Source organism: Mycolicibacterium helvum, from assembly GCF_010731895.1.
In the GTDB taxonomy this organism is placed as follows: Bacteria; Actinomycetota; Actinomycetes; order Mycobacteriales; family Mycobacteriaceae; genus Mycobacterium; species Mycobacterium helvum.
In genome coordinates, this window is the sequence record NZ_AP022596.1 from 1202852 (window position 1) to 1260522 (window position 57671).

The window sequence follows — 57671 nt, forward strand, 5'->3', positions numbered from 1 at the left end:
CCGGCCATCAGCGCCGCATACGGCAGCCCCCAGGCATTGGCGTGAAACATCGGCACGATCGGAAACGCCTTGTCCGAGAAGCTCAGTCCCATGCCATTGCCACTGCAGACTGCCATCGAGTGCAGGTAGCTCGACCGGTGGCTGTACACGACCCCCTTTGGGTGGCCGGTAGTACCACTGGTGTAACACATTGCAGCGGCCGAATTTTCATCGATGTCCGGCCACTCGAACTCCGCCGACTCCGCGGCGGTGATCTCGTCGTAGCGCACCACCCGCTTGCCGCAGGCCGCCAGCGGGGCAAGATCTCCGGAGCCGACGGCGATCACGGTGTGCACCGTCTCCATCCGCGCTAACACCGGAGCCAGGATCGGCACCAGCGACAGATCGGCGATCACCACTTGGTCCTCGGCCTCGTAGGCGACGAACTCGATCTGTTCAGGGGAAAGCCGGATGTTCAGCGTGTGCAGCACGGCCCCCATCGACGGCACCGCGACGTAGGCCTCCAGGTGTTCCTGGTTGTTCCACATGAAAGTGGCGACGCGCTGGTCACCCTGCACGCCCAGGCGCCGCAGCGCGTTGGCCAGCCGACCGGCCTGCTGGCCAACCTCCCGGTAGGTGGCGTGCCGGTAGCCACCGCCGGTTGCGGTGGTCACCGTCCGGTCGCCGTGGACGGTGACGGCGTGGCGCAGGATCGCGGCGACGGTCAGGGGAAAGGACTGCATGGTGCACTGCATGGGCCCGAATCTATCGCGGCGGGCATACTCACCGGGTGTTGGTAGGAAAATCGATCGCTCTGTTCGTCGCCGCGGCAGTTCTGGAAATCGGCGGCGCCTGGCTGGTGTGGCAGGGGGTCCGCGAACACCGCGGCTGGCTATGGGCCGGCTTTGGCGTAATCGCCTTGGGTGCTTATGGTTTCGTCGCGACGCTGCAGCCCGACGCGCATTTCGGCCGGATCTTGGCAGCTTACGGTGGCGTGTTCGTGGCGGGATCGTTGCTGTGGGGCATGGCGGCCGACGGATTCCGTCCGGACCGCTGGGATGTGACCGGTTCGCTGATCTGCCTGCTGGGTGTGGCGTTGATCATGTACGCCCCACGGGGTGGCTGAACCGTCGCGGGAACGTTTTCGGCGGCCATGACGATGTAGTTGGAGGATGATCAGGTCGAAAAAGAGGAGGCGGGGTTATGCGGACCCCAATAGCACTTGCCGCAGCGGCGGCAGTGAGTGGCATCATCGCAGGACCGGCCGCGACGGCGTGGGCCGATTCCGCGCAGAGCACGATCAGCGAGTTGCAGCAGCAGGGTTACACCGTCAACATCGATCGCATCGGGACAGGCCCGATGTCGAAGTGCGTGGTCACCAACGTGCGTAATCCCCAGACTGTCACCCAGTGGGTGCCCTACACGGGTCCTGGACGCGGCAACAATGATCGCAACTTCCTGGTGCCGGTCGTGACCAGCCAGACGATCTCGGTGTCGCTGGACTGCAGCGCGCACTAGTCGCCGGACTGCAGCGCGCACTAATCGAGGTCGACGCGGATGGTGAGCAGGTTGTCACCCATCGCGCGCACCGCGGCGCTGTTCATGCGCGGTAGTTGGGCCAGCCTGGCCCGCGCATCGTCCTCGGGTAACAGGGTGGCCGTTCCGCTGTGCCAGCGCCCCCGGACGCGAACCCGCACCCGCGGGTTGGCCTCGATATTGCGTACGTACTGCGATCGGTCACCAAACTCCGACACCAGCCAGAACTCGTGTCCGGCCAACCGGCCGCCGATCGGGGTACGCCGCGGTTGCCCGGACTTCCGCCCGGTGGTTTCCAACAGAGTCTGAATCGGTACCGCCCGCATCACCGGGTTGGCGATGTGACGCTGGACCAGGCCGACGATGCGCTGCCGAGCAGTCAAAGTCATGACTCCATCGTTGCAGGCGGCTCAGGATGCTGCGGCAGCCAACTGTTGCCGGCGCTGGGGGGCCGTCTCCAGGCGCATTGCGGTGATCGCACCGGCGTAGTCAGCCGCATACAGCCGGCTGCGCACCGGGTCGGCGGCCAGGCAGGACAGCTGCGGGCCGAGGACGACACTGTCGACGATCTCGGTGGTGGCGGTGCACAGCACGGCGATCTCGTTGCGGTCGACGATGTAGGCGCAATTGCCACCACGGCCCAGTACCAGCTGCGTGGGCACACCGCCCATCGCGATGGTGTCGGTGACGCGGGCGCCGGCGACGTCGATGACGTGGATCGCGCCACCGAACTCGGCGTCCCAGCCGGTGCCAAAAACAGTGCGGCCGTTGGGCATAACCGCGATGTCGCCGATTGATCCGGAGATCGCGACGAGGTCGTAGACCGCACGGTCGGATGTGTCGATGATCGCCAGTAGACCGCCGGCAGGTGTGGTGAGTGCCGCGAACAGGCGGGTGCCGTCAGCGCTGACGCACAGCGATTCAACGGAGGTGCCCGGCCCGGCCGGAATCTCGATGGTGGCGAACTTGCCCGTCTCGATGTCGACGACGGCGATGTCCACGATGTCGTCGGCGGTCCGCGCGACATAGAGGACGTCGGCGCTGGGGCTGACCGCCAATCCACCGGCAGTCATCTCAAAGGTCTTGGCGGCCAATGGCATCCCGGTACGGGTATCGACGGCCACGACAGCGTCCACCTCGTTCGAGGCAGCACTCACGTAGGCGCGGTCGCCCACGACTACGGCCGCGTATGGCTCACTGAGGCCGTCGATGGTGGCGGTCACCGTCAGCGTGGCGGCGTCGATGACGCACACCACGTCCGCGCCGTAGTGCGCGGTGACCAGGTAGCGGCCATCGGGGCTGACGGCCATGTCACTGACCGGCCCGTGCCCCGGAGCCAGCGTCCTGGCGACGGTGACGACCGGCGCGGCGATCGGCTCGGTCAGCGGCTCGAGTTCGGCGCCACCCAGCAGCTGCGGGAGCAGATCACCGATCGGGTTGCGCCGGATCGCCGGTAGCGAGGACAGCCACAGCGAGTGCGCAGCGGCAGCCCGCTCGGCCACCGCAACGGCGCCGCCCTCGAACACTTCCGTCACACCCGTTGCGTTTGCCATGATCTCGTACCTCCGCCGGCCTGAGTGCGGCCGGGCATTGTCTTTGGTTCGTTGTGCGTTACCTGGCGGTAACTGCCTGGCACGAGTGTAGCTAGTGAATTCACGGAGAATTCGCGGCTTTTCAGAACCTAATTCCCCGGCACCCCACCGATCTCAGCAAGCACATAGGCAAGGATCGTTATCAATTCGTTGCAATGCCGTGGACGGTTCCGAAAAATGTCCAATGACGTGCATGTTTTGATCGAATCAAGATCATGAATCACATGCTTGAATGCGGCTCGGGCTTAGATTTTCTTACCCCGCCAGAGCTAAAAGAGGCCGAAATCACAATGCCTCAGCCGCGTCTAAATTCTTAAGGGAAATTCTTAGGTTATAGACCGTATCGGCAGCCCTGGGCGACCAGGTAGTCGTACTCTCGATCTTGATTGAGATCAAGTTCGCTGATCGGCGCAGTTAACGAGTGAGCCTCAACAATTCGCTAGTGGTCCAGATCACACCGTCGGTTCGACGGTCTCCCCGCTGCTCGCCGGATCGCTGCCGAGCACGTCGGACGGCACCGCATGAGCGACAGTCGTACCGTTGGCGGCCCGTTCGATCGGGTGCGACGGACGGTGCGCAATCATGCCGGCCGCCCAGTCGCCGCGACCCGATCACCGCCGATTTTGCAGAATGGCTTCGATATTGCGTTCCGCGAGTGCGGTGATCGACATGAATGGGTTGCAACCTAGATAACCGGGGAACAGCGACGCGTCGTTGACGTAGAGCTTGTCGTAGTGCCTCACCCGTCCGAACAGGTCGGTCGCCAGGCCTCGAACGCAGCCGCCCATCGGATGAACGGTGTTGGGGGCGAACACCTTCCCGCCGAACAGGTCGTCGCGGTAGCGCACCCCGTTGGCCCGGGTGATTTTGTCGAAGACCGCTCCCGCCCGCTGGATCAGATGATCGGTGTAGTGCTGCGGCCAATCAATGTCCACCGAGTCCGCATTGCGGTCGTAGGTGATCTCCGCCCGGTCGGCGGTCTTGACCATTACGTAGTAACCCAGCGCATGAGTCTCGACAGGGAGCGGGATCGCGAAGACGCTTGCGTATACCGGATTGTCCGGGTCATCGCGACCGTCGATGTTGATCAACCCCATCAGGGACTGGTCTGTTCCGGCGGGGTCCTCGTCCTTGAGCATGTGCCCGACCATGACATCGCCATTGTTGCCGTATCCGCGGCCGACGTCTTCGCTCAAGTCAGGCAGAACGCCCGTCTCCCTGGCCCGCAGCAGCAGTTTGGTCGTACCAAGCACCCCGGCCGCGAGATAGAGCTGATCGCAACCGATCTCGTTGCGGTGCAGCTCTTTTCCCCACCGGTCGATCTCACGGGTGGAGACCACCCACTCTCCGGACGGTTCCCGCCGGATGTCGGTGACCTCGGTGAGGGCCTTCAACGTCACCTTGCCGGTGGCCAGCGCATTCGCAAGGTACGTCTGGTCGACGCTGCCAACCCGCCCGTAGTTGTTGCCGTACTGCTGCTCGAAGTTGAGAGCCGAACGCGGAACCTCACCGGCCTCCTCCCTGCGCAGATAGTCGAACGAATAGGCGCTGCCGTTGTAGTCCACGCCGTATCCGGCCGCAGCGGCGTACTGACGACCCACCCGGGCGAACTGCAGACACGGGGTCTGTTCGAACCAGTCCATGTCGCGATAGCTGATCTGAAGCATCCTGTTGGCGCGCTGGATATACGTGCCGAGGAACTCCGCCGGGTCGATATCGGGGAAGGAATCGCGCACCTGCTTCGGCGTCGGCACCGCGGCGATGGCGGCGTTGATCATCGACCCGCCACCAACGCAGGCTCCGCGAAAAACACTGTGGGCGCCAAAGTCGGTCTTCTCGCAAATACCCGCCTGAACCGGTTCCGGGGAAGCGACGTGCGCGGCAACATCTTCGATCGAGATGCCTTGGAACGACGGCACCAGGCTGGGCGCGACGGCACTGAACCAGCCGGCCCGAGTGTCGGGAGGCAGCATCCGGGTGAAGCGCTTGCCGTCATAGTCCGGGGTATCCCAGAGTTTCCCCCGCTCCAGGATCAGCGTGTCCACCCCGGCCTGGCCGAGCCGCAACGCTGACACGCCTCCGCCATAACCGCTACCGATAACGATGGCCGAGTAGTGCGGCCGGTCGGGAGTCCGGTGATCAAGAACCAGCCGTCCCAGCGCGGCACCGCCAGCACCCATTGCCATAGCACCGAGGAAATGCCTGCGGGAGATCGCCGTCATGGCGCCGGGACGCCGCGTGTGGATCTCGCCGGCCCCGACGCTGGCGGAATTGGGAGTTCCACGCGACTCCTCACCCCGACTGCCCATTCCCCACTGTCCCAGCCCGTACCGGCGGGGGCCGCCTGCGTACTACAACCGTTGCTCATAGTACGAAAGCAAAGAACATCCGTCTATCTCCAGCGATTGCCAGTGACGTTGCAACGATGGCGCCAGCAAATCAATCCCATCGGCCATCGTCCCAGGATAGTCGGCCAGCTGCCGGACGGCGCATCGATCCCGCCAGTTAATGCGGCCATTCCCCACGGTTCTGGCTGATGGCCAGGTGACCACGCCGGGAGGCCCCGCTACTAATCATTCGGGTTCACCGAGGGACAGGCCCCGAACGGCGCTACCCCACAACATCGAGATGTGAGGGCGACACGCAATCATGGCAATGATGTCTGAGTTTGCAGAATGGCTCATTCACAGGTAAACAAAGACGCATGCCTGCAGCCGCGCCCCACCACGGCCGGCTCACCAAGCGCACTGGCGCCCAAGCGCCGGACTGGCGGGATCCGAAGCGACACCTCTGGCTCCTCGGAACGATCGTCCCAGGTCTTGTCGGCCTGTCCTGGCTGGGCGTCCATCTGACCGGGGATTCGGCGTTCTGGTGGTGTGGCGCGGTCATCACCTTCATGCTCGTCCCGCTACTCGATCACCTGGTGGGAGCGGATACGGACGGCCTTGCTGACAGTGCCTTGGCCTGGCTCGAGGACGACCCTTTTTATCGGTGGGCGACCTACCTCTACTTACCGTGCCAATACCTGTCGCTGGTGTTCGCCTGCTGGCTTTGGGCCGGCGGCGGGTGGCTGACGATGAGCCTGTCGGACAAGTTCGGCCTGATGTTCACCGTCGGGTTCATCGGCGGATGCGCCATCAATGTCGCCCACCAACTCGGCCACACCCGGACACGTTCTGAGATGCGACTCGCGAAGATCGCCCTTGCACAGAGCTGCTACGGGCACTTCTTCGTCGAACACAACCGCGGTCACCACGTCCGCGTCGCCACCCCGGAAGACCCGGCCAGCTCGCGTCTCGGGGAGAGCCTCTATGCCTTCATTCCCCGGTCCGTCGTGGGCGGCACCATCTCGGCGTGGCGCATCGAGGCCAGACGGTTGGCTCGCCACGGCCGATCCCCGTGGACACTGCGCAACCACGTGCTCAATGCGTGGGTGATGAGTGCGGCGCTGTTCGCGGTTCTCGTGCTCTGGTTCGGAGTGACTGTGCTCCCATGGTTGTTGGGCCAGGCCATCGTGGGCGTGTGCCTGCTGGAGACGGTCAATTACATGGAGCATTACGGGCTGCGACGGCAGAAGTTACCCAACGGCCGCTACGAACGAGTCCGGCCAGACCACAGCTGGAACAGCGACACGATGGTCGCAAATGTCTTCCTTTTCCACCTGCAGCGGCATTCCGACCATCACGCCAACCCCCTGCGGCCTTACCAAGTGCTGCGCCATCGCGAGGAGGCACCTCAGTTGCCTGCGGGCTACGGCAGCATGATGCTCATCGCCATGATCCCACCCTTGTGGCGGCGAATCATGGACCATCGAGTGCTCGAGCATTACGGGGGCGACATTCGCTTGGCGGGGCTGGGCTCGCGCGCCGCGAAGGCCTATGGCATACGGGGTTCGGCGACCGGCCTTAAGGCAGACTGACAGGAAGCCATCACGCGCGGTGGTTGGGTCATGACCTGATCGAGGAGCACGAGCCGATGAACCCCGATGACGACCCCGAGAAGCGCATCCAGGAACTCGAACGCCCGCTGACCGACCAGGCCCAGACCAGCGAACTGGGTACCGCAGGCCCTCCCGGTGGTTGGCCACCGCCCCCGCCGGGATACTACGGTCCGCCGATGCCGCCGCCGTCGGTGCCGTCGCCCGGTTCCGGCATCCGCATCGGCTGGATTGCGCTGGCGCTACTAATCGTTGGACTGATCGTCGGCGGCGGGGCGATCGTGGCCACCTCGCTGTTCGCCGTCAACCGCTCGGGTACTCCGACTGTCCCCAGTGGCGGTGGCACGTTCACCACCGCCACTCGCCCCAGCCACAGCACCCCCACTTCCCCTGCGCCGTCCAGCTCGGCGGCCACTGTGACGATGCCCGCGCCGGGCGGCAACCTCAGTGTGGCCGGTGTCAATGCGAACAAGCGGATCGCCTGCGACGACAGCGTCGTCACCATCAGCGGCATGGACAACACGGTGGTGCTCACCGGGCACTGCACGCTTGTTCAGGTGTCCGGCATGAACAACATCGTGACGATCGACGTCGCCGACACCATCAATGCCTCCGGGATGGACAACAAGGTCACCTACCACAGTGGCTCACCGAAGATCACCAAATCCGGCTTCGGGAACACCGTCGAGCAGGATTGACGATCAACTCCGGTGTACGAAATACATTGTGGCTCAGCCAGAATCCGCTCGGCCCTGGCGCGGCCGAGGCCCCGACGGCCATAGGCTGCGGGTCTCCGGCATGTCAAGTCCTAGTTCGCGCACACGTCGGGAGCATCCCCGAGAATCGGCGCGTCGGCGGGAAGGGTATCGGTGAGCACCGCCTGAGCCTGTGATCCGGACTCGCTGACCACCCGGCTGCAGGACGAGGCTCTAGACGATCAGCGTCGTCGGTGGCTTCCCAACCTGACCCACAGGGCCTCGCGCCGCCAGCGATTCGCGGTTCCCCGAGCACGCGGCAAGCCATGGCGTTAGCGTGAACCACGCACCCACAATCGGGAAACGGGAGGGGACCGCATGCCAACCAGATGGGTACGGCGAATTTCTCGACGAGGTACCGGCCGGGCGGCCGCCACAGTGGCGGTGGCCGCCTTGTTGTCGCTATTGGCCGCCGGTCTGTTCGCCCCCGCCCGGGCGTCCGCCGATGGCGAGACCTATCTGGTCGCCACCGACACCACCTTCGCGCCCTTCGAATTCCAGGACAAGCAAGGCAATTTCGTCGGAATCGACATGGACCTCATCCGCGCGATCGCCGACGACCAGAAGTTCAAGGTTGACATCAAACCGCTGGGCTTCGACGCCGCGCTCCAGGCCGTCCAGGCCAACCAGGTCGACGGTGTGATCGCCGGCATGTCCATCACCGACAAGCGCAAGCAGGTCTTCGACTTCTCCGAACCATACTTCGAGTCCGGTGTTCAGATGGCCGTGCTGAAGACGAATGACGACATCAAGTCCTATGACGATCTGCGCGGCAAGAAGGTGGCCGTCAAGAACGGTACCCAGGGTGCCACCTTCGCCAACTCGATCAAGGACAAGTACGGCTTCCAGGTTGTCTCGTTCGCGGACTCCTCGTCGATGTTCGATGAGGTGAAGACCGGTAACTCGGTGGCCGTGTTCGAGGACTACCCGGTGCTGTTGTACGGCATCGCGCAGGGCAATGGCTTCAAGACGGTCACCCCCAAAGAGGAGCCGACCGGGTATGGGTTCGCGGTGAACAAGGGCCGCAATGCCGAACTCATCTCGAAGTTCAACGCCGGCTTGAACAACCTCAAGAAGTCCGGGCGCTACGACGAGATCATCAACAAGTACCTCGGCGAAGGCGCCGCCAACGACGACAACTCGTTCTTCGGCCTGATCAAGAGCACCTACCCGCTCCTGCTGCAAGGCCTGAAGATGACCGTCATCCTGACGGTTGTCTCGATCGCCATCGCGCTGGTGCTGGGCATCATCTTCGGCCTGTTCCGGGTGTCTCGAGCGATCTGGCTGCGCGCGATCGGCACCACCTTCGTCGACATCTTCCGCGGTACTCCCCTGCTGGTGCAGGCGTTCTTCATCTACTTCGGCATCCCATCGGCTCTGGGCTTCCAGATGAGTGCGCTCACGGCGGGCATCATCACGCTGTCGCTCAACGCCGGCGCCTACATGACCGAGATCGTGCGCGGCGGTATCCAGTCAGTCGACAAGGGACAAATGGAGGCGGCCCGCAGCCTGGGCATCGGCTATCTATCGACAATGCGGAAAGTGATTCTGCCGCAGGCTATCCGGACGATGATTCCGTCCTATATCAACCAATTCGTGATCACGCTTAAGGACACCTCGATCCTGTCGGTGATCGGCATCGCGGAGTTGACCCAGACCGGGCGGATCATCATCGCGGGCAACTTCCAGTCGTTCAACATGTGGCTGATCATCGGCATCATCTACTTCGTCGTCATCATGGCGCTGACGAAACTCTCGGATCGCCTCGAGAAAAGGATCGCGAAATGACCGAACTCGTCCCCGAGTCCGCAGCCACCGAGCCTGCGGGCACCGTCAAGATCCAGATCGAGAACCTCAAGAAGGCTTTCGGCGAGCTGGTGGTGCTCGACGGCATCACCACCGACATCAAGCAGGGCGAGGTGGTGTGCGTCATTGGGCCGTCGGGCTCGGGCAAGTCGACGTTCCTGCGCTGCCTGAACAAGTTGGAGGACATCACTGCAGGCAAAGTGATGGTCGACCATTTCGACCTCACCGACCGCAAGGTCGACCTGGACAAGGTGCGCCAGCACATCGGCATGGTGTTCCAACACTTCAACCTGTTCCCGCACATGACGGTGCTGCAGAACGTCATGTTGGCGCCGCTGACGACCAAGAAGATGGACAAGACCGCCGCCGAGAAGAAGGCGATGGAGCTTCTTGGCCAGGTGGGGCTGGCCGAGAAGGCCAACGTCAAACCGGCCACCCTGTCCGGCGGGCAGAAGCAGCGCGTGGCGATCGCTCGCGCATTGGCGATGGACCCGTCGATCATGCTGTTCGACGAGGCCACCAGCGCGCTGGACCCGGAGATGGTCGGCGATGTGCTTGAGGTGCTGCGCCAGCTCGCCCAGGGCGGGATGACGATGGTGGTGGTCACCCACGAGATGGGCTTCGCCAGGGAGGTGGCCTCTCGGGTGATCTTCATGGCCGACGGCAATATCGTCGAGGACGACTCCCCCGACGAGGTGTTCGGCAACCCCAAAAGCCCACGGCTGCAGGAGTTTCTGTCGAAGGTGCTCTGAACACGACCGGCAACCTAGAGAAGGGAATCGGCATGAAAGTTCTGTACGTCGCAGAGGCACTAGCCACCGGCGAGGGCCGTGATGGCCACGGGCGAACCTCCGATGGCAAGCTCGACCTGGACCTGAGCATTCAGAAGGAGCTGGGCGGCTCGGGTGTCGGCACCAATCCCGAGCAGCTCTTCGCCGTCGGCTACGCCGCGTGCTATCACTCCGCGCTGCGGCTGGTCGCTCGCGAGGAGAAGGCCGATGTCACCGATTCGGCTGTGGGAGCCAAGGTTTCGCTGGGCAGCAACGACGCCGGCGGTTTCGTCCTCGCCGTCGAACTCGAGGTCGTCCTGCCCAATGTCGACCACGAATCCGCCGTCGCGCTGGCCGACAAGGCCCATCAGGTGTGCCCGTACTCCAACGCGACCCGGGGCAATATCGACGTGAAGCTGACCGTCACCGACGATTGAGGATCATGCGGGCCGCGAAGAGGTCGGCCTGTCCTTCTTTTCCTCGTACATCAGTTCGTCAGCGCGGGCGAGCAATTCGTCGATGGTGTCGACGTCGGCTGAATTCACCTGCACCATGCCGATACTGGCCGATAGCACATACGTCCGGTCGCTGTCTTGGTTGAACCGCTCGAAGGCATCGAGGAGACGATTCCGCAGCGTCGCCTGATCGCAATCGGGTTCGATGATCAAGACGCAGAACTCGTCGCCGCCGATGCGCGCGATGACGTCGAATTCGCGCAAGGTGCCGCTCAGCAGGTCGGCAACATCAGCCAGGAGGGCGTCCCCCATCTCGTGCCCCTGAGCGTCGTTGACCAGTTTCAGACCGTCGACGTCGAGGAACACCAGCAGACAGGAACTGCCCTGTCGTCGCGCGGCGTGCAACGCGGCATCCGATCTCAGATAGAAGCCCCGCCGATTGTTCAACCCGGTCAGCTCGTCGGTGATCGATAGCTTGTGGATCTCGTCGTTGGCCCGTTCGAGTTCGGCGGTCCTGTCCCGCACCCGCTGTTCCAGCTCGGAGTAGAGCTGCACATTCTCCATGGCGATGGAGGTCGAGTCGGCCAGCGCCTGCAACAGAAACACGTCCTGTTCGGTCGCGTGGCGCTGATAGGACCAGTAGTTGCCGATCGCCCCGATCGGGTCGACCTTGCGGATCGGGACCATGACCATACTTTTGACGAACGTGGGCCGGTAAGCCTCCCGCGGCACGCGCTCGTCGGCGTAGATGTCCGGAATCACCACGGCCTCGCGATGGTGCATCGCCCAGCCGCTGACACACTTCTCCAGGGGAAAGCGGCTGCCCTTCCACAGCGGTGCGATCGCGTACTCATCGGCGTAGTAACAGAACCCGTTGTCCTTGAGCACGAAGGACGCGCCGTCACAGCCGGTCAGCTCGCGCGCGGCAGTCCGCACGATCACCTGGATCTCGGGCAGGCTGCGCGCCAGCGACAGCTCCTGAACCGCACGCAGCAACCGCTCCATGCGTTGCATGTAGTCGCCGTCGATCGAGACTTCGACCGTCATGAGCACCTCCGGCAGCCCCCCGCTGCCAAGGTCACAACTCATGTCGCTTCTTGACGGCAAGTCCGGGCAAAGTATAGGCCCACTACACCAGGGCGAGTGGCCATCGTCTGAACCTTTGCTCCACATGCTGATTGCGCAAATGCCGCCTACGAGAAGTGGGTGTGCGGCCGGGGCAGCGTTGTGCCGTCGACGGTGATCTCGAGCTTCTCGTTGTAGAAGGCAACCAAGTTCGCAATCGACGCAACCGCCGGTAACGGAGTGTCGTAGGTCCAGGCTAGATCGTTATGCAGCGCGTTGGCGACCCGCACCGACCAATACTGCGACGTCACGCCCTTGTAGGGACACAAGGTCTGGGTGTCCGCCGACTCGAGGTGCTCGAACGCGATGTCGGTGCGGTCGATGTAGTACCGCGTCGGCAGGCCGGTTTCGAACAGCAGCACGGGGCTCTCGGTGTCCGCCAGCAACACACCATCCAGTTCGACTCTGACGTGGCGATGTGAGCGCAGTGCGTCCACCCGAACGTAGGGGTTGCGGGGGTGGCCGTAGATCGGCTCATCCTCCTCGAACCAGCTCAGCGCCGACCAGTCGAATCGCACAAATCCCGCGACCGGGCCATCACCATCGTCGAACACGCGCGCCGCCGAAGGGTGCGTGTCCGACTCGCCGGCCAGGGTGAACATCCGCGACGCGCCGAACTGCACGTGCTGCGGGTGGTCCTCGTCTAGCAAGAACTCGTCCCGGACGTCGGACCGCGGGATGTAGTACTGCGGGTGGTACGGGATCTCCCACACATAGCGGGCCGCCGTGGTGTCGAAAACGAGCTGGCTCCCGAGGTAGCCACGGACCCGCCGGGGCGACGGTTCAATACGGCCCCGGGTTGCGGCAACCTGCGGATAGTCGGTGACGGGCTGCTCGGATGCTGTACTCACGCTGGACTCCCTTGCCGTGGATGACGTCACCTTCCATGATGACCAGCGCTGGGGGGGGTGAAGGGCACGGCGTCACGAAACCAATAGGACTGGTAACTGCCTGAGCGGATGGCATGAGTTGACTGACAGTGTTGACCTGAAAATGCCTGAATAACGGTGATTTTGGCGAAACCTCGCGGGTTGCGCGGGCGATCTTCGCGCCGGCTGGCCGTCAATCTTTGTCGGCTCAAAGAAGACGGCACCACGCTGCGACGCATGGTTATAGCCGGTTACCCGCCCCCTTCGCCCGCAGACCGGGTGACCGTCGCGCTCGCGTGCGCGCTACGCAAGGTGGTGTGGTGGCTGCGGACCCCGAAAGAATCCGTTCCTGTCGTCGAGAAAGTGCTTCGCGGCGGGCTTCTCATACCCGTCTTCGCGGCCTTGTCACTGCTGCTGCGCGCCCGCGCCCGGCTGGGCCACTCGGTCCAACTACCGGGCGGCACTGGGTTCGGCGCCACGCTGATGTGCCGTCTCCCCGACCTCATCGCCACCTATATTTGGGTCTTCCAGGAATGGGAACCAGACCTGACCCGCTTCATCACAAGCAGACTCCGCGACGGGGACGTGTTCGTCGATGTTGGCGCGAATATCGGCTACTACTCGCTGCTTGCCGCCAAATCGGTCGGTGACGGTGGCGGCGTCGTGGCTGTCGAAGCGTCACCGGCGATGTTCGACGATCTACGCCGCAACACTCTGGCCAATGACCACGGCGATCGCATCCGCGAGGTGAACAAGGCGGCCGCCGCCAAATCGGGGACACTGACGGTCTTTGCCGGTCCACGACACAACGCCGGGATGTCGACCACGCTGCCGACCCGCGGGCTGCATGTCGAGTCGACGGTCCAGGCATTGCCGCTCGACGAGATCCTGACGTTCCAGGAGATCACGTCGACGCGACTTATCAAGATCGATGTCGAGGGCGCCGAGCCCGACGTCCTGGCAGGGATGGGCAACCTGATCGGCTCGATGCGCCCCGATACGGAGATCGTCGTCGAACTTTCGCCGCGCTGGTGGCCCGACCGGCGGCTCCTGCCTCTGGACGTGCTCCGACCGTTTATCGACGCTGGCTTCAACGTCTACAGGATGAAGAACAGCTACTCTGCCTGGCGGTACTTGTGGCCCAACGAGGTAAGTGACGCAGTTCGACTGCGCAGTCCCCTGACCAGACGAGTATCGCGACTCGACCTCGTGCTGTCCCGCTACGACGGCGACAGCCTGGCGATCGACGCGCGGACCGGCTACTGGCTCGCTGACGGACTCAGCAGAATTCGTACTGGACGTCCCAGAAGCCGGGCACTGGATTCCACCAGGTCGAGAAGTGGCCGCCCAGTGCGGGATTGGCGTCATTGATCATTCCCTGCCCGCCGGTCCCCGGGATGAAGCCGGGCGGATCCCAGGTGATGGACAGCGGGTCTCCCGGGGTCTCAGGGGTACAACCGATCTGTTTGAGGAAGTAACCGTCGGTGACCGACCATTCAGCGCTGGCCTGGTCGGGAGTGGGCGGTGGCGGTGCGGCATGCGCGACGCCCGCCGCAGCGGCGATCAGTGCGGCAGCTATACCTGTCGCCAGTGGCACGCGGCGTCGATATGGCATCGCACCACGGTAGACCACACCGGGCCGTTCGACATGGCAATCGTAGTCAGCGGCGAACGTCGGGTGGCACCATGCCCGGCGTGCCCGCGGCGATCACCGCGCGGTTACGTTCCGCCACAACCGGAATCGGCATCTTGACCTTCCACCGGTCGTAGCTCAGGAAACCGTTGACCTCATTCTCGACGTCGGTGGTCTGCGTGTAGATGGCCGCAGACAGGCCGGTCCTGCGGACAATGTCCTCCAGTCTGCGGCTGACTTCGACGTAGCGATCGGTGAGGCGCGCAGGGCTGTCGGCCATCTCGTAGGCCTCCGGGCGACCCGGCCACCGATTGCCGTCGAGCACCAGCCCCAACCCGCCGTACTCACCGTCGACCCGAACCCGGTTGTCGGCGGGGATAGAGCCTTTCGAATGTGCCTTCATCAGGTCATCGTGGATCTTGGGCTCGCCAGGACCGACATAGGTGTGATCGTCGTAGATATCCCCGGCCAGGGTATCGCCGCGCGACTTGCAGCAGTTCACCCCGCTGTTGGCGTCCACCATCCGGGTCGGGTCCGCGGCCTTCACCACGCCGGCGATCCGGGCGGTGTCGAACTCACCCCAGCCCTCGTTGAACGGCACCCAGCCGACGATCGACGTCACGCTGCGCAGCTGATCGATCATCGCCAGCAGCTCTTTTTCGAAGTTGGCCTTCGCAGCCGGAGTCGGCTCGGGGGCGGGACCCACCGGAATGGCGAGGGACACATCGAGCGAGGGCATGTCCTGCCACACCATCAATCCCAACTTGTCCGCCCAGTAGTACCACCGGGCAGGCTCGACCTTGCCGTGTTTGCGCACGAAGTTCATCCCGAGATCCTTGATCCGCATGAGATCAGACTTCAGCGCGTCATCGGTTGGCGCGGTGTAGATTCCGTCCGGCCAGTAGCCCTGGTCCAGCGGGCCGTGCAGGAAGGTGATCCTGCCGTTCAACGCGATGCGCGGCCTGCCCTGAGGATCGAACATGGTGCCGATCGTGCGCAGGCCGGCATAGCTGGAGACCGCGTCGACCACCTTGCCCGTCGGGCTCACCAGGGCGACCTGCAGGTCGTACAGGTATGGGTCGTCGGGAGTCCACACGTGTGGCTTGCGGATCGGCAGGCGGATCGTGTCACCGGCCCCGGCGGACGCGACCGAGACCACCCGGCCGCCAGGCTCGGAGACGAACACCACGGTGCGCTGCCCCCTGGTGCCGGCAACCCGCGGCGTGACAGACATACTCGTCAAATCGGTGCTGATGTCGACCTTGTTGATGTAGGTGGCATGCACCGGCTCCATCCACACCGTCTGCCAGATCCCTGACGCGCCGGTGTAGAACAGGCCCTCGGGGTCGTTGCGCTGTTTGCCGATTGGGAAGGGGGCGGCCTCGTTGCGGTCCTGGACCCGCACGGTGATCTCCTGGGCGCCCGGTCCCCGCAGCGCGTCGGTGATGTCGACGGTGAACTCGGTATAGCCGCCCTCGTGATGGGCGACCTGTTGGTTGTTGACCCAGACGGTGGCGATCTGATCCACGGCGCCGAAGTGCAGCAGCACATGTTGTCCCTGCCAGTTGCTCGGCAGCTTGACGACCTTGCGGTACCACATCTCGTCGTCGTGCCGCGCGATGCCGGACAAGGCCGATTCCACGGGGTACGGGACGAGGATCTGCTCACGGTAGGCCGCCGGGGGCGGCGGGGCCGCCAGGACCGTTCCTGCGGATCGACCCATATAGCCCCAGACCCCGTTGAGGTTCAGCCAGGCGGTCCGCGTCATCTGTGGCCGCGGGTAGTCGGGCAACGCATTGTCGGGTCCCACCAAACTGGTCCACGGCGTGGGCAATAGCGCCGGCTTCGGATGCCACATGACCACCGCGTCGGCCGGCGGGCTTCCGATCATGGCAAAGGCCAACAGGCTCAATACAACTGCTGAGAAACGGCCGAGCCAGATGCGACGGCGGGGACGGTGCCGCCAAGGCGACAGCGCGATGTCGTCGCTCACGCTATTCACCCCCGGGCTAGAGACCAACCGTGGCGCACGCGCCCCTGCACGACCGTGTTTCTGCACAGCAAACGAACCGATCCAGTCGCGACACGAAGTGGTCCGGCGGTGCTCTGCGGGTTGGCGCGAGACTGACCGGGAAGATGCGATGCCGTACGCACTGTAACGAGTAAGATCCCAGTTCGCCACTACCTTCCAACGTGTTTCGCACAGCAATGTTTCGATCGTCGACCTGGTTCGATCACTTCCTGCGGCTGGGGTTTACACCGCCATCACGGCCTCGGCTTTCACCCTGTCCCACACACGAGATTCATAGCTTCCAGCAAACCCTGGGCGGCGTGTCGCAAACATGTCTGTCGGGTATGGCACCATCGCCACGTGGTGTCACGGACTAGCGACCGAGGGACGACGATCCCGGTCATCGCGCTCACCGGGTATCTGGGGGCGGGGAAGACCACATTGCTCAACCACGTGCTGCGCACCCCACAGGCCCGGATCGGCGTGGTAATCAACGACTTCGGAGAAATCAATGTCGACGCCGGGTTGATCAGCGGCCAGATCGACGAACCGGCGTCGATCGCTGGTGGCTGTATCTGCTGCTTGCCCGACGACGGCCAGCTGGACTCCGCACTGGCCCGGCTCGCCGACCCCAGGCTGCGGCTGGATGCCATCATCGTGGAAGCCAGCGGCCTCGCCGATCCGGCGGCGCTGGCCCGCATCATCGGATTCAGCGAGATCGCCGGCGTCCGCGACGGCGGCGTTGTGGACGTGGTGGACGCCGTGCGACATTTCGACACCGTCGACTCCGGCGGCGGCGTGGCCCCCGCCCGGTATGGTGCGGCGACGTTGGTGGTGGTGAACAAACTCGATCAGATCCCGGACGCTCACCGCGACGCCACGCTGCGACGTATCGAAGCCAGGGTGCGGGAACGCAATTCACGGGCCCATGTCATCGGTGCTACGAATGGGCAGATCGACCCGAACTTGCTGTACGACGTCGCCGCCGCGAACGATGCGACGGGCCAGCTGTCGTTTCGCGATGCGCTCTTCGACGAGCCGGTGAGCGCGCACGACCATGTGCATGCCGATTCGGTGACCGTGACCGCCGAGGGGGCCGTCGACCCCGAACAGCTCATGGAGCTGCTGGAGTTTCCGCCCGCGGGCGTGTACCGGATGAAGGGCGTTGTGGCAGTGCGTCATCGGACCGGCGTCCGCGGCTACCTGGTCAATGTCGTGGGGCCTGCGGTCCATATCGCGCGCGGTGCCGCATCGTCGGGTGCGGAAAGCCATCTCGTCGCGATCGGAACCCATTTCGACACCGAGCTCACGCGATCGCGGATGGCCGAGGCGCTGCGGATGGCGGACGGGCCGATATCGGCCACCGCGCAGCGGCGCTGGCAGCGCTACCTAGCAAGGAGCTGACAGCACGGTGCCCCACCCTCTAGCGAGGATGGGGCACCGTGGCGAATCAGCGTGTGGCTAGACCTTCTTCGATACGAAGATCGTCTCGAAACCGGTGGACTGCCAGGCGTTCATGAAGGCACCGATCGTGACGGGCTCGCCGTACGGATACTTCTTGACCCAGTTGCCGTCCGCGTCCTGGACCAGTTCGCCCTGGATCGGGTTCCCGCTGTCGTTGAGATAGACGATGCCATTCGCGGTATCCACCGCGACCACAACCACGCCGTGGTTGGGCTCCGTCCAATCGGGGATGCCATCGGTACTGCCCGCACAGTCACCCGTGGTGCACTGAACCGCTGCCCAGACCGTCTGGGAGTTGATCACGACGATCGCCGCATTCCCGCGGGCGATATTCGCCTCGAGGTCGCGAAGCGCCTGTTGCCCCTCGGTGATCTTGTAGGACTGGACTTCCGCGTGAACTTCGTTGCCGTAGCGGTAGTTCAACAGTGCGGCGGTATCTGGGGCGTTGGCACCATCCGGGCTGTTCTCATCGATGTAGATCACCTTGCCCGGGTTGATGACGCTGTTGGTGGTCTTCGCGTAGTTGACGATCTCAGCTTCAGAGGGTTCTAGCTCCACGCTGCCGCGGAGTTGCCCCACCGCCATCGCGCCGGCCATCAGGATGCAGTTGCCATAGCTCTGCTTCACCCAGTACTTGGCATTGTCGGTATTCCCATAGAAGCCGTCCCCTGTGACCGTGACCGAAATCAAGGTAGAAGAGGTGTCGGGCTGGGCCAGCCCGACGGCAACAGCCCAGGAGTGCAACAGGTTCTGCACGTCGCCCAGCACTCCCGGCAGCCGCGCCCCGGCTCCGTTCTCCGCCGTGATGACAAACGAATCAGTCATCCCCGGTTTCACCAGAGCCTGATTGACTTGGTAGGTGTAGCTGCCGTTCGCCTCGCGGGTGACCGTCCCGTACCTCGGTTGGGTGGTCACGGTGTAGGTGACACCGTAGCCGTTATTGCTGTAGGCGTTGACGTCGACACTGATCGGCTTGTTGGGCCCGTCACCCGCGCTGAGGCTGGTAAGTACCGCGGGCGAGGTGTTGAAGAAGATGTAGTTCAGCCGGCCGATGAAGTTATTCCATGTGGACTGCGGTGAGGGAAGTTGCGCCGCGGTGGCTTTCGACGCCACAGATGTCGCGCCCGGTGTGGGCGGGGCGGGGATTCCGTTATCGCCGGCCGACCCTATATCGCCGTTCCTGGCTCTGCTGCCCGCAGGGTTGTCACGAACCGAGCCTTGACCGCCCTGACCCCCACTTCCGCCATAACCGCCGGTCTCCCGGCCCGCGCCGCCGTCGGCACCACCGTCGCCGCCGTCACCGCCCGTACCGCCGTCGGCTCCGTTAACGCCGCTGTAGCCCTTCCCGCCGGCGCCCCCGGTGCCACCTGCACCACCGGTGCCACCAATTCCGCTGACGCTGACGCTCGAGCCGGCCCCGCCATCGCCACCACGACCGCCGTTGCCGGCGACGCCGGCAACACCGCCGACCCCGTAGTACCGGTAGTCGGTGCCCACGACCGTCCGGCCACCGAAGCCACCGGAACCGCCTGCGCCGCCGGCGCCGCCCGCACCACCGTTTCCAGCGAACGCGGTGTTCGTCGCTGCCCCGCCGGCGCCGCCCGCCCCGCCATTGCCACCGCGGCCGCCGTTACCGCCGGATGTGTAGAACTCGTCGTCGGCTGTGCCCTGGCCGAGGCCGCCGGCACCGCCAGCACCGCCGGCACCGCCGGCACCACTCGCGCCCCAGCGGCCGTTCGATGGAGTGAAGAAGAAGTACCGTCCCGAACCGGGGTCGCCACCTTCCTGACCCCCGGCACCGCCGGCGCCCCCGTTGCCGCCGTCACCGCCGGGCTTGACTGGATCGTCGCTGTCTTTGATGTTGATTTGGTTGGCGCCGGATCCGCCGTCGCCACCTTTACCGCCCGCGCCGCTGTCACCACCGTCGCCGCCGCGGCCGATGAACCAGCTGCCGTTGCCTCCGTTACCGCCGCTCCCCCCGGCCCCACCGGGCTTGCCGTCGGTGCCGTTAGGCGTATCGCTCGGCGTGCCGTCGGGGTTCCTGATCGAGCCGTTGATGCCGTACAAGCCGTTTTGGCCCACACCCCCCCGCCCGCCACTGCCGCCGGCGCCGAGGATCGACAGTCTGCCGACGTCACCACCGTCACCACCGTCACCACCGCCGTAGCCGCCGTCGCCGCCGCTGCCGCCGCTGCCCATCCAGAGCCCGCCATCGCCGCCGCCGCCACCCTTGCCGCCGGTAACGGGCGTGGTGCTGGTACGCGCGGCATCGCCGCCGCCACCACCTGACCCGCCGATAGCGAACAGCGACAACCGCCCTCCGTCACCGCCGTCACCGCCGTCACCGCCGTTGGTACCCACACCGCCGTAACCGCCCGCACCCGCGCGACCCGACAACGACACCAATCCGGTGTTGCCACCGGCGCCGCCGACACCGCCGTCAGCACCGACGCCGTAACCGCCGCCACCGGCGCCGCCTGCGCCGCCGTTCCCGTTCAGCAGTCCGCCAGTACCACCGCGGCCACCAGTACCGCCCTTGGCCCCCTGGGGAACAGGTCCACCGTTTGTTTGCGCGGCGCCACCCGCGCCGCCAGCCCCGCCGTTGCCGTATAGCCCGGCCGAGCCACCGTTGCCACCACGGATATGCCCTTCCAGAGACTGTGCGCCCGTACCGCCGGCACCACCGTTGCCCGTCACCAGGCCACCCGCGCCACCGTCGCCGCCGCGGCCACCGTTGAGCCCGAGCACGCCTGCACCGCCGGCACCACCGTTGCCGAACCAGCCTGCCGCGCCACCGTTTCCGCCGTTGAATCCGTTGCCGCCGTTACCGAGAATGCCGCCGTTGCCGCCGTTGCACGAAACCGCCGCCCCGCACGTACTTGCAGTCCAGGAGTAGCCGTTGCCAATGATGATGCCGCCGTTGGGATGTGCGGCGGTGCCGTTACCGAAGAAGAAACTCACCAGCGTCTGGAGACCCCCGCCGACTCCGACCGCGGCCGACCTCGGCGTCTTGCTAGCCGACGCCACCGCAGCAGCGGGAACGGGCGGCGCCGAGCTCTCCGAGGACGCCGCCGGTGTGGCGCTGGTGGTGACGGTGCTGTCCTGCACCGCGGTCTTCTTGGTGCCCCGAGAAGGGCGCACCGGGCTCGATGAGCTCGGCTTCTTTCTGGCCGGGCCAGCATGGGCTTTCGACTTCGGCGACTCACCGGATGACGAACTGCTCGACGCGGACGATCCCTTCGAGGCTGCCGAACCGGTCGAGTCGGCGGCCGCCACAGCCGGTACCGAGGCAATTGCGGCGCCAACGCCGAGCGCAACCGCCGAAGCACCAATCCAGGTCAGCACCCGCAGGTGTCCAGGCGCCGACTGCTTCGGCGCGGCAATGCCGCCGAACTCAGCCGGCAACATCCGTAGCTCATGGACATCGGACGCGAATCGATCGGTCGAACTCATATGGGCAACTCCCCGTTGTAGCCATAGTTTGATTGACGGCAGGCTCACAGAAACCTGACAGCAAGACGGAGCATAAGGGCAACTAACTAACGCGTCTATATTTGCTTGAAAACTAGTTCACCGCGTCGGCAAGCCGTTGCCACTTGGGCATTGCGCGTTAACTGTCAGACTCGCGGCTCAAAACCAAAATCGCGGCAGTCGGGTTTGGCACTCCGCGGAGGTCAGTCCATAGGCATCAGTCACGACCTGCGCGACGTTGGATACCACGCCGATTAGTCGTTCAGCAACAGCATCTTTCGTTGGTGTCCGAGGAGAACTTAATGCCGGACATCCCCTGGGCGGAATCATCAGCCCTCGGAAACACCACTCTCCTACCCGCTTTCCCACCCATTTCGCTGCGATAAACCTACGGTTCCGAAGGTTGCTCTTAGCAAATTGACGCATGCGACATTCATTCGCTGGAGCGTCCATTATGTGTCGGCCTCTGGCACTTTTTGACACTCCGTAGCAGTGACGGTCAGAGGTCGACGATGACGTCCTCGGACGGTGTCGCGACGCACAGCAGGATGTTCCCCTCGGCCGGCGGTTCCAGCGGCTCGAGTTCATAGCGAACCTGGCCCGACAGCAGCGCCGTCTCGCAGGTGTGGCAGACCCCGGTGCGGCACGACCACTGCGTCGGCACGTCGCATGCCTCGGCGAATTCGAGCAAGCTGGTGTCGGCTGACCGCCACGGAGCCGACAGCCCGCTACGCGCGAACTGCACGTTCGGCCCCGCCCCGGGTGGCCCGTCGGGGAGGTGTGGCGGCTTCAGGGGCGCAGCGGCGATGCCCGGGGTGATCGCGTCGTGCGCGCCGAATCGCTCCGAATGGATGCTGCCGACGCTGATCCCACAGGCAACGAGGCCGTCGCTCACCGCGTCCATGAATCGCTCCGGCCCGCACACGTAGACGTCTGCCTCAACCGGTAGCCCCATCTCTCCCAGTGCTTCTGCCGAGAGTCGACCCTGTAGGTCGTAGTCGGCACCGAGCTGGTCGGTGGTCCCCGGGCTGCTGTAGAAGACGCGCGATTGACCGTGCGGCAGCAGATTCAACAGACCACGCGCTTCGCGTGCGAACGCCTGCTCGGTGCCGTTGCGGGCGCTGTGAAGCCACCAAACAGGACGACTCGACCCGCTCTCGGCCAAGGAATAGAGCATCGCGAGCACCGGGGTGACGCCAACGCCTGCCGACACCAGGATCACCGGACTCGAGCTGTCATCGAGGAAGAAGCTCCCCCGTGGCGCCGCCACCTCGATCAGATCGCCCACCTTCACGTGGTCGTGGATGTAGGCACTCACAGTTCCCATGGGCTCACGCTTGACGCCGATGCGGTACTCCGCCGAACCGGGTTCGTTGGACAACGAGTAGTTACGGACCAGCGGCGACCCGGCCTGCCCGACGGGAATACGCACCACGATCGACTGGCCGGCAAGCCATTTCGGCAGTGCTGTGTGGGCGGGGTCGGCCAACAGCACTGAGCGGATATATCTGCTCTCGTCACGCACCGCGGTGACCTTCAGCGGCCGGAATCCCGGCCAGGCCGGCGGCGGTGCGGCCACTCCGATCAGCCCGCTATTGCCGGTTGCCGGGTCCTGCTCGAGCAGACTCCGTAGTGAGGTCTTCCAGCCCGGGCTCAACGCCGGAATGTCCGCCGCGCGTTGCAGCGCCTCGCGCGGATGGCCCGGGAGGTAGAGCAAGGCGTCAATCTCGGCGACGCTGACCCGGTGTGGGCCGTCGGCGATTTTGACCACGTCGTGCCCAGCCGCCACTTCGCCCTCGGTCAGCACGCGGCAGTAGAACCCGGGTCGGTGATGCGAGACCAGCAGGGCGGCCATGCGTGGCTCGCCGATACGCATGCCGACGCGGTAGCAGGTCACCCGGGGCTGCGTCACCTCGAGGACCACGTCACCGATCCGGTACCGATCACCGATGCAGACCTCGTCGTCGGGCAACCCGTCGACGGTCAGATTCTCCCCGAACGCGCCGGGGGTCAGGTCGTCACGGCCGAGCACGGTCGCCCAATGATCATAGGAGGCAAGCTGATACACCAGTACCGCTCGGTTTTCGCCTCCGTGGCCACCGAGATCGCCCTGGCCGTCACCGTCGATATTGAGTCGGCGGACCAGCCGCGGACCGGTCACCGGGGTCTTCCACGAGCCGGTGTAGACGGTGCGCCCGTTCCACTCCACGTCCTTAGGAAGCCCCACGTTGACCGACACCAGTTTGGCCATATCCGTCACCGTTGGCCGTCCGCGAGTTGCTCACGCAGGCGGGCATTTTCAGCTTGTAGCGCGCTGAGCTGATCACGCAGTGATGCTATGGCCGATTCAAGCTCAGCGACGGTGAAGCGGGGCGTGATGTGCTGTTGGCAGTTCCAGTCATAGGCCTCGACGGTGACGAGCACGGCGCGCTCGATGACCGCGTCATACGTGTCGTCGGTCAAGGACTTCACCAACTCGGGGTCGTCGTCGGCGGTCACGATGCGGGCGTGGCCGAAGATCTTCAGGCGGCGCTGGTTCGCATAGTCGAGGGCGATGATGGCAACCCTGTCATCGCCGCTGACATTACCGGTGCTGATGTACTGGAGGTTGCCGCGGAAGTCAGCCCAGCCGATGGTGTGCTCGTCCAGGGAATGGATGAATCCGGGTTTCCCACCGCGGAATTGGACATACGGCCAGCCGGTCTCCGACACCGAGGCGAGAAAGAACCCGTCGCGCTCGCTCAGATAGTCCTTCTCGTCGTCGGTGAGCGAGTCAACGCCCGGCGATGCCGTGCCCGTCGCGACCTTGCGGCCGTAGAACCCTTCGCTGCCGTGCTCACCCTGGACGGCGCGGACATCGTCGGTGAACGCGATCGACGCGTAATGCTTGCTCATACCCCTCCGCCAACACCTGTCATTGCAACGGGAATTCCCTGCCTCGCTCATTTTCGGGCCGGCTCCCGAAGTAGCGGCGTTCGGACTCGTCGATGGCGACGTCGTTGATACTGGCCTCGCGCCGGCGCATCAGTCCGTTGTCGTCGAACTCCCACAACTCATTGCCGTAGCTGCGCCACCATTGGCCGCTCGCGTCGTGGCATTCGTATTGGAAGCGCACCGCGATGCGGTTTCCGTGGAAGTCCCACAGGCTTTTCCGCAACGCATAGTCGAGTTCGCGGCGCCACTTGGCGGTGAGGAACTCCACGATCTGGTCGCGGCCGGTGATGAAGTGATCCCGGTTGCGCCAGACGCTGTCGGGTGTGTACGCCAGGCTGACACGGTGCGGGTCGCGGGTGTTCCAGGCATCCTCGGCGGCTTGCACCTTCTGCATCGCGGCGTCCAGGTTGAACGGCGGGAAGGGGGGACGCGCTTCCGTCACGCCGGGCCTCCCGTCGGAACTGTGATGGCTGCGATCACGTCATCGGTGGTCAGAACAGCGTGCGCCAGAAACGCGAAGTTCACCAGTGCTGCCTGATAGCCGTCACCGCGGCTCGGATGTCGAGGACCGGCGGTCGCGTCGCGAACCACCGCGACCTCGAAGCCCTGCTCGAGCAGATCCCGCAGATGCGACTCCACACACATGTTGGCGAGCATGCCGCACAGGATGATCTTGGCGATCCCGCGCTTGCGCAGTTGCAAGACCAGGTCGTTGGTTTGGGGTCCCCAAACCTTGTGTGGGCTGGCCACGATCGTCGCCCCGTCCTCGATGAAGGGCTTGAACTCCTCGAGCCAGTCTGCACCTGATCCGGTGAATCCGTCTAGGGTCAGAGCTCCGCGCCGCGCGAACGTGTCGGTGCGCAGTTCGTCGGATTCCAGCGGGCCGTTGAACAGCCAGCCGTGGTCGGTCGGATAGAAGTAGTGCGGGGAGATGATCACAGTGAACCCGCCGGCCTTGGCGGCGGTGAAGATCTCGATGAGGTGCCGCACCGTATCGTTCTCGGTCACGCTGGCTTCCAGCACCTCCCAGTTCTTGCCCGACGGGCTGAGCACATCGTTCTGCGGGTCGATGACGACCACGGCGGTATCACTGGAGTCAAGGTTCACGACGGTGGTTCCTCCTTGGACTGCGACTGGGGCCTGCCAAGCAAGTCTCGAACGTCGCCGTCAATCCCGCTACCCCGAACTTGCACAGCTGCCATGACTTGACCTGGACCCGTTGCTCTCGCAGTATCTCCACGACCCGTCAAACGGGCTCTGGCTGGTCGACCACATCAAGATCGGTTTCCTGGATCCGCTTTACGTCATCTTGCTGTCGAAAGCCTGCCGCTACCAACGTGATCCGCAGTCCGCGCCAGCGCTGACCTGAATCCCCGCGCACGTTGGGAACGACGCATACGATGCGTGACGAGTCACCCTTCTATGCCGGAGGAGCTACGTGGCTGCACGCCGGAAAGGCCATCCGCTCAACGCATCCCAACAGCGCACGTGGCTGAACTAGATGCGGGCCTGCGAGCGCGACAGGTGGTCGATCAGCGACCGCTTGAGCTCGGGCCGACTCGCGGCCACCAGCGTGAACAGCGCTGAGCGGGCCAGCAGCTGCGCGGGATCCGAGCAGAGCAACGACGGCCCACCGCGCGCGGCGACCAAGGCGGCGGCTGCGCGGGTGGCCAACTCGCAGCCGTCGGCGCGGGCGCGCAACAAAGTCGATGCGTCGCTCAGTCCGGCGTCGAGTCGCTCCCGTACCGTGTCGGCCTGCCCGCGCAGTGCGGTTGCCGCCGCATTCTCCCCTGCCTCATCGAGCAGCCGTGCGCACCGGCCGACCAGACCGATGGGCAGCGTGGCGTTGAGCCGCGATCCGAAGTTCTGATTAGCCATGAAGTCCGCGCGCGATGCCCTGCTGACAATCCGGTCGTCGGGGATGAACAGGCCGTCGACCTCCAACGCCACTGTCTGTGAGGCATCGGCGACGAACAACCGTTGGGCGGTCACCGTCGTGATTCCTGGTTGGACCTCAGCACTCACCAAACCCGCCACGATGTCACCGGTTTCGACGTCGCCGGCCGAGATCTGGATAACGTCGATGATGCCCCAGCCGCTGACGAACGGCGCGTGCCCAGCCAACCGCCATCCGCCGGATACCCGTTGCGCACGCATCCTTGGCGGCACGGGCACCGCCCCCGCATAGGCAACCCCGCCGCGAATGCTCCCGGCGATCGCGCCTGGAACGAATTCGTCGCGCAAGCAGTGATTGCCGGTCGCGGTCAGCGCGGCGAGCATGCCGTGGTGCTGCACCCAGGTGAACGCGGTGGCCAAGCAGCCGCCCGCCATCGTTTCCAAGATCGCGGTGATCTGCGCCAAGTCCAGTCCCGGCCCACCGACATCGGCGGGTGCGGCAATCCCGTACAGCCCCGCATCGGCAAGGGTCTCCCAATGGCTGTCTGGCACGTGACCAGTGCGATCCACCGCCAGCGCCGCGGGGAACAACACAGTGTCGGCGATCTCGTGGGCCCGCTCAACCAGGTTCGATGTCACGTCATGACGTTAGCGTGGTTGCAGAGATGATCATGCTCATGAGTGGGGCCCCTGGGGCTGCTGCGCCAGATGTGCAGGGCTTCAGCGAGGGATCTCAACCAAACACCCTGGGGCCAGCAGTCTTTGGCATAGGCCCGAGAGGTTTTTCAGGCTGATAGCCAAGGGGAATCGATCGCCGTCTGCGACGAGCCGGCTTCACGACCGATCAGTTCGACCGCGTCCCCCACGTCGACGGTGACGACGTCTTCGGCAGGCCGTGTGACGAAAGGAATTTGGAGCAGACCATAGAAGTCGTCGGTCACGGCGAAGGTGTGCGCACGGGCGAATAATGGCTGCGCGTCGAAGACCCGCACCCGAAGCTTCTCCCGGCTGAGCCTGCCCAATTCCCGGCCGGATTCGGGGTCGGTGATCATCGGACCCGTGCTGGAGTTGACCGCAAAGACCATGCCGACGGCTACCCCGGCCTCGGTACCGCGATTGATGACCAGCGTGTAGTCATCCTCGATCAGCGCGACCCGTCCCGCGATGGACTCCTCGGTCACGATGCCGCTCGCGAATTGCTTTCTCGCAATGCCGAAGTCGACCCGGCCTGAATCCGCGGCCGTAGGCCGTAGTCATCCGCACGCAGTGGGACGTCGAAGAAGCTTGTGACGTCATGTTCGGTTCCCAACGTGAGCTCGACCGCGGTCTTCGCCTGGAAGAGCGCGATCACCGCCTGCTGGTGATGTTCGGTGCCGAACGAGGTCAGAGCCTGCGTAAGTTTCGTGTCGACGTAGTGGACCGAGCGCTCCAGGTCCGAGGTGGCTGGTTGCGCCGTCTGCGTTTGTTGGGTCGATTCGGTGGCGAGTCCGCTGTACCAGCGGTGACCGAGCGCCCCGAGGATGGCGGCACATACCGGGATCACCACGACGATGCAGATCAATCCGAGGGTGGTGTGGAGTGTGATCGCGCCGACGACACCGAGGAGCATCGTCGCTCCGGCGCCGAAGCACAGTTGCACGCCGGCCGGCACTGCCTGGATAACGTGCCAGACCTGCCTGACGGCACGCGCGCCGGATCGAGCGACGCCGGCAACGAACCTGGCAATAGCCGTGACGGCTTTCAGTGCGGTCCGGCCCATCTCATCGGCCTGTTTGCGAGTGATCGGAGACTTCGGCATTGACCAGGTGCGCTGCGGTGACGGAGCGGCTGCGGCCTGGGGTTCGGCTGGCTCCTCGGCCGCCACGGGCTCGGCTGCGGGAGGAGCAACGGGTTGCTCGTTCGGCCCCTCCGCGGGCGGTTCCGTCGTAGTCACATTTGCATCAGTAGCCACACCCGTATCATCGCCTGAATCGGCCCGAATCCCGGGTCTGGCACGCCGAGGCAGGACCGTCGGGCCTGGAAAATTCCAGGCTAGATCGCTCGACCGGGTGGAATTTGCCGACTACCCGGCGGCCGAAGCGGCGATGTCGGCGGCGCTGAGGCCAGACAGGTCGGGGACGTTTTGCATGAGTTCGATGCGGGTGCCGTCGGGGTCGGTCAGGTAGATGAACCGCCCCGATGTCGGGTCGTCGACGTCGCCGAGCACGGTGCGCGTCGTCTCGACCAACTTCCCGCCGGCGGCGAGAACAGCCTCGGTCAATCCGTCGACGTCCTCGACTCGGAACGACAGGTGCGTGAAGCCAAGCTCAGTCATCGGCTTACGCTCGCCCGACCCGGTCATCTCGACGTCGACCCACTGCAGTAGCTCGATCCTGATGTCGTCGCGGATGAGCATCGCGGAGCGGAATTTGCCCTCCTGCTCCATAGTCACGGCGACTTCGTTGTTGTCGAAGTCGAACTGGTAGAGCAACGCGAACCCGAACACGTGCGTATAGAAGTGAATCGAACGGTCGAGGTCGGTCACGCAGACGCCAATGTGCGAGAAGCCTTGGATCATGGGCGCAGTGTGTCAGAGCAACGCCCGTGCAGGTGAGAATGAGTACCGTTGACCGGGAGCACGTCAGTCGTCGGACCTGTCCCTAACCCGCGGCTGCTGCCCGCGCCGGCCGGTTCGTCTTCGCTGTACCTGCCTTGCTCGAACTCGAGGGCGTCGACGTCGACTGATCACGATTGCCGCCACCGATCGTCCGCTTGGCGACTACGTTGTCCGGCCTGGAACTCGACGCACTGGGGATTGCGATGTCCGCCTTGGCAGAACGGTTCCTGGCGGTGTTCGCCGTACCCGAGCTCAGCACGGAGCGGGGCACTTCGTTGGCCGCGGCCAAACCGCTCGTCGAGGCCGCACTCTTTGCAGATCTCTGTGAGGCAGCGGAACTGCTTGCGCCGTCCCATCCGATGGCCTTCGCGATGGTCCTGGCGAGCTCCATCATGGCCCCGATCGGTCCGACCGCGGTTCCGGTCGCCAGCGGGACGTGGATGTGCAGCAAGCCGAGCAGGTCGTTGTCGTAGGCGAAGTCGAGCGCGTTGAAGATCGAGCCGCCTGGGCTGAGCAGACCACCGAGGGCAATGCCGACTTCGACACCATCGGGGAAACTCACACCGATCGCGGGTCCGAACTCTTTCGCCAACGCGGTGATGTCGACGTGCTCGCCGCCGTTGAGGAACGCGTCGGCCATAGCGGCCGGGATACCGGCCAACGTGCTCATCGCACTGGCCACATCCGGAGTCGAGGCGCCAAGATCGGTTCGGATGGACTCCAGACTGGACGCCAAGACGACCAGGGGGCCTAGCAGCGGGCCCGCCATGCCGAGCAATACGCCGCTGAGTGCGGTCGTGGAGAACGCCAGTAGCTGCTTTCCCGTCGGAGAGATGTTGAGCTGCAACAATTGCGGGACGCCGGGCAATTGCATGACGACCGGTAGCAGCTCGTAGAAGGCTCGGTGCGTGTTGTCCAGCGTGGACGGATCCGCCGCCGTGGATGCGGCCAGCGCGGCCTGGAAATTGGCTTGTATCCGAGCCGCGATGCCCGGCAGGTCGGGCAGTTGCGTGAGATATGAGGCCAGGTTGGCGGCGATCTGCTGCAGGATCGGGGCCGGCGCCTCGCGCCATGTATCGAACAGGGCCTGCGCCTTGGCGCTCGCCTCGGCGAAAACCTCCGCCCAGTCGGTGGTCGCAGTCAATTGGATTGCCGCTTCGGCGCGCAGGCTGGGCGGCGGCGCCACAACCGGGCTCATCGCGATGGCGCTGGTAGCCACAACAGCCGCACCGGCGGCGATGAAGGGGCGAGGGATTGCAGGCATGTCGACTCCCCGTTGTCGTGTCACCCCTGACCCACGAAAACCGTACCCGAGAGGACATTCAAACCGCCGGGGAATCCCACGATTTGGGCCCGATGTGCTCGTGTTGACAAGCTGCGTCGCAGTGGGCCGCGCGAGATGGCCGCCCAGGTTCGTTACTTCTGGCAAATTACGGTGACGGCCAGCAACTTTCGTTTTCGCGCACGTCCTTCACGGCGCTGATCGCACAGCGAATCGGAGTGCGATCGCGGCACCGGCCGAAGCGCGGCCCACCATCCTCGGATCCCGCGGCTCGGCGTGATCGGACATTGATGATGCGGTGACTGATGGCGGCATGACTGGCGCCACTGGACAACTATCGAGTCCGGCACGTTCACGGGCGCCCGGGTGTCAACGCTGTGGGCGATGGCAAAGTCGAACTAATCCAACGCAGCCGCGGCTTCCGCCACGACATCTGCTCCGATCGCGACCTCGGGCTGATCGGATTCCCCGCTGCACCACAACCGATTTCGAGTATTCGATCCTTGGCTACCGATGATGTCCGCAGTTGGGAACGCCGCTACCAGATGCGGATCCAGTCGATCAGCATCGCTGCCGGGAAGTTGCCCAAGGACGGATCACCACCGCCGGGTCCCCCAACGGCAAGGGTGAACATCGGCGACATCCAATAGCCGGGATTGTTGAACGGCCACCGCAGGTCGGTGGGATTGCCGTGGACCGGGATGGGCTTCGGCGGCACCGTGAAGTACGGTTTCGCGCCATCGACATAGTCGCGCCAGAACTTGAACCCGTCCTCGTCCCAGCGCATCCGCCAGTTGTGCCAGCCGCCGTCGATCAACCCGGCAATCGACTTGCTTTCCCACGTCTTCCCGTTCGATGCCGCGTGGACCGTGGTTCCCGGGGCCCAACTGCGGTTGCCGTAGAACTCGAAGATGTCAACCTCGCCGTCGGGCAGCGGATCTTCGTTGACCGCCCAGTACGCGGGCCAGGCTCCCGAGGTCAAGCAGTCGAGCTTGGCCCGCGCTTCCCAGGTGTGGCCCATCGGGACCCGCCAGTTCCCCCGCACCTTTCCACTGAAGTACTGATCGTCCTCTTTAGTGGCGAGGAGTACGAGGTTCGAATTTCCGTCGAGGAATACGTTTCGCCGATCGTCGCGGTATTGACTCGCGACCGGCGGCCACACGTCGTCCTGCCAGTTCTGGACGGACCAGTTCGCCGGGTTGGGGGCCGACCCCGCTGGCCCGTCGAAGTCGTCCTGGAACATATACGGCGCTTCTGCCTGGGCACTCGGGAGTGGGATTGCGGCGGCCAACAGACCCAGCCCCGACATCAACATCATGCTTCGACGATCCAATTCGGGCACGGATAGACCATAAAGCCATTGACTTCCTGCGTAGCGCCGAAGCACCGAGAACTCGCCGACCCAACCCGTTCGGCGATACCTCGGCTTTCCCGCATGTCCCGTGGTGGGATCTGTTTCAAGAGGTGACGCCATGCTCACATGGAGAACCACAGCGGTCATCGCGCTGGCCCTAGTACTGCTGGCCGGCTGCTCGTCGTCGACCGCGCCACCGCCGGGTAAGAACGGTGCGGCACCAACCGCAGCTGGCCCGGCGACGCCCGCCGATCCCAAGTCAGTACACGGGGACGAGGCCGCGCTCGAGACCACCCCCTGGGATCAGGTCGGCCCGGGCTGGATGCTGGCCACCTGGACGCAGGTGCCCGCCACAGTCGTCACCACTGATCCCTCCGGGTCCTATCAGGGGGCCGCCACCACGCTGTACCTGGTCGATCCGTCGGGCGATCGCTATCCGATCACCACGTTCCCGCAGCCCGGCAAGACTCCTGGTCCCGCGTTGGTCGACTGGTCCGGGGACGGCGAACGGGCATTGTTCTACGACCAGAGCGCCGACAAGCCGGCGCCCATCATCGTCGACCTGCACACCGGTGCGCAGACTGCGATACCCGTCCGGGGCTCCACCCAGTTCGTCCCTCACTTCACGCGGCCCTCGGGCAAGGCATTGCTGATCGTCCACAAGGACGACAGCGGCAACCAGCCTCCGACGCTGGAGCGGGTCGATCTGGCGGGTGAACGTGAGCTGCTCTTTCCGACGGACAACCTGGGCAGCCCCTTCAGTGGGTCTTACCTACCCACCCCGGACGGGACCCAGCTGATCCTCGGGACTGATACGGGCCCGATGGTGCTGATGGGCAATGACGGGACGGTTGTCCGGACCATCGCGGTGCCGCACGGCGCGACGGTGAACGGCGGCAGCGTCACCGATGCGCTGCTGTACCCAGGCCAGGGATAGTCGACCACTCCTGATCGGGCAGTGGTGTTCCGTCCAGCTCTCTGCGAATTACGTTGAGCGTCACACTGACTCAGCCGACGGGGAAGACGCCATCCCGGGAGATGACGAAGCCGCGACCGGAGCCGACGGTGCAGGTCACGCCGTCAGTCTGCGACAGACAAGCGAAGGGACCGAGGCGGGCGGTTTGGCCGTAGGCAAGCGTCGGCGTGTCCAGTGCCGGATCGCCCATGCATTGATTACCGCTGCAGGGCGTGAAGTGTCCGTTGGCGTCCATGCTCACCGATTGGACTGCTGAATTGCTCTGACAATAGGCAGACGGAGGGCCGCCGTCGGTGTGCATCTCGCAGCTGAGATTTCGCGACGGAGATACGAACGAACAGGTCGTTCCCGAGAAGCAGGTCAGGTCACTCGCATTCGCCTGCGGCAGCCCGATGAGGCAGCCGGCGGCGATAACCAATGCCGTCGCCGTCGATAACAACAATCGCATTTGCTAAGCCTAAGGCGATCACTGCTCGATGAGGGCCGTTACGTCGAATCGGCGACTGCTACCCCGCAGGTTTCAGATAGACGACGAGGTTGACGTCACAGTACTCGTCGGCGAACATCCCCCGGCAACCCCGAAGATACTTCAGGTAGCGGTCGTAGACCTCTTCAGACTGGATCTCGATTGCCTTGTCCCGGTTGGCTTCCAGAGCATCGCCCCAGATGCCGAGCGTCCTGATGTAGTGCGGCCGCAGCGACAGCACCTCGGGGACGGTGAACCCGGCGGCCTCGCCGCGTTCCTGCATCATGGCCGCCGTCGGGATCCGGCCGCCCGGAAATATCTCGGTGATGATGAACTTGACGAACCGCAGGGCTTCGAACGTGATTTTCTTGCCTCGTTCGGCCATGTCGTACGGGTGATAACTCGTGGTGCTCTGGATCGTCATCCGGCCGTCGTCGGGCAGGATGTTGAAGCAGTTCTTGAAGAAGTTGTCGTAGCGCTCGAAGCCGAAGTGCTCGAAAGCCTCGATCGAGACGATGCGGTCGACGGGTTCGCTGAACTCCTCCCAGCCGCGCAGCGCGACGTCATGCGTGCGCGCGGAATCGACCTGGTCGAGCAGCTTCGTGGCATGTGCGTGCTGGTTTTTCGACAGCGTGAGCCCGACGACGTTGACGTCGTACTTCTCCATCGCGCGTTTCATGGTGGCGCCCCACCCGCAGCCGATGTCAAGCAGTGTCATTCCCGGCTTCAGGTCAAGCTTGTCCAGGTTCAGATCGATCTTGGCGATCTGCGCTTCTTCCAGCGAGAGGTCCGCGGGTTCGAAGTAGGCGCAGCTGTACGTCCGGCTCGGATCCTGAAACAGGCCGAAAAAGTCGTCGGAAAGGTCGTAATGAGCCTGGATGTCCTCAAAGTGGGGTCGCATCGTTGAGGTGGGTGGTGTGTCGGGCATCGCGCCCTCCAGCCGTAGGAGTTGGTCCGCACCATACGCCGGTAGGTGCCCGCCATTCGGTCATTTCGTCCGTTACGCCGACACCACAGCTGACCTCCGTCGCGTCGACGCTGACAGCGCCGATAAACAAGCCCAGGTGGCACCGATGGTGACCCACACCAACGCCTGGTTCAGCAACGAATACACCCGAAAGTCGCCCAGCACCTGGGCTGGAAAGCCTTCGATCACAATGCCGTCGGGTCCACTGATCGGCCCCAGAACCTCGTGGAAGGTGGGCAGCAACACGAAGGCGATCAGCATGACCACGACGTAACCGCCGACAGCCGCAGCAGTCGCCGTCCAACTCCCCCACCGACGAGACCATGCCATCCCGGCTGCCACCGCAACACATGCGCCCACCACCGAGATGACAGTGATCGTCAGGAACACCGAACTTCGCGCTCCGATGTTCGGGCTGACCCCGGCCCGGTTCGTCGAGCAAGCGCGACCAGAGACCGAGCACCGGATCGTGAGAATCCAGCGACGAGTCTGGCTGGTACGCAGGGTCGGTCAGCTAGTAGCTGACCAGCCCCGGGTGGAACGTAGCCGCCATCCGGCGCATGCCGTCGCGCCAGTCGACGGTCGTGGTGCCGATGAGCTCATGCATCTTGGTGACGTCCAACGGATTTCCGCGCAGCGTCTGCTCAGTCTCTTCAAACACCGGTTCCTTACCGACGAGCGAGCCGAGGTAGGTGCACCACTCCTGAAGGCTGACGAACTGGTCGCCACCCCAGTTGACGGTGGTAACCGGAACTGACGCCACCTCAAGCAGTTTCGGGATCATCGCGATGATGTCGTCTTCGTGGATCGGGTTGTAGACAGCGGGACCGCCGGGTGGAACGGGGATGGGCATGTCGCCCAGCATCATGTCCAGGTGGAAGAGCGGCCATCCGCCGTTGTCGCCGTAGGGAACGTTGAGGCGCGCAATGGTGGCCGGTACGCCGAGGGCACGGGCCACCGTCGCGACGACGACTTCCCCGGCGATCTTGGTGATGGAGTACGTGGGAAGCAGGGGCTTGTGGTTGTCGCCGAGAACGGTGCGTTCGGTGCGGTGTTCATCGCCCGGCGGGTCGTAGACGGCCCCGGATGAACAGTGCAGGAACGCCTTCGCGTCTCGGCAATGCGCCATGAGAAGGCCTGCCGATTCGGCGTTCGCCGCAATATCCTTGTCCCACCGACCGCTCTTGGCCACCGCCAAGTTGAGGACGTAGTCGAAGTCTTGCGGGAGCCCGGTGAAGTCGCCCGCCGCCATGTTGACGGCCTCGCACCGGACGCCGGCCGTCTCCAGACGTTCGCGGCTTGCCGAGTCGGTGAAGCGGGCGATGCCCCACACCTCGTTGTCGGCCGCCAGAGCCAGGGCGATAGGGACGGCAACCTGGCCGCTCGCCCCGGTGATCAAGATCTTGGATCCGCGCATCGGCTGATGGTAGGCAGGTGAAGCGTTCGTGAATGCGAATTGGTCTCAGTCTTTGCGCAACTTGCCTCCGACGGCGCTCGCTAGGTCGCCGGCACCGTCGGGCCCGTCGACGCCGGGCCGCTCAACGAGTGCTGAGCGGAACACGACGTTCAACCCATGGGGCGCAGCGCCTCACACGAATGCCAAGGCGCCAGCCGACCCCTCCCTCAGCAGAGGCCGACTGGCGCTGACGGGTCATATTTACTTGCTGGCCTTACCGGGTCTGCCGGACTTGGCCGATGAGACCTTCTTGCCGGCGCTGGCCTTCGAATCGTGACCGCCGGTGGCCGACGATCCCGCCTTGGTGTCGCTCGACGAGGAATCGGAACCGCCGGTCGCCGAAGCGGCCGCCGGGGTGGCCTTGGTGCTGGTCGTCGTGGAACCGGTACTGCCGGTGGCGGATTCGGTCACTGCAGCCGCCTCGGTGGTGTCGGCCGCGGTGGACTCAGCCGCGCTCTCCGACGCCGCCTTGGTGGCACCACGCGCCAACCCCGCCTTGCCGAGAGCCGCCGGGGCGGCGGTCGACAGGGCGACCGTCTTGGCGGCACCGGCGGACGCTGCCGCGGGTGGGGTGGCTCCGATGGCTTGGGCGATGACGTCCCGCAGTTCAATCAGGCTGGCGATCGGTCCGCTGGCCAGGAACCCGAAGTCGGGGCTGTAGGGCGTCAGCAGGCCCGGGGCAGGCAGGATTCCGAGGACCATGCCCGAACCGTTGAGGAAGCCGTTGACCAGATTCGCCGGGAGATTGACCAGAGTGTTGACGACGGCACCCGGGTCGTTGGCGACCACTCCGTCGTACACATCCTGCACTCCCTGAACAGCTGCGTTGATCGTCGACAGCAACGGGAACGTCATCGGCAGCACCACCTGGAACACCGTGTTGGGCAGTGTGGCGAATGCCTTGGCGAAGTTGTTCACCGTGTTGACCAGGGGGACGGTCGAATCGGAAACGACCGTAACGAGCGACAGCGCGAGCGGGACCACGACGGTGTTGTTGATCGTGTCGAACGCACCCGTGATATCACCGCTCTGGAGCTGGCCCCTCGCGGTGGCGATCGCACCGGGGATGCTGTCGAAGATCTGCTTGATGTTCGACGCGTCGTTGTGAAGGGCCGTCTGCAAGGCCTTCAGGCTGGCGATCTGGTTGGCGACGATCTGGCTGAGGATCGGCGCGGGACTGTCAGCGATCTGCTGACCGAGTGCACCGAGATTTGCTGCCGACGTCTGGAAAACTTGAATCCAATTCTGGATCGGGTTCACCGAGGCGCTGAGCTCGACGCCGATCGACGACACCGTTCGCTGCATCGCCTGGACGCCGGGCATCGGCGGCGCCAGCGGCGAAATCGCGATAACACTCGCTCCCAAGAGCGCCACACCTGCGGTGGCGTACGGACGAACAGCAACGTTCATGGCTCTCCTTTGACCAAAACTTCCCTTAAGCGCCAAAAGGTATCGCACCTTACTCGTCAGTAAGTAGGGGTTTAGGAAACTTCTTTTGAGCTCGGAAACAACCCAGATAGCTGGGCTACGTACTGGATGCATGAGGGAAATACACTGTTCATGTCGTTTTCGAGGGCCCGGAAACCTTACGAGTCACTGAACGACCGACGATGATCAGCTACCGTTTCCGACTCGTTATCTTACCCGCGGGTAAGATAGCTAGTTTGCTGAAGCCATCTCCTAAATTACCTTTCGGTAGCATAACCTGGCTTATGTAAATTTCCGGCTGTTTGCGCGGTTGGTCGACGGCGAGGCGGCCCCCGCGGCCGCCGCTGCGGGGTCCGGCATCGGGGGCGTGACTGCCAACCCCCTCGACCCCGGCCATCCCCCGCGGTCGGCACGCATACCTCTCAGGGTTTGCTGAGCCGCCGAAAATTCATGGCGCGCAATGGCGATGATGTCCAGCGGTGGTCAGCCGGTGGTCGGTTCATAACGAAGGGCGCGCAGGACCGAGGTGGCGCGGCCACGGCCATCGCCGGATACGCAGCGCCAGCAGCGGTGCACTTCTTCATCCCAGGGCGTGGCCGACGGGAAAGAGGCGCGGCCACGCCGGTAGTGAGTGCCCCCAGTCGGACTCGAACCGACACTGTGCGGATTTTAAGTCCGCTGCCTCTGCCAATTGGGCTATGGGGGCCAACCGCGCGATCGGCGCGGTACAGAGGTTAGCGCGTGCGCCACGCGGTCCGGTGGTCACCACATTGCACGCGGGACCCGTGGCGCCCGTCGCGACTCACCTCAGCACAAGCGACGCCCTGTGAACATCCTGTGGATTACCACCCCGTCCCACCTGGCAATTCATAGGAAACCCCTTGCAGCCGAGCGTATTTGAGGTGCTCAAGAGTTTATGCGCAACGTTCGCCCGCGTTATGGTGGGAAGTGCGATCTGGTGGCCTCGGCCCCAGCTCGCGGAAAAGCCCGGCGACCCCCCGACCAGCCGGGCTTTTTCCGTATCGCCAGCATCTCGGGCCCTATCCGAACAGCACGACACCCCGGGGGAACAGGCCACCCGGGGTGTCGCGAGCTGTGGTCTAGGCGGCGACAGCCTCCTTCTGGGAACGCGGCTTGCCGTCGTCGAGCATCGTCACCTCGTCGAACGGATCGCGGCCGGCCAGCACCTCGTTGACCTTGTCCATGTCTACCGTCTTGGTCCACGAGCCGACCAGCAGGGTGGCCACCGCGTTGCCGGAGAAGTTGGTCACCGCGCGCGCCTCGGACATGAACCGGTCGATCCCGACGATCAGCCCCACCCCGTCGAGCAGCTCCGGCCGATGCGCCTGCAGGCCGCCGGCGAGCGTCGCCAGCCCGGCCCCGCTCACCCCGGCCGCACCCTTGGACGCCACGATCATGAACACCAGCAAGCCCAGTTGCTCGGTCACCGACAGCGGGTCGCCCAGCGCGTCCGCGATGAACAGCGAGGCCATCGTCAGATAGATCGCCGTGCCATCCAAGTTGAACGAATACCCGGTCGGCACAACCACACCCACGGTGCTCTGCTGGACACCCAAATGCTCCATCTTGGCGATCAGCCGCGGCAGCGCCGACTCCGACGACGACGTCGCGAAGATCAGCAGGTACTCGCGCGCCAGGTAGCGCACCAGCCTGAAGATCGACACCCCCGACACCATCCGCAGCAGCGTCCCGAGCACCCCGAACACGAACACCACGCACGTCAGATAGAAGCCGAACATCAGCGTCAGCAGGTTGGTCACCGCGCTCCAGCCGGTCAGGCCGACGACGTTGGCCATCGCCCCGAACGCGCCAATTGGTGCCAGCCACAAGATCATTGACAGGATCTTGAACACCAGCCGCTGCAGATGTTCCACCCCGCGCAGGATCGGCTCACCCTTGGCGCCCATCGCCTGGATCGCGAACCCGACCAGCAGCGCCACGAACAGCCCCTGCAGCACATTGCCGTCGGTCAGCGACGAGAACAGCGACGTCGGGATGATGTGCTGCACGAAATCCATCAAACCGCCGGATTTGTGCGCGGTTTCGGCCAGTTCGGCACCCTTGCCTGCAACCGACTGCGAGAGCTTGAGGCTGCTGCCGGGATGCAGCAGATTGCCGACCAGCAGGCCAATGCCCAGCGCGACCGTCGACATCACCAGGAAGTAGCCGAACGCCAGCCCACCGACCTTGCCGACGGTGGCGGCCTTGCGTACCGATCCGATGCCCAGCACGATCGTGCAGAAGATGACCGGAACGATCATCATCTTGATCAGGCTGACGAACATCGTCCCCAGAACACCGACCTCCTTGCCGACCCCCGGAGCGACGAGGCCGACGATGACACCGCCGACAACCGCGACGATGACAGCGATATACAGCCAGTGCGTGCGATCCCGGCGCTTGGGCGCCTCGGGCTTATCCGCGCCGCCTGGACGATCCACAACCGTGGTCATGAGCGGTTTCCTTCCGGTTTAACAGCAATAGGTCTGCAAGGATGGTTTACCCCCACGTGACGCAGGTCACGCTTTAGTTCATTACGTTCAGAGGTGAGCAGTGGCCGTACTCCCCCGCTCGCTGGCCGGGCAGGCCTTCGCGCTGCAGGCTGCGGTCATCGCGCTGGTGGTCCTGGCCGGCAGCGTCGTCGCCCTCTTCGACGCCCGCGCCGACGGCGACGAACGGGCCCGGGAGAAGGTCACCGCCGTTGCCGTCTCCCTGGCCGACTCCCCGTCCACCGCCCAAGCGATCGAAAACGGTCACGCCGCACAGGTTCTGCAACCGGTCACCGAAGCGGTCCGCAAGGCCACCGACATCGCGTTCATCACGATCATGGCCCCCGACCGCACCCGGTTCACCCACACCAATCCCGCCCTGATCGGCGAGCCCTATATCGGCACCGTCGAACCGGCCCTGCACGGCGAGACCTTCACCGAGGTCTACACCGGCACGCTGGGCCCCTCCGTTCGCACCATCGCACCCGTGCGCGACCCGCACGGACAGATCATCGGCTTGGTCGCCGCTGGCATCACCCGGGAAAGCCTGGCCGCGCGGTGGCGTTCGCAGTGGCCGGCGATCGCGGCCGTCGGCGTGGCGGCGCTGGCCCTGTCCTTCGTCGGTATCTGGGCGATCCGCCGGCGCATCCTGCACCAAACCCGCGGGCTGGCGCCCGACGAGCTGCGGGTGATGTACGACCACCACGACGCGATCCTGCACTCGGTCTCCGAGGGGCTCATCGTCCTCGACCGCAACGAGGTCGCCCTGGCCAACGACGAAGCCCGCCGCCTGCTGGCCCTGCCATCCGGTCCCATCACCCGCGCCGATCTGCCAGAGTTCCTGCGCGGCAACGACCCCGGTGTGCGCGACGAGGTCCGCCTCACCGATGACCGGGTGCTCGTGGTTAACCGCTCCCAGGTGAGTTCCTCGGACTCCGAAGTCGTCACCATCCGTGATCGCACCGAATTGCAAGGCGCGCTGGGCGAATTGAGTTCGCTGCAGGGTTTCACCGATTCGCTGCGAGCGCAGGCTCACGAGTCGGCCAACAAGCTGCACACCGTCGTCACGCTGGTCGAGATGGGACGCCCCGACGAGGCGGTCAAGTTCGCCACCCAGGAGCTCGCCCTGTCCCAGCAGCTCGTCGACCGGGTCTCTGACTCCGTCGGCGAACCGGCGTTGGTCGCTCTGCTGCTCGGCAAGACCGCCGAGGCCGACGAGCGCGGCGTCGAGCTGACCATCACCGAGGACACCCACCTACCCGCCGAGCCCCTGCTGAGCCCCCAGGAAATGGTCACCGTGCTGGGCAACCTCATCGACAACGCGATGGACGCCTGCGACCGCGACGACCCGTGGGTCGAGGTCACCGTCAACCAGAACGACAAGGCGCTGCAGATCCAGGTTGCCGACAGCGGCCCGGGCATGGATCCCGACACCTTTCAGCGCGCGATGCAGCGGGGCTATTCAACGAAATCCGGCACCGACGCCGGCCACCAGGGCTTGGGGTTGGCGCTGGTCGCCCAGATCGTCAACCGCCACGGCGGGACCCTGAGCGCCGACCTCACCTACGGCTCGGTGGTGACGGTGACGATCCCATGATCAACGTCCTGATCGTCGAGGACGAACCGCTGATCGCCGAGGCACACCGCACGTATCTGGCTCGGCTGCAAGGGTTTACCGTCGTCGGGCTGGCGCACACCGCCCGCGACGCGATGCGGATCGCCGCCGAGGCGGAGTCCCCGGTGGATCTGGTGCTGCTCGATCTCGGCCTGCCTGACGCCAGCGGTATCGCGCTGGCGTCGGCGCTGTCCGGGTTGCGGCCCGCGCCCGACATCATCGCGATCACCTCCGAACGCGATCTGGAGATGGTGCGCGCCGCGGTCGCGCACGGCGCGCTGGCCTACCTGCTCAAGCCGTTCACGTTCGCCGCCTTCCGCGATCGCCTCGAGCGCTACCGCCGCTACCGGGACGCCCTGCCGGCCGGCACCGACGCCGCCAGCCAGGCCGAAGTCGACAGGGCGCTAGGGGAACTGCGAATCAGCACCGACAAGTCGGTGGCCCCCAAGGGCGCGGCACCGGCCACCACCGACGAGATTGCCCGCGCGGTGCGCGACCGCCCCGACGGGCTGACCGCTGACGAAGCCGCCAAGTTGGTGGGGGTGTCCCGGGTGACGGCCTGGCGCTACCTGGAACGGCTGGCCGACGACGGCACCGTCACCCGGGTGACCGAATACGGCAAGACGGGTCGGCCCAGCACCCGCTACCAGTGGCGCTAGCGCGTATCGAAGCCCCCTTGCGGAGCCGGTCAACCAATTACTAGGATGTCCTAGTATTTAGCCGCCAGGTCAGCCAAGGGGCAGTCATGAGCTCAACCATTCAGCACTTCATCGACGGCAAGCGCAGCAGCCTGTCCAGCACGCGCACCGCCGACGTCCTCAACCCCAGCACCGGCGAGGTTCAGGCCCAGGTACTCCTGGCGTCGACCGCCGACGTCGACACCGCGGTCGCCTCCGCGGTCGAGGCGCAAAAGGAATGGGCCGCCTGGAACCCCCAGCGCCGGGCCCGCGTCATGATGAAGTTCATCGAGCTCGTCAACGCCAACACCGACGAGCTCGCCGAGCTGCTGTCGATCGAGCACGGCAAGACCGTCGCCGACTCCCGCGGTGACATCCAGCGCGGCATCGAGGTCATCGAGTTCGCCGTCGGCATCCCGCACCTGCTCAAGGGCGAGTTCACCGAGGGCGCCGGCAGCGGCATCGACGTGTACTCGATCCGCCAGCCGCTCGGTGTGGTCGCCGGCATCACCCCGTTCAACTTCCCCGCGATGATCCCGCTATGGAAGGCCGGACCCGCCCTGGCGTGCGGTAACGCCTTCATCCTCAAGCCCTCCGAGCGCGACCCCTCGGTGCCGGTGCGCCTGGCCGAACTGTTCCTGGAAGCCGGCCTGCCCGCCGGTGTGTTCCAGGTGGTGCAGGGCGACAAGGAAGCCGTCGACGCCATCCTTCACCACCCCGACATCAAGGCCGTCGGCTTCGTCGGCAGCTCCGATATCGCGCAGTACATCTACTCCACCGCAGCCGCTAACGGTAAGCGTTCGCAGTGCTTCGGCGGCGCCAAGAACCACATGATCATCATGCCCGACGCCGACCTGGACCAGGCCGTCGACGCCCTCATCGGCGCCGGCTACGGCAGCGCCGGCGAGCGGTGCATGGCAATCAGCGTCGCGGTGCCGGTCGGAGAGGAGACAGCAAACCGGTTGCGCGCCAGGCTCGTCGAGCGGATCAGCGGACTGCGCGTCGGCCACAGCCTGGACCCCAAAGCAGACTACGGTCCGCTGGTCACCGGCGCCGCACTCAAGCGGGTCCGCGACTACATCGATGCCGGCGTGGCCGCCGGAGCCGAGATCGTGGTCGATGGCCGCGAGAAGGCCAGTGACGAGCTGACATTCGCCGACACCAGCCTGGAGGGCGGGTTCTTTATCGGCCCCACCCTCTTCGACCACGTCACCACCGACATGTCGATCTACACCGACGAGATCTTCGGCCCGGTGCTGTGCATCGTGCGCGCCCACGATTACGAAGAGGCCCTGCGGCTACCCAGCGAGCACGAATACGGCAACGGCGTCGCGGTGTTCACCCGCGACGGCGACACCGCCCGCGACTTCGTGTCCCGGGTGCAGGTCGGCATGGTCGGCGTCAACGTGCCGATCCCGGTTCCGGTGTCCTACCACACCTTTGGTGGCTGGAAGCGCTCCGGCTTCGGCGACCTCAACCAGCACGGTCCGCATTCGATCCTGTTCTACACCAAGACCAAGACCGTGACGGAGCGGTGGCCCTCGGGCATAAAGGACGGCGCCGAATTCGTCATCCCGACGATGAAATGACCTTCCTGACACTCGAGGACGACGAACGCGTCATCGCCGAAACGGCGGCCGCTTTCGCCGCCAAACGCCTGGCCCCCTACGCCTTGGAGTGGGACCACTCCAAGGAGTTCCCCGTCGACGTGCTGCGTGAGGCCGCCGAGTTGGGGATGGCCGCCATCTACTGCGCCGAGGACGTCGGCGGTAGCGGACTTCGCCGTCTGGACGCGGTGCGAATCTTCGAGCAACTCTCGGCCGCCGACCCCGCACTAGCCGCGTTCATCTCGATCCACAACATGTGCGCGTGGATGATCGACACCTACGGCACCACCGAGCAGCGCAAGTCCTGGATCCCCAAGCTTGCCTCGATGGAGGCCATCGCCAGCTACTGCCTCACCGAGCCCGGTGCCGGATCGGATGCGGCGGCGTTGCGCACCAAAGCCGTCCGGCAAGGCGATGAGTACGTGCTCGACGGGGTCAAGCAGTTCATCTCCGGGGCCGGCACCTCCGACGTCTACGTCGTGATGGCCCGCACCGGCTTTAACGAGGAAGAGTCGGGCCACCGTGGAATTTCGGCTTTCATCGTCGAAAAAGACACGCCCGGAATCAGTTTCGGTGCGCAAGAGGAGAAGATGGGCTGGAATGTGCAGCCCACCGCCGCGGTGATTCTCGAAGGTGTGCGGGTGCCGGCATCGGCGATGCTCGGCGGCCCCGAGGGCGAGGGCACCGGCTTCGGTATCGCGATGAACGGCCTCAACGGCGGCCGGCTCAACATCGCGGCCTGCTCGCTGGGCGGCGCTCAGACCGCCTATGAGAAAGCAGCGAGTTATCTGGCCGACCGGCAGGCGTTCGGCGGGGCACTGCTCGACGAGCCCACCATCCGATTCACCCTCGCCGACATGGCCACCGCACTCGAGACGTCCCGGCTGATGCTGTGGCGCGCGGCCGTCGCCCTGGACAACGACGAGCCGCACAAGGTCGAGCTGTGCGCGATGGCCAAACGCTACGTCACCGACTCCTGCTACGACGTGGCCGATCAGGCCTTGCAGTTGCACGGCGGCTACGGCTATCTGAGGGAATACGGGATCGAGAAGATCGTCCGCGATCTGCGCGTGCACCGAATCCTGGAGGGCACCAACGAAATCATGCGCGTGGTCATCGGGCGAGCTGAGGCCGCCCGGGCACGCGCAACCGGATAAGGCAAAGGAGCCTACGCATGACGACGATCGCGTTCCTGGGGCTGGGCCACATGGGTGGGCCGATGGCAGCCAACCTGGTCAACGCCGGCTACACCGTGCGCGGCTTCGACCCGGTGCCCGCCCTGCGCGACGCCGCCGAGGAGAAGGGTGCGACGGTGTTCGACGTCGGTGCCGCCGCGGTGACCGATGCCGACGTCGTCATCACCTCGTTGCCCAACGGGGCGATCGTGAAAGCCTGCTACGCCGAGGCACTTCCGGCCGCCAAACCGGGCACCCTGTTCATCGACACCTCCACCATCTCCGTCGACGACGCCCGTGAGGTCAACGCCCAGGCCGCGGCCGCCGGAATGGCCCAGCTCGACGCCCCCGTCTCCGGCGGTATCAAGGGCGCGACGGCCGGCACGCTGGCCTTCATGGTCGGCGGCGAAGCTGACGCGTTGGAGAAGGCACGCGCGGTGCTGGATCCCATGGCCAGCAAGGTGATTCACTGCGGAACCTCCGGTGCCGGGCAGGCCGCCAAGCTGTGCAACAACATGGTGCTCGCGGTGCAGCAGATCGCCGTCGGTGAGGCATTCGTGCTCGCCGAGAAGCTCGGCCTGTCGGCGCAGTCGTTGTTCGACGTGATCACCGGGGCAACCGGCAATTGCTGGGCGGTGCACACCAACTGCCCTGTGCCCGGCCCGGTTCCGACGTCGCCGGCCAACAACAACTTCCAACCAGGTTTCGCCACCGCGCTGATGAACAAGGACCTGGGCCTGGCGATGGCCGCCGTATCGTCGAGCGGTGCGAGCGCCCCGCTGGGAACTCATGCCGCCGAGATCTACAGCGCGTTCGCCGCCGAACACGCCGATCTGGACTTCAGCGCAGTCATCGAGACCCTGCGCTAGAAGTCACCCGCGTGGTGGCGCAGCGTCTCGATCGACGCGACCAGCGCACGCGCTTCCTGCGCGGACACCCCGACATCGGCGAACACCTGATCGTTGAGCGTCGCGGTGGCGTCCTCCACCGTCGAGCGGCCGATCTCGGTGATCTCCACCAGCGTGGTACGCCCGTCGGTGGGATGCGGCACCCGCTTGACCAGTCCGTCGGCCTCCAGCCGGCGAATCGCATGGGTGACGCTGGTGACATGCACCTGCAGCCGGTCCGACGCCTTGGTGATCGGCAACGCACCGGTCCGGCTGAAGGCCAGTAGCCGCAGCAGCTCGAACCGCGAAAAGCTCAGATCGTAGGGCCGCAGCGCATTCTCCACCCGGGCCAGCAGGATCTGATGGGCTCGCATCACCGAGGTCACCGCCACCATGCCCTCGGCGACATCACCCCACCCGGCGCGCTCCCAGTTCCGGCGCGCCGTGGCGATCGGGTCCGGCTTGTCGGACGGGATTAGATCGGCAGCCATCCGCCCATTCATACCGCATCAGGGCACCGCCGTAGTTCACTACCGTCGCTCCGCGACCGCGGCCAGCACCGCGCGCGTCGACCACCGGTCCCCCACGGTGATGCGCACCCCACCGTCGCTGTAGTGGCGAACCCGCAGACCGGCCGGCTCGAACACTTCCCGCCAGGGCTTGCCCGCCGGCGGTAAGTACACGAAGTTGGCGTGCCCCTCGGTGACGTACACCCCCATCGCGCGCAGCCGCATCCGCAGGTAACGCCGCTCGGCGGCGATCGCCCGGATCCGGCGCTGCAGCTGGCGTTCCGCGTCGTAGGACGCCGCGACGGCCACCAGGCTGGTGTTGTCCGTGCCGAACGGCAACTGCATCCGCCAGAGCGTGGCGGTCAGTTCGGCAGACCCGAAGCCGTAGCCGATGCGCAGGCCGGCCAGCCCGTAGGCCTTGGAGAAGGTCCGCACTACCAGCACGTTCGGATACCGGCGGACCAGCGACAGGCCGTCGAGCCGGAATGCGGGCGAGACAAACTCGATGTAGGCCTCGTCGAGCAGGACGATGGTGTCGCTGGGCACCGCGGCCAGGAAGCGCTCGACCGCGAGCGTCGACTCCAGCGTCCCGGTCGGGTTGTGCGGCCGGCACAAGACCACCACTTTGGCCTCGGCGGCGGCCTGCGCCAGGGCATCCAGGTCGTGATGGCCGTATTCGTCCAGCGGAACCATGATCGGTTGCAGCCGGGCCATCTGCGCGAAGATCGGATAGCCGTCGAACGTCGGGGTGGCCATGGCGATCCGGTCGCCCGGCTCGGTCATGGCATGCAACACCTGCATCGCGACCCCGGTGGCGCCCGGGCCCAGCACCACCTGGTCCTCGGCCACGCCGATTCGGGAGGCGATCAGCCGCCGTAGCCGCTCCGGCAGGAACTCCGGATAGCGGTTGGCGGAATCGATCGCGGCGATCAGGGCTGACCGCACCGCGGGCAGAGGTGAGAACGGACTCTCGTTGAGCGACAACGCCAGTGGATCGGTCGCATCGGGGAGCGCGGCGACGGTGTCGTCAGCGATCCGGGTCAGGGGCTGCATCAGGCGGCCCTGCCGCCCCACCGCACCGCAGCCGCCCCGGCGAAATCACCGGCGTGGGCGAAGGCCGCCATCAGGACGGTGTCGCCGGCCGCAACCTTCCCGTCGCCGATCGCCCGGTCAAGATTGATCGGAATGCCCGCACCGAACAGGTTGCCGCACTGATCGAATGTGTCGACATGCCGTTCGGCGGGCAACTCCAGTGCCTCGCGCCAGTTGCGCAGGAACACCCGGTTGGGTTGGTTGGTGACGAATAAGTCGACGTCCCGCGGCTTCAGCCCGAGTCGATGACACACCGCCAGTGCGACTTCGGGCACCTGCCGGTTGCCCCGCGCCAGCACCTTCGTGATCTTCGATTCGGTGAATCCGATGTACCCCTCGGCGGACCCGGGCTGCCACCATTTGCGCGGCGGATCGAACGCGATCGTCATGTCACCGGCGAATTCGCCATAGGTGCGGGTTTCGATATCGAGGATCGGCGACTGATCCGACACCGTGACGAGGCCGACAGCCGCGCCGTCGCCGGGCACCGCCGCCTGGGCCTTGCGCCGGACGGTCGGCTGGTCGAAAACCTGCCCGGCCGCGTTCTGTGCGATCGCCACCAACGCGGTGTGCCCCGCGCCCGACGACAGTAACTGCCGGGCCACCTGCAGTCCCAGCACGAACGCCGCGCAGCCGCCGTTGTGCAGATCCAGCACCCAATTCGGCCGCATACCAAGCCGATGCGCGATCGCTCCACCACCGCCGTAGAACGGCATGTCCGGCATCTGGGTGTGGGTGATCAGGATGTCGGCGCCGGCCACCACCTCTTCGCCATGACGCTCGATCAACCCGGCGGCGGCCCGCTCGACCATGTCGGTGGCGGTTTCCTCGGGGGCGATGTGATGGCGGAACTTCGGCGCCCGAAACATCAGGTTGTCGCGCAGTTCGTCGGAGTCGGCGAACTGCGCGTAGTAGTCGGCGGGAATCGGATCGCCGGGCAGGTAGCTCGCGACGTCGATCAGGCTGACGCTGGGTTGGCTCATAGCAGTGCTCATCTCATCCACTCGGGGGTCACCGGCAGTCCGTTGCGATGTCGGTATTCGGCAATCGCCTTGAGGTTCTTCAGCTCCAGTTCGTGCCCGGCACCGAACATGTCCCAGAAGTCGCCGACCCACACCGGCCGTTCCGGTGGCGCGGTTTCGGGGTAGGGGTTCTCGTCGTAGAACGGGTGATGGCAGTTCGTCCAGAGCACCACCGAACCGGGCTTGTCGAGCACGACCTGCGCGTCGATCACCCGCATCAGGTAAACCATCCACAGGTGCTTACCCTGGTCCCACGCACAGTGGTAATCGACGGTGCGCGCCTGTGGATTGGCTTCGGTGCGGGTGTATATCGAAGTTTGCGAACCCAATCGGTCATAGGCCAGCCACAGCCCCGGTTCGTCGGTGGTCTCGAACCCGCGCAGGCTGTAGGTCCATTCCTCCAACGAGCGGGTGTCGGACAGGTATGCGTAGAGTTCATCGGGCGGGCAGTCGATGTAGTCGTTGACCGTGCAGTATTGGCCAAAGACCTGATCGTGCGGGTACACCGACCGCATCATCTCCATGATGACCGGGGTGGCCGTCTCCCGCGGGGAGGTCTCGATCCTGGTGACCCCGTCAATGGGGTCTGCGGATCCGGTGTGGACGACGATATCGTCAAGCGCGGGCAGCAACATGGGTCGTGCTCTCCTCTGTGGTCGGGGTGGCGTGCCGCAACGCAGCCAGGAATGGTGCGAACGGCGGGATTTCGTCGGCAGAACACTCGATGCTGACGACGGAGGGCCCGTCGTCAGCCAAGGCTGTTCCCAAGGCGGTACGCAGCTGGCCGGGCTCGCCGACGTCGACCGAACGCAGCCCGGGGAACATCGCCGCCAGCCCAGCACCGAGATTGCTGGCCCGGAATCGGTTGTAGCTATACATATCTCGGTAGTACAACTTCTCCCGCGTCACACACATGGCATGTGCGTTGTTGTTGAACAGCACGAACGTGATCGGCAGCCGGTACTGCCAGGCGGTGTGCATCTCCATGCCGTGCATGAAGAATGAGCCGTCACCGGCCACCACCACGACGCGGCGCCCCCGGCCGAAGGCCATTCCGATGGCCGCACCGAAGCTGTAGCCCATGCCGCCCATGCCCAGTGCAACGATGAACCGTCCCGATCGGCGTACCGGAAGGTTGTGGATGGCGGCCGCGCCGGTGTTGCCCGCGTCGACGACGATGTCGACATCGTCGGGCAGAACGGCGTCGAGTGCGGAAATCGCATCCCGGTAACGGATTCCGTCACCGTCGTGGCGCGGCGGGATCAGCTCCTGGTGTCCGATGAGCTCGGGAACCCGCAGGCCGGTGGGCCGCTGCCCACCCCCCGAGAGCATCATCGCCAGCTGCCCCAGCGACGTCCGCAGGTCGTCGGTATGAATGTGGGTGCACGGCAGATACGGCGCGGCGGAACCAATCGACATCACCGGCACGCAGCTCAGCGCATCATCCAGCCCGGTGCGCGCGGTGACGTTCAGTCGGGATCCGATCAGCAGGCACAGCGCGCTGTCGCGAATCGCGTCGGCGATGCCCGGGTGGCCCATCACGCCGGTGACACCCAGCGATGACGACGAGCCCAGTCCCGGTGAGCCGCTGACATCCTTCGCGTCCGGCACGGTCGCCACCCTGGCCCGCAACAGGGCACGCAACCGCTCGAGTTCGACGCGGGCGTCGTCACGTGCCACTTGCTCGCCGGCGATGATTGTCACGGGTCCGCGAGCCCGGCGCAGCGCTCGGGCGATCAACCTGGGATCACCCACCGTCGGCGGCTCCGGTGCAGACATCAGCCGGCTGCGCACCGGAACCAATGCCTGCTGAACATCTTTGGGCAGCAACAGAACTGCCGGTCCGCCCCGCCACGCGGCTGCGATCGCTTCGGGCAACGCGGTCAGGACCTCTTCGGCGGATGTGATGCGTCGGCAGTACACCGACACCGTCGAGAACAGCGCCTGAGCGTCAAGCGAACCGTTACGACCACTGGTGTCCTGAAAGCTGCCGCGACCATCCATAACAGTGGGTGGCTGTCCGACCAGCGCCAGTACCGGGACCCGGCTGGCCAGCGATTCACCCAGTCCCGGAACGATATTCAGCGAACCACCGCCGGAGGTCGCCATGACCACGCCTAGCCCGCACCCTGCCCGGCTGTAGCCGTCAGCCATTGTCGCCGCGGAGAACTCGTGCTTCGCCAGGACAGCGGTCACGCCGTCATGAAAGTACGCGGCATCGTAGAGATCCTCGACATTGGCGCCGTCGACACCGAACATGTAGTCGACGCCGATAGCCGCAAGTTGGTCGACGATGTGGTCGACCACGCGCTGTTGTCCGTCCATCTGAAGATCACCTGTCCTCCCCCAACCCTGTGAGAGACACGAGGGGCAGGGTGGATCGGTTCACTGCGAGCAAATGAGAACTGTTTTAACAGAACGCTTTTGACTGATCGTTAGATCAGGGGTGACTACAGGCTGCGTTGTAGCAGCACGTCCCCGGTCGCAGCCTTGACGACCTGCACAGCGGCGATCTTCTCCATCGGCATCGACGTGCTGCCGGTCGGCGAAGCCGACTCACCCTCGCGGGCCATCCACGTCGCCAACTGGACGCGGCTACCGTCGCGGCCGACCGCGTACATCGCCAGCTTGTCGCCGTCGTCGGTGGCGTCGGCGCCGATCTCCTCGTGATAGGTGCACGTCATCTCGATGTGGGTACCCCACCCCATCGGCGTCACCTGCAGCGTCGCATCGAACGAGGACGGCGCCACCGGCGTCATGCTGACCGACATGCCAGACGCCTGCGGTGCGGGGTTGCTTGTCCCGAACGGCGCCGGCTTGACCGCGACAAGGATCCCGACAGCCAGAACCGCGGCCGCAGCGGCCGCCACCGTCCAGGTGATCCACCGCCCGCGGCGACGGCGGCGCCGCACCTCGAAGAGCACACCGTCGAGCAGCTGCGGGCGCAGGGGCGGCGGCTCGACCCTGCCGGTGTCGATCGCGGCCACATCGTCAGGGCCGAGCATGGCCAGCAGAGCGGGCATGCCGCTGAGCTCACCGACGGCCGTCCGGCAGGGCACGCACCCGCTCAGGTGCGTTTCGTACTCTCGGCGCTCAGTGCTCGACAGGGACCCCAGTACATAGGAAGCGTCCCAGGTCTCGTAAGGATCGTATGGATCCTTCACCGGGTCACCCCCATCTCCTGCAGCGTCAAGCGAAGCGCACGTACCGCGTAGTGCAGCCTCGACTTCACCGTTCCCTCGGCAATCTGAAGGTCGGCCGCGATCTGCGCCGTGGTCCAGCCAAGATAGTAAGAGCGCCGGACCACCGCGCGATGATCGGGCGACAGCTGTGCCAGCGCGTCGCCGATCAACAACCGGTCCAGTGCCGTGTTGACCTCGTCAGGCCCGGCGGGCTCCGGCGCCCCCTCGGTGTCCAGCGAATTGGTCTCACGCCGGAACCGGGCGCTGCGGCGTTCGTCGATGATCATGTTGCGGGCGACCGTGAACAGCCAGGCCCGCGCCGAACGCTCGGCATCGCCGGCCACCTCGGGGTGCTGCCAGGCCCGCAGCAGCGTCTCCTGCACCACGTCCTCTGCGCGCGCTGGATCCCCGGTGAGCCGCAGCGCATACCGCCACAATGCGGCCGCGTGCTCCTCGTAGAGCACCCGCACCAACGCCGCTTCCGGGTCGTCCATCACTAAACCTCCCGGCTGAGATACGTAACCGGAGAGTGGCTGGTTCAAAGTGTGCGCCGAGTGCACCCGTGGAGCATCGAAATCGACGTCAGGGTCGTGATCCAGGCCGAGGAACAGCCATGGTGGCGATTTCGTGCAGGGAGTCGGCGCAGATCAGGCGGTGAGGATTCGCGGGCCGTCGTCGGTGACCGCGACGGTGTGCTCCCAGTGCGCCGCCCGGGACCCGTCGGAGGTGACGACGGTCCATTCGTCGGCCAGGATCCGCGTCTTGGTGGTGCCCAGAGTCAGCATCGGCTCGATCGCCAGTACCGAACCGGCAACCAGCAGCGGTCCGCGGCCAGGCTCGCCCTCGTTGGGCAGGAAGGGGTCCATATGCATCTGCCGGCCGATGCCGTGTCCGCCGTAGCCGGCAACAATCCCGAACCGCCGGCCGTACGCGCGCTCGGCGGCGCGGGTGCCGTTCTCGATCGCATGGGAGACGTCACTGAGCCGGTTACCGGGGATCATGGCCGCAATACCGGCTTCCATGGACTGCTTCGTCGCCATGGACAACGCCTCATCCATGGCGATCAAGGTGCCGATGCCGAAGGTGACGGCGGCGTCGCCGTGCCAGCCCTCGATGATCGCACCGCAGTCGATCGACACCAGGTCACCGGCGGCGAGCTTCTCCTCGGGCATCGGAATGCCGTGCACCACACGGTCATTGACCGACGAGCAGATGCTGGCCGGATAGCCGTGGTAGCCCAGGAACGACGGGATACCGTTGGCTCCCCGGATCACCGATTCGGCGACGTCGTCAAGATCCTTGGTCGACACCCCAGGTGCCGCGGCCGCCTGGACAGCACGCAGCGCGGCGGCCACCACTGCCCCGGCAGCGGCCATCGCCTCCAGTTCACCCGGTGTGCGAGCAGGAACCGTTTTGCGATTGCGCAGACCGGGCAGCGAGACCATCGAGCGTCAGTGACCGAGAGCCAGCAGCGCCCGGGCGAACACCTCGTCAGTGCTGCCGACGGCGTCGACGGTCTTGAGCTCGTCGCTGTAGTAGTCCAGCAACGGGGCGGTCTCGTCGCGGTAGACCTTGAACCGGTTGCGGATGATGTCCTCTTTGTCGTCATCCCGGCCGCGGCTCATGAGACGGGCGACCAGCTCGTCCTCGGGCACCCGGAACTCGAGCACGGCATCCAGCTTGAGGTTGCGGCGGTTGAGCATTTGCTTGAGCGCCTCGGCCTGCTCCACCGACCGGGGGAACCCGTCCAGGATGAAGCCGCCGGCGGCGTCATCGGCGTCCAGCCGGTCGTCGACCAACGCATTGGTCAAAGTGGCCGGCACCAGGTCACCGGCGTCGAGATACTTCTTTGCTTCCAGCCCCAGGTCGGTGCCGGTGCTGATGTTGTGCCGGAACAGGTCCCCGGTGGAGATATGCGGGATACCGAGTTTCTTGGCCAGGTCAGCGGCCTGAGTTCCCTTGCCCGCGCCGGGCGGACCAAGCAAAACGATTCTCACTTCAGGAACCCTTCGTAGTTGCGCTGCATCAGCTGGCTCTCGATCTGTTTGACCGTATCCAAACCGACGCCAATCATGATCAGAACCGCGGTACCGCCGAACGGCAAGTTCTGGACACCGCCGCCGCTGCCCATCTGCAGGAAGACGTTCGGCAGAACGGCGATCACACCCAGGTAGATCGAGCCGGGAAGGGTGATCCGGTTAAGCACGTAACGCAGGTAGTCGGCGGTGGGTTTACCCGGCCTAATACCGGGGATGAAGCCGCCGAACTTCTTCATCTCGTCGGCACGTTCGTCGGGGTTGAACGTGATCGACACGTAGAAGTACGTGAAGAAGATGATCAGACCGAAGTAGATGCCGACGTAGACGGGATCAGCGGGGTTGGTCAGATAGTTGGCGACGAACCGGTCCCACCAGCCGTTACTCGGGGTGGTTCGGCCGCTCTGGATCAGCTGGGTGATCAGGTGCGGGATGTAGATCAGCGACGAGGCGAAGATGACCGGGATGACGCCGGCCTGGTTGACCTTCAGCGGCAGATACGTCGACGTGCCGCCGTACATCCGGCGGCCCACCATGCGCTTGGCGTACTGCACCGGGATCCGGCGCTGGCCCTGCTCGACGAAGACCACGCCGACGATGATCACCAGGGCTGCCACGCAGACGGCGGTGAAGATCAGGCCACCGCGGCTGTCCAGGATGCTCTTGCCCTCGGCGGGGATCCGGGCCGCGATGCCGGCGAAGATCATCAGCGACATGCCGTTGCCGACGCCACGCTCGGTGACCAGCTCGCCCATCCACATGACCAGGGCGGCGCCCGCGGTCATCACCAGCACGATGATCACCAGGGAGAAGATGCTGGTGCTCTGGAGGATGTCCAGCGAGCAGCCCTGGAGCAGGCCACCGTTGGCGGCCAGCGCCACGATGCTGGTGGCCTGCAGGATTGCCAGTGCGATCGCCAGGTAGCGCGTGTACTGGGTCATCTTGGCCTGGCCGGCCTGACCTTCTTTACGCAGCTGCTCGAAGCGGGGAATCACCACCGTCAGCAGCTGCACGATGATGCTGGCGGTGATGTAGGGCATTACGCCCACCGCGAACACCGTCAGCTGCAGCAGCGCGCCGCCGGAGAACAGATTGATCAGCGAATAGATCTGCCCCCCGCTGCCACCGGAGACCTGCTCGATGCACTGGTGGATGTTCTTGTAGTTGACCCCGGGGGACGGCAGCGATGCGCCGACCCGGTACAGGATCACAACACCCAGGGTGAACAGGATCTTTCGCCTCAGGTCGACCGTCCTGAGCGAAGAGATGAAAGCCGAGAGCACTCTTCCTCCTGGGCAGCCGGACGGGAGTCTCAGCGTGCCAATGGGGCTGGTCTGGCCAGCGTTCGGGTAATCCTGCCTTGCACCGATCGCCGCCAGGTTTTCCCCCTGGAGCATCGCGCGCTCAAACAGTCTACGAGAGTAACAGTTGGCCCAGGCAGGGCGGCAATCCTCAAATCGGCACAGCCCAAGTCGGCCCGCGCTCACAGCCGACGCTCAGTGGGAATCGCGTACAGTCGCTAGTGGTTATACAAGCTAAGTATAAGTTGCGGAAGTTAAGGGCCAAGGAATGACGCGTACCGATAACGACACCTGGGATTTAGCATCCAGCGTGGGAGCCACAGCCACCCTGGTCGCCGCCGCCCGCGCCGCGGCGAGCCGGGAGACCGAACCCCTGATCGACGATCCTTTCGCCGAACCACTGGTGCGAGCCGTCGGTATCGACTTCTTCATCAAAATGGCCGGCGGAGACCTCCCCACCCCTAACGACCAGACCGCCATGGGCGTGACCCGGATGACCGACAACATGGCCGTGCGGACGAAGTTCTTCGACGAGTTCTTCCATGGAGCCGCCGAGGACGGGGTCCGACAAGTGGTCATCCTGGCCTCCGGGCTGGACTCCCGCGCCTACCGGCTGGACTGGCCGGCCGGCATGGTCGTCTTCGAGATCGATCAGCCAGACGTCATCGCGTTCAAGACCCAGACCCTGGCCGAACAGGGCGCCACGCCGACCTGTGACCGCCGCACCGTGGCGATGGATCTGCGTTACGACTGGGCCAGCGCGCTGCGTGAAGCCGGCTTCGACCCCGAGGCGCCCACCGCCTGGAGCGCCGAAGGCCTGCTGGGCTATCTACCCCCCGACGCCCAGGACCGCCTGCTGGACACCGTCACCGACTTGTCCGCGCCGGGCAGCCGGATCGCCATCGACACCGCACCGCCGTCGAATCCGGAGGAGAGCGAAGAGTCGCGCGAACAAATGGAGACCATCTCGGCGCACTGGCGCGAAAACGGCTTCGACCTCGACTTCGGCAGCCTGGTGTACCTGGGTGAGCGCAACGAGGCCACCGCTTACCTCACCGGCCACGGCTGGAACGTCAGCGCCGCCCCGGTCAACGATCTGCTGGCCGCCGGCCAACGAGCGACCTTCGGCTCAGACGAACCGATGGGCAAGCTCTACTACATCAGCGCCAGCTACGGCGGTGCCCGATGAGCCGCAGCGACTCTGACACCTGGGACCTGGCCACCAGCGTCGGGACCACCGCCACCATGGTGGCCGCCGCCCGCGCGGTCGCCAGCCGCGAAGAGAACGCACTCATCGACGACCCGTTCGCCGCACCCCTGGTCCGCGCCGTCGGCATCGACGTCTTCACCAAGATGGTTGACGGCGACATCGACATCGCGGCCACCGACACCGAGGGCACCGCCCGGGTGATGACGGACGTCATGGCGGTGCGAACCCGCTTCTTCGACGACTTCTTCCTGAATGCGACCGGAGCCGCTGGGCCGGCGACATCAGGCTCAGAGGCGGGAGTGCGCCAGGCCGTCATCCTGGCGTCCGGCTTGGACTCCCGGTCGTACCGGCTGGACTGGCCGGCCGGGACCGTGGTCTACGAAATCGACCAGCCCAAGGTCATCGAATTCAAAACCGAGACACTGGCTGCACTGGGCGCCTCCCCCACCACCGATCTCCGCACAGTCAGCATCGACTTGCGTGAGGATTGGCCGGCGGCCTTACGGGCCCACGGCTTCGATGACACAAAGCCGACTGCGTGGAGCGCCGAAGGGCTGCTCGTCTACCTACCCCCGGAGGCCCAGGACCGGCTCTTCGACAACATCACCGCGTTGTCGGCGCCGGGAAGCCGACTGGCCACCGAGTACCACCCCGATGGCGGCAGCGGTCTGGCTGCCCGCTCCAAGGCGATCAGCGACCAGTGGCGGGAACGGGGGCTGGAGCTCAACATGGCCGACCTGTTCTATGCCGGGGAGCGGAACCCTGTCATCGGTTATCTCGAAGGGCAGGGCTGGGAGGTCGGCTCTCAAGCGCGCGCCGAACTGTTCGCGGCGTACGGACGGCCCTTCCCCGAGACCAACTTGACCGAATCACTACGGAACTCCGTTTCCGTCACCGCAACCCGGAAGTAGCACCACCATGAGCGAGACCCAATCGATCCGATACGACGGCGACACCTGGGACCTGGCGTCCAGTGTCGGCGCCACCGCGACGTCGGTGGCGGCGTCCCGCGCGCTGGCCTCCCAGGGGCCGGACGCACTGATCCACGACCCGTACGCCGACGCCCTGGTCAAGGCGGTCGGCGTGGAATCGCTGATCCGGGTGGCCAACGGTGAGGCGACCGTCGAGGACGACCCGATGCTCAACCGACGCAGGATGACCGAGCAGATCGCGGTCCGGACGCGCTACTTCGACGATTTCTTCACCAACGCGGCCCGCGACGGCGTACGCCAGGCCGTGATCCTGGCCTCCGGGCTGGATACCCGCGCCTACCGGCTGAGCTGGCCGGCTGGCGCGGTGGTGTTCGAACTCGACCAGCCTCAGGTCATCGAGTTCAAGACCCGCGTAATGGCCGACCTCGGCGTGTCCCCCACCGCCGAGCGACGGGCCATCAGCGTCGACCTGCGCGACGACTGGCCGGCAGCGTTGCAGGAGAACGGTTTCGACGTCAACCAGCCGACCGCCTGGATCGCTGAGGGACTACTGATCTATCTGCCGCCGGAGGCACAGGATCGCCTACTGGACAACATCACCGCACTGTCGGCCCCGGACAGCCGTTTCGCCACCGAATTCATGGCTGCGGGAATGACATTGCCGGACAGCTGGCGCGACCGATTCAAGAAATACTCGGCGCAGATCGGCTCCGATATCGACCTGCCGGCCTTGTTCTATGACGGCGAGCGGAATGCGGCCGGCGACTATCTGAGCGAGCGCGGCTGGCGGATCAGCACCCAGACCACCCGGGAATCGTATGCCGCCAACGGTTTCGAGATGCCCGACGACGAGACGCTGGTGCAGTTCAGTGACACGACCGGCTATCTGACCGCGACCCGCGCACGGGAGAACTGATGGCACGCACCAACGATGACACCTGGGACCTGACCTCCAGCGTGGGCGCGACTGCGACGATGGTCGCGGCCGGGCGCGCATTGGCCACCAAAGATCCCCGCCACCTGATCGATGATCCGTTCGCCGATCCCCTCGTCCGGGCCGTCGGCATCGACTTCTTCATCAAAATGATCGACGGAGAACTCGACGGGTCACTATTCGACGATGTGACTCCCGAACGGGTGCAGGCCATGATCGACGGA

General features: G+C 65.2%; 56 protein-coding genes and 1 tRNA gene (2 of these 57 running past the window's edge). 20 read left to right on the forward strand and 37 right to left on the reverse strand.

Annotated elements, in window-relative coordinates; all coding sequences use genetic code 11:
- Positions 1-734, reverse strand: partial view of a fatty acid--CoA ligase gene (locus tag G6N38_RS05420; protein ID WP_163746601.1) — the beginning only. 892 nt of this gene lie to the left of the window's left edge; only the first 734 of its 1626 coding nucleotides appear in the window; the start codon lies at positions 732-734; its stop codon lies beyond the left edge, outside the window.
- A 35-nt stretch (positions 735-769) separates the two neighbouring features.
- On the opposite strand from G6N38_RS05420, the gene G6N38_RS05425 reads away from it, so the two are divergent.
- A complete protein-coding gene (locus tag G6N38_RS05425) occupies positions 770-1105 on the forward strand; it encodes a YnfA family protein (protein WP_163746602.1) in 336 nt (111 codons plus the stop codon).
- Positions 1106-1182: 77 nt separating this feature from the next.
- A complete protein-coding gene (locus G6N38_RS05430; RefSeq protein WP_163746603.1) occupies positions 1183-1497 on the forward strand; it encodes a hypothetical protein in 315 nt (104 codons plus the stop codon).
- A gap of 20 nt (positions 1498-1517) precedes the next feature.
- Here the strand turns inward: G6N38_RS05430 and G6N38_RS05435 are convergent, their stop codons facing one another.
- The 4 genes from G6N38_RS05435 to G6N38_RS05445 all read right to left on the reverse strand — a co-directional run bounded on the left by G6N38_RS05435 (position 1518) and on the right by G6N38_RS05445 (position 5416).
- Positions 1518-1904, reverse strand: coding sequence for a nitroreductase/quinone reductase family protein (locus G6N38_RS05435; protein WP_163746604.1), 387 nt, complete (start codon positions 1902-1904; stop codon positions 1518-1520).
- Positions 1905-1925: 21 nt separating this feature from the next.
- Positions 1926-3068 carry a YncE family protein gene (locus G6N38_RS05440; RefSeq protein ID WP_163746605.1) on the reverse strand — a complete coding sequence of 381 codons (1143 nt, stop codon included), beginning with the start codon at positions 3066-3068 and terminating at the stop codon, positions 1926-1928.
- Positions 3069-3559: 491 nt separating this feature from the next.
- Positions 3560-3691 carry a hypothetical protein gene (locus G6N38_RS30970; RefSeq protein ID WP_281357890.1) on the reverse strand — a complete coding sequence of 44 codons (132 nt, stop codon included), beginning with the start codon at positions 3689-3691 and terminating at the stop codon, positions 3560-3562.
- 27 nt (positions 3692-3718) lie between these two features.
- On the reverse strand, positions 3719-5416 hold the full coding sequence (locus G6N38_RS05445) for a GMC oxidoreductase (protein ID WP_322790555.1): 1698 nt from the start codon (positions 5414-5416) through the stop codon (positions 3719-3721).
- Between the two features lie 395 nt (positions 5417-5811).
- Between G6N38_RS05445 and G6N38_RS05450 the strand changes: the two genes are divergently transcribed.
- From G6N38_RS05450 to G6N38_RS05470, 5 genes are all read left to right on the forward strand, one after another.
- Positions 5812-7026, forward strand: coding sequence for an alkane 1-monooxygenase (locus tag G6N38_RS05450; protein ID WP_163746606.1), 1215 nt, complete (start codon positions 5812-5814; stop codon positions 7024-7026).
- Positions 7027-7082: 56 nt separating this feature from the next.
- Positions 7083-7742, forward strand: a complete 660-nt coding sequence (locus G6N38_RS05455; protein WP_163746607.1) for a DUF3060 domain-containing protein — start codon at positions 7083-7085, stop codon at positions 7740-7742.
- A gap of 375 nt (positions 7743-8117) precedes the next feature.
- The gene (locus G6N38_RS05460) at positions 8118-9587 is read left to right on the forward strand and encodes an amino acid ABC transporter substrate-binding protein/permease (protein ID WP_163746608.1); all 1470 of its coding nucleotides are present in this window, start codon (positions 8118-8120) and stop codon (positions 9585-9587) included.
- On the forward strand, positions 9584-10357 hold the full coding sequence (locus G6N38_RS05465) for an amino acid ABC transporter ATP-binding protein (RefSeq protein WP_163746609.1): 774 nt from the start codon (positions 9584-9586) through the stop codon (positions 10355-10357). The genes G6N38_RS05460 and G6N38_RS05465 overlap by 4 nt, the downstream gene beginning before the upstream one ends.
- A gap of 32 nt (positions 10358-10389) precedes the next feature.
- Entirely contained in the window at positions 10390-10812 is a 423-nt protein-coding gene (locus G6N38_RS05470; protein ID WP_163746610.1) for an organic hydroperoxide resistance protein, read from the forward strand.
- 3 nt (positions 10813-10815) lie between these two features.
- Here G6N38_RS05470 and G6N38_RS05475 read toward each other — a convergent pair whose 3' ends face one another.
- Complete coding sequence (locus G6N38_RS05475) at positions 10816-11877, reverse strand: sensor domain-containing diguanylate cyclase (RefSeq protein WP_163746611.1); 1062 nt, start codon at positions 11875-11877, stop codon at positions 10816-10818.
- 146 nt (positions 11878-12023) lie between these two features.
- Positions 12024-12806 (reverse strand): DUF427 domain-containing protein, encoded by a 783-nt coding sequence (locus G6N38_RS05480; protein WP_163746612.1) that lies wholly within the window; start codon positions 12804-12806, stop codon positions 12024-12026.
- A gap of 255 nt (positions 12807-13061) precedes the next feature.
- On the opposite strand from G6N38_RS05480, the gene G6N38_RS05485 reads away from it, so the two are divergent.
- The gene (locus G6N38_RS05485; protein WP_163746613.1) at positions 13062-14195 is read left to right on the forward strand and encodes an FkbM family methyltransferase; all 1134 of its coding nucleotides are present in this window, start codon (positions 13062-13064) and stop codon (positions 14193-14195) included.
- Here the strand turns inward: G6N38_RS05485 and G6N38_RS05490 are convergent.
- Together G6N38_RS05490 and G6N38_RS05495 are read right to left on the reverse strand one after the other, a co-directional pair.
- Complete coding sequence (locus G6N38_RS05490; protein WP_163746614.1) at positions 14104-14439, reverse strand: hypothetical protein; 336 nt, start codon at positions 14437-14439, stop codon at positions 14104-14106. The genes G6N38_RS05485 and G6N38_RS05490 overlap by 92 nt on opposite strands.
- A 46-nt stretch (positions 14440-14485) precedes the next feature.
- On the reverse strand, positions 14486-16348 hold the full coding sequence (locus G6N38_RS05495; RefSeq protein WP_246227958.1) for a glycoside hydrolase family 2 protein: 1863 nt from the start codon (positions 16346-16348) through the stop codon (positions 14486-14488).
- A gap of 480 nt (positions 16349-16828) precedes the next feature.
- Between G6N38_RS05495 and G6N38_RS05500 the strand changes: the two genes are divergently transcribed.
- A complete protein-coding gene (locus G6N38_RS05500; protein WP_246227716.1) occupies positions 16829-17872 on the forward strand; it encodes a CobW family GTP-binding protein in 1044 nt (347 codons plus the stop codon).
- A 57-nt stretch (positions 17873-17929) separates the two neighbouring features.
- On the opposite strand, the gene G6N38_RS30425 is transcribed toward G6N38_RS05500, so the two are convergent.
- From G6N38_RS30425 to G6N38_RS05525, 5 genes are all read right to left on the reverse strand, one after another.
- Positions 17930-21385 (reverse strand): Ig-like domain-containing protein, encoded by a 3456-nt coding sequence (locus G6N38_RS30425; RefSeq protein ID WP_163746616.1) that lies wholly within the window; start codon positions 21383-21385, stop codon positions 17930-17932.
- 517 nt (positions 21386-21902) lie between these two features.
- Positions 21903-23654 carry an MOSC and FAD-binding oxidoreductase domain-containing protein gene (locus G6N38_RS05510; protein ID WP_163746617.1) on the reverse strand — a complete coding sequence of 584 codons (1752 nt, stop codon included), beginning with the start codon at positions 23652-23654 and terminating at the stop codon, positions 21903-21905.
- 5 nt (positions 23655-23659) lie between these two features.
- Entirely contained in the window at positions 23660-24298 is a 639-nt protein-coding gene (locus G6N38_RS05515; RefSeq protein ID WP_163746618.1) for a pyridoxamine 5'-phosphate oxidase family protein, read from the reverse strand.
- A 19-nt stretch (positions 24299-24317) separates the two neighbouring features.
- A complete protein-coding gene (locus G6N38_RS05520; RefSeq protein WP_163746619.1) occupies positions 24318-24779 on the reverse strand; it encodes a nuclear transport factor 2 family protein in 462 nt (153 codons plus the stop codon).
- Positions 24776-25444: a cysteine hydrolase family protein gene (locus G6N38_RS05525; RefSeq protein ID WP_163746620.1), complete on the reverse strand. Its 669-nt coding sequence runs from the start codon at positions 25442-25444 to the stop codon at positions 24776-24778. The genes G6N38_RS05520 and G6N38_RS05525 overlap by 4 nt, the downstream gene beginning before the upstream one ends.
- 112 nt (positions 25445-25556) lie before the next feature.
- Between G6N38_RS05525 and G6N38_RS05530 the strand changes: the two genes are divergently transcribed.
- Positions 25557-25706, forward strand: a complete 150-nt coding sequence (locus G6N38_RS05530; RefSeq protein ID WP_163745674.1) for a hypothetical protein — start codon at positions 25557-25559, stop codon at positions 25704-25706.
- A gap of 128 nt (positions 25707-25834) precedes the next feature.
- Here G6N38_RS05530 and G6N38_RS05535 read toward each other — a convergent pair whose 3' ends face one another.
- The 6 genes from G6N38_RS05535 to G6N38_RS05560 form a co-directional block, all read right to left on the reverse strand.
- Entirely contained in the window at positions 25835-26872 is a 1038-nt protein-coding gene (locus G6N38_RS05535) for an acyl-CoA dehydrogenase family protein (RefSeq protein WP_163746621.1), read from the reverse strand.
- Between the two features lie 146 nt (positions 26873-27018).
- Entirely contained in the window at positions 27019-27414 is a 396-nt protein-coding gene (locus G6N38_RS05540) for a hypothetical protein (RefSeq protein WP_179968484.1), read from the reverse strand.
- Positions 27411-28166 (reverse strand): hypothetical protein, encoded by a 756-nt coding sequence (locus tag G6N38_RS05545; protein WP_246227719.1) that lies wholly within the window; start codon positions 28164-28166, stop codon positions 27411-27413. Before G6N38_RS05545 ends, G6N38_RS05540 begins: the two co-directional genes overlap by 4 nt.
- A 129-nt stretch (positions 28167-28295) precedes the next feature.
- Positions 28296-28790, reverse strand: coding sequence for a VOC family protein (locus G6N38_RS05550; RefSeq protein WP_163746622.1), 495 nt, complete (start codon positions 28788-28790; stop codon positions 28296-28298).
- 82 nt (positions 28791-28872) lie between these two features.
- Positions 28873-30093, reverse strand: coding sequence for an outer membrane porin GjpA (gene gjpA / locus G6N38_RS05555; RefSeq protein ID WP_163746623.1), 1221 nt, complete (start codon positions 30091-30093; stop codon positions 28873-28875).
- A 556-nt stretch (positions 30094-30649) separates the two neighbouring features.
- Positions 30650-31444 carry a glycoside hydrolase family 16 protein gene (locus G6N38_RS05560; protein WP_179968542.1) on the reverse strand — a complete coding sequence of 265 codons (795 nt, stop codon included), beginning with the start codon at positions 31442-31444 and terminating at the stop codon, positions 30650-30652.
- Positions 31445-31583: 139 nt separating this feature from the next.
- Here G6N38_RS05560 and G6N38_RS05565 point away from each other — a divergent pair, with 139 nt between their 5' ends.
- Positions 31584-32402: a TolB-like translocation protein gene (locus tag G6N38_RS05565; RefSeq protein ID WP_163746625.1), complete on the forward strand. Its 819-nt coding sequence runs from the start codon at positions 31584-31586 to the stop codon at positions 32400-32402.
- Positions 32403-32472: 70 nt separating this feature from the next.
- Here the strand turns inward: G6N38_RS05565 and G6N38_RS05570 are convergent, their stop codons facing one another.
- The 7 genes from G6N38_RS05570 to G6N38_RS05600 all read right to left on the reverse strand — a co-directional run bounded on the left by G6N38_RS05570 (position 32473) and on the right by G6N38_RS05600 (position 39232).
- Positions 32473-32883, reverse strand: a complete 411-nt coding sequence (locus G6N38_RS05570) for a hypothetical protein (RefSeq protein WP_407662944.1) — start codon at positions 32881-32883, stop codon at positions 32473-32475.
- Positions 32884-32947: 64 nt separating this feature from the next.
- Entirely contained in the window at positions 32948-33835 is an 888-nt protein-coding gene (locus G6N38_RS05575) for a cyclopropane mycolic acid synthase family methyltransferase (protein ID WP_163746627.1), read from the reverse strand.
- 72 nt (positions 33836-33907) lie between these two features.
- Positions 33908-34264 (reverse strand): CbtA family protein, encoded by a 357-nt coding sequence (locus G6N38_RS05580; protein ID WP_246227722.1) that lies wholly within the window; start codon positions 34262-34264, stop codon positions 33908-33910.
- Between the two features lie 124 nt (positions 34265-34388).
- On the reverse strand, positions 34389-35291 hold the full coding sequence (locus G6N38_RS05585) for an NAD-dependent epimerase/dehydratase family protein (RefSeq protein WP_163746628.1): 903 nt from the start codon (positions 35289-35291) through the stop codon (positions 34389-34391).
- A 240-nt stretch (positions 35292-35531) separates the two neighbouring features.
- Entirely contained in the window at positions 35532-36740 is a 1209-nt protein-coding gene (locus G6N38_RS05590; RefSeq protein ID WP_163746629.1) for a hypothetical protein, read from the reverse strand.
- A gap of 650 nt (positions 36741-37390) precedes the next feature.
- Positions 37391-37464, reverse strand: a tRNA-Leu gene (locus G6N38_RS05595).
- A gap of 394 nt (positions 37465-37858) precedes the next feature.
- Complete coding sequence (locus tag G6N38_RS05600) at positions 37859-39232, reverse strand: cation:dicarboxylate symporter family transporter (RefSeq protein WP_163746630.1); 1374 nt, start codon at positions 39230-39232, stop codon at positions 37859-37861.
- 100 nt (positions 39233-39332) lie between these two features.
- Here G6N38_RS05600 and G6N38_RS05605 point away from each other — a divergent pair, with 100 nt between their 5' ends.
- From G6N38_RS05605 to mmsB, 5 genes are all read left to right on the forward strand, one after another.
- Positions 39333-40865, forward strand: a complete 1533-nt coding sequence (locus G6N38_RS05605) for a sensor histidine kinase (protein ID WP_163746631.1) — start codon at positions 39333-39335, stop codon at positions 40863-40865.
- Positions 40862-41542, forward strand: a complete 681-nt coding sequence (locus G6N38_RS05610) for a response regulator (protein ID WP_163746632.1) — start codon at positions 40862-40864, stop codon at positions 41540-41542. Before G6N38_RS05605 ends, G6N38_RS05610 begins: the two co-directional genes overlap by 4 nt.
- Before the next feature lie 86 nt (positions 41543-41628).
- Positions 41629-43149, forward strand: a complete 1521-nt coding sequence (locus G6N38_RS05615; protein ID WP_163746633.1) for a CoA-acylating methylmalonate-semialdehyde dehydrogenase — start codon at positions 41629-41631, stop codon at positions 43147-43149.
- Positions 43146-44324: an acyl-CoA dehydrogenase family protein gene (locus tag G6N38_RS05620; RefSeq protein ID WP_163746634.1), complete on the forward strand. Its 1179-nt coding sequence runs from the start codon at positions 43146-43148 to the stop codon at positions 44322-44324. Before G6N38_RS05615 ends, G6N38_RS05620 begins: the two co-directional genes overlap by 4 nt.
- A 17-nt stretch (positions 44325-44341) precedes the next feature.
- Positions 44342-45211: a 3-hydroxyisobutyrate dehydrogenase gene (gene mmsB, locus G6N38_RS05625; protein WP_163746635.1), complete on the forward strand. Its 870-nt coding sequence runs from the start codon at positions 44342-44344 to the stop codon at positions 45209-45211.
- On the opposite strand, the gene G6N38_RS05630 is transcribed toward mmsB, so the two are convergent.
- The 10 genes from G6N38_RS05630 to secY all read right to left on the reverse strand — a co-directional run bounded on the left by G6N38_RS05630 (position 45208) and on the right by secY (position 54353).
- Entirely contained in the window at positions 45208-45705 is a 498-nt protein-coding gene (locus G6N38_RS05630) for a MarR family winged helix-turn-helix transcriptional regulator (RefSeq protein WP_163751824.1), read from the reverse strand. The genes mmsB and G6N38_RS05630 overlap by 4 nt on opposite strands.
- Before the next feature lie 54 nt (positions 45706-45759).
- Entirely contained in the window at positions 45760-46791 is a 1032-nt protein-coding gene (locus tag G6N38_RS05635) for a pyridoxal phosphate-dependent aminotransferase (protein ID WP_163746636.1), read from the reverse strand.
- Positions 46791-47813, reverse strand: a complete 1023-nt coding sequence (locus G6N38_RS05640; RefSeq protein WP_246227725.1) for a 3-oxoacyl-ACP synthase III family protein — start codon at positions 47811-47813, stop codon at positions 46791-46793. Before G6N38_RS05640 ends, G6N38_RS05635 begins: the two co-directional genes overlap by 1 nt.
- A gap of 8 nt (positions 47814-47821) precedes the next feature.
- Positions 47822-48487 carry an SRPBCC family protein gene (locus G6N38_RS05645; protein ID WP_163746638.1) on the reverse strand — a complete coding sequence of 222 codons (666 nt, stop codon included), beginning with the start codon at positions 48485-48487 and terminating at the stop codon, positions 47822-47824.
- Entirely contained in the window at positions 48468-50177 is a 1710-nt protein-coding gene (locus tag G6N38_RS05650; RefSeq protein ID WP_163746639.1) for a thiamine pyrophosphate-binding protein, read from the reverse strand. The genes G6N38_RS05645 and G6N38_RS05650 overlap by 20 nt, the downstream gene beginning before the upstream one ends.
- Before the next feature lie 125 nt (positions 50178-50302).
- Entirely contained in the window at positions 50303-51016 is a 714-nt protein-coding gene (locus tag G6N38_RS05655) for an anti-sigma factor family protein (protein WP_163746640.1), read from the reverse strand.
- On the reverse strand, positions 51013-51528 hold the full coding sequence (locus G6N38_RS05660) for a sigma-70 family RNA polymerase sigma factor (RefSeq protein ID WP_163746641.1): 516 nt from the start codon (positions 51526-51528) through the stop codon (positions 51013-51015). Before G6N38_RS05660 ends, G6N38_RS05655 begins: the two co-directional genes overlap by 4 nt.
- Positions 51529-51681: 153 nt before the next feature.
- On the reverse strand, positions 51682-52479 hold the full coding sequence (map, locus tag G6N38_RS05665; protein ID WP_163746642.1) for a type I methionyl aminopeptidase: 798 nt from the start codon (positions 52477-52479) through the stop codon (positions 51682-51684).
- 6 nt (positions 52480-52485) lie between these two features.
- Positions 52486-53031 carry an adenylate kinase gene (locus G6N38_RS05670; RefSeq protein WP_163746643.1) on the reverse strand — a complete coding sequence of 182 codons (546 nt, stop codon included), beginning with the start codon at positions 53029-53031 and terminating at the stop codon, positions 52486-52488.
- On the reverse strand, positions 53028-54353 hold the full coding sequence (secY, locus tag G6N38_RS05675; RefSeq protein ID WP_163746644.1) for a preprotein translocase subunit SecY: 1326 nt from the start codon (positions 54351-54353) through the stop codon (positions 53028-53030). The genes G6N38_RS05670 and secY overlap by 4 nt, the downstream gene beginning before the upstream one ends.
- Positions 54354-54639: 286 nt before the next feature.
- Here secY and G6N38_RS05680 point away from each other — a divergent pair, with 286 nt between their 5' ends.
- The 4 genes in view from G6N38_RS05680 to G6N38_RS05695 are tightly spaced (at most 7 nt apart) and all read left to right on the forward strand, a layout consistent with a single transcriptional unit that may run on beyond the window.
- The gene (locus G6N38_RS05680) at positions 54640-55560 is read left to right on the forward strand and encodes a class I SAM-dependent methyltransferase (protein WP_163746645.1); all 921 of its coding nucleotides are present in this window, start codon (positions 54640-54642) and stop codon (positions 55558-55560) included.
- Positions 55557-56492: a class I SAM-dependent methyltransferase gene (locus G6N38_RS05685; protein ID WP_163746646.1), complete on the forward strand. Its 936-nt coding sequence runs from the start codon at positions 55557-55559 to the stop codon at positions 56490-56492. Before G6N38_RS05680 ends, G6N38_RS05685 begins: the two co-directional genes overlap by 4 nt.
- A gap of 7 nt (positions 56493-56499) precedes the next feature.
- On the forward strand, positions 56500-57429 hold the full coding sequence (locus G6N38_RS05690) for a class I SAM-dependent methyltransferase (RefSeq protein ID WP_163746647.1): 930 nt from the start codon (positions 56500-56502) through the stop codon (positions 57427-57429).
- Positions 57429-57671, forward strand: the 5' portion of a protein-coding gene (locus G6N38_RS05695; protein ID WP_163746648.1) for a class I SAM-dependent methyltransferase. The gene runs 672 nt beyond the window's last position; only the first 243 of its 915 coding nucleotides appear in the window; it begins with the start codon at positions 57429-57431; its stop codon lies off the right edge, out of view. Before G6N38_RS05690 ends, G6N38_RS05695 begins: the two co-directional genes overlap by 1 nt.

Bases quoted from the DNA above. Each gene is read 5' to 3' on its own strand.
- G6N38_RS05430 (WP_163746603.1), top strand. From the start codon at position 1,183: ATGCGGACCCCAATAGCACTTGCCGCAGCGGCGGCAGTGAGTGGCATC.
- G6N38_RS05435 (WP_163746604.1), bottom strand. From the start codon at position 1,904: ATGACTTTGACTGCTCGGCAGCGCATCGTCGGCCTGGTCCAGCGTCAC.
- G6N38_RS05440 (WP_163746605.1), bottom strand. From the start codon at position 3,068: ATGGCAAACGCAACGGGTGTGACGGAAGTGTTCGAGGGCGGCGCCGTT.
- G6N38_RS30970 (WP_281357890.1), bottom strand. From the start codon at position 3,691: ATGATTGCGCACCGTCCGTCGCACCCGATCGAACGGGCCGCCAACGGT.
- G6N38_RS05445 (WP_322790555.1), bottom strand. From the start codon at position 5,416: ATGGGCAGTCGGGGTGAGGAGTCGCGTGGAACTCCCAATTCCGCCAGC.
- G6N38_RS05450 (WP_163746606.1), top strand. From the start codon at position 5,812: ATGCCTGCAGCCGCGCCCCACCACGGCCGGCTCACCAAGCGCACTGGC.
- G6N38_RS05455 (WP_163746607.1), top strand. From the start codon at position 7,083: ATGAACCCCGATGACGACCCCGAGAAGCGCATCCAGGAACTCGAACGC.
- G6N38_RS05460 (WP_163746608.1), top strand. From the start codon at position 8,118: ATGCCAACCAGATGGGTACGGCGAATTTCTCGACGAGGTACCGGCCGG.
- G6N38_RS05465 (WP_163746609.1), top strand. From the start codon at position 9,584: ATGACCGAACTCGTCCCCGAGTCCGCAGCCACCGAGCCTGCGGGCACC.
- G6N38_RS05470 (WP_163746610.1), top strand. From the start codon at position 10,390: ATGAAAGTTCTGTACGTCGCAGAGGCACTAGCCACCGGCGAGGGCCGT.
- G6N38_RS05475 (WP_163746611.1), bottom strand. From the start codon at position 11,877: ATGACGGTCGAAGTCTCGATCGACGGCGACTACATGCAACGCATGGAG.
- G6N38_RS05485 (WP_163746613.1), top strand. From the start codon at position 13,062: ATGGTTATAGCCGGTTACCCGCCCCCTTCGCCCGCAGACCGGGTGACC.
- G6N38_RS05490 (WP_163746614.1), bottom strand. From the start codon at position 14,439: ATGCCATATCGACGCCGCGTGCCACTGGCGACAGGTATAGCTGCCGCA.
- G6N38_RS05495 (WP_246227958.1), bottom strand. From the start codon at position 16,348: ATGATCGGAAGCCCGCCGGCCGACGCGGTGGTCATGTGGCATCCGAAG.
- G6N38_RS30425 (WP_163746616.1), bottom strand. From the start codon at position 21,385: ATGAGTTCGACCGATCGATTCGCGTCCGATGTCCATGAGCTACGGATG.
- G6N38_RS05510 (WP_163746617.1), bottom strand. From the start codon at position 23,654: ATGGCCAAACTGGTGTCGGTCAACGTGGGGCTTCCTAAGGACGTGGAG.
- G6N38_RS05515 (WP_163746618.1), bottom strand. From the start codon at position 24,298: ATGAGCAAGCATTACGCGTCGATCGCGTTCACCGACGATGTCCGCGCC.
- G6N38_RS05550 (WP_163746622.1), bottom strand. From the start codon at position 28,790: ATGATCCAAGGCTTCTCGCACATTGGCGTCTGCGTGACCGACCTCGAC.
- gjpA (WP_163746623.1), bottom strand. From the start codon at position 30,093: ATGCCTGCAATCCCTCGCCCCTTCATCGCCGCCGGTGCGGCTGTTGTG.
- G6N38_RS05565 (WP_163746625.1), top strand. From the start codon at position 31,584: ATGCTCACATGGAGAACCACAGCGGTCATCGCGCTGGCCCTAGTACTG.
- G6N38_RS05575 (WP_163746627.1), bottom strand. From the start codon at position 33,835: ATGCCCGACACACCACCCACCTCAACGATGCGACCCCACTTTGAGGAC.
- G6N38_RS05585 (WP_163746628.1), bottom strand. From the start codon at position 35,291: ATGCGCGGATCCAAGATCTTGATCACCGGGGCGAGCGGCCAGGTTGCC.
- G6N38_RS05590 (WP_163746629.1), bottom strand. From the start codon at position 36,740: ATGAACGTTGCTGTTCGTCCGTACGCCACCGCAGGTGTGGCGCTCTTG.
- G6N38_RS05600 (WP_163746630.1), bottom strand. From the start codon at position 39,232: ATGACCACGGTTGTGGATCGTCCAGGCGGCGCGGATAAGCCCGAGGCG.
- G6N38_RS05610 (WP_163746632.1), top strand. From the start codon at position 40,862: ATGATCAACGTCCTGATCGTCGAGGACGAACCGCTGATCGCCGAGGCA.
- G6N38_RS05615 (WP_163746633.1), top strand. From the start codon at position 41,629: ATGAGCTCAACCATTCAGCACTTCATCGACGGCAAGCGCAGCAGCCTG.
- G6N38_RS05620 (WP_163746634.1), top strand. From the start codon at position 43,146: ATGACCTTCCTGACACTCGAGGACGACGAACGCGTCATCGCCGAAACG.
- mmsB (WP_163746635.1), top strand. From the start codon at position 44,342: ATGACGACGATCGCGTTCCTGGGGCTGGGCCACATGGGTGGGCCGATG.
- G6N38_RS05635 (WP_163746636.1), bottom strand. From the start codon at position 46,791: ATGCAGCCCCTGACCCGGATCGCTGACGACACCGTCGCCGCGCTCCCC.
- G6N38_RS05640 (WP_246227725.1), bottom strand. From the start codon at position 47,813: ATGAGCCAACCCAGCGTCAGCCTGATCGACGTCGCGAGCTACCTGCCC.
- G6N38_RS05645 (WP_163746638.1), bottom strand. From the start codon at position 48,487: ATGTTGCTGCCCGCGCTTGACGATATCGTCGTCCACACCGGATCCGCA.
- G6N38_RS05650 (WP_163746639.1), bottom strand. From the start codon at position 50,177: ATGGACGGACAACAGCGCGTGGTCGACCACATCGTCGACCAACTTGCG.
- G6N38_RS05660 (WP_163746641.1), bottom strand. From the start codon at position 51,528: ATGGACGACCCGGAAGCGGCGTTGGTGCGGGTGCTCTACGAGGAGCAC.
- map (WP_163746642.1), bottom strand. From the start codon at position 52,479: ATGGTCTCGCTGCCCGGTCTGCGCAATCGCAAAACGGTTCCTGCTCGC.
- G6N38_RS05680 (WP_163746645.1), top strand. From the start codon at position 54,640: ATGACGCGTACCGATAACGACACCTGGGATTTAGCATCCAGCGTGGGA.
- G6N38_RS05685 (WP_163746646.1), top strand. From the start codon at position 55,557: ATGAGCCGCAGCGACTCTGACACCTGGGACCTGGCCACCAGCGTCGGG.
- G6N38_RS05690 (WP_163746647.1), top strand. From the start codon at position 56,500: ATGAGCGAGACCCAATCGATCCGATACGACGGCGACACCTGGGACCTG.